We start from the raw sequence: 56,365 nt of genomic DNA on the forward strand, positions 1-56,365 counted from the left end.
CGCGTTCGTGCTCCGCCAGGGTCGGGTCGCCTTCGTTCTGGAGGCTGCTGAGGCGGAAGATGTGCAGATGGGAGTGGAGTCGCTCCACCGCGTCCGCGAGCAGCGGCCGGTGGGCGGCCTCGGCGACCGCGTCGTGGAAGCGCTGGTCCAGCGCGGCGAAGTCCCGGTAGGCCGCGTACGGACCGGCGGGCCCGGGGTGGGCCTGCATGGCCTCCAGGATCGCCTCGACGGCGTCGAGTTGGGCTTCGTCGGCATGGCGGGCGGCCAGGGCCGCGGCCCGCGGCTCCAGGAGCAGCCGCATCTCGAAGAGCTCTTCCACGCCTTGCCGGGTCAACAGCTCGGTCGCCCGGTACCCGGACAGGGAACGCTTCACGACGAGGCCGTCGGACTCCAGCCGGGCGAGCGCCTCGCGTACGGGGGTCGGTGAGACGTCGAGCGTGCGGGCCAGGGCTTCGATGCCGACGCGGGCGCCGGGGGCGATCTCGTGGTCCATGACCATGGCCTTGATGTCCTCGTAGACGCTGTCCGACAGCACCTGCCGGACCGGCGCCGGCGACGGACCGGCGGCGACGGACCCGACCGCGTCGCGGGAGGCGGACGGGACGTGTGCCGGCATCCGGGACTCCTCAGTGCGCTGTGCGGTACGGCGGCCGCCAGTTTACCGAGGCCGACGGGACGGAGAACGGCACAGGAGTGTACGTTCGTACGCTTCGGCGGGTACGATCGTGCGCATGCCGACCGACTACTTCGCGGACGACCCCCGCACGAACCTCGACCGCATGCTCGCGGGCGACCTCTACATCGCCGACGATCCGGAGATCGCCCGCAGGCAGCAGCAGGCCGTGCGGCTGGCCGCCCGCTACCAGGCCGCGTACGTGGAGGACGCGGAGGCCGCGCAGCCGATCCTCGCGGAGCTGCTCGGCTCCCTGGGCGCCGAGGCGCACGTGCGGCCACCGCTGTACGTGGACTACGGCAGCAACATCACCATCGGCGCGCGCACCTTCGTCAACTACAACCTGACCGCGCTGGACGTCGCCGCGATCACCATCGGCGAGGACTGCCAGATCGGGCCGGGCGTCCAACTGCTCACTCCCACCCACCCCCTGGAGGCCGAGCCCCGGCGCGACAAGCTGGAGGCGGCCCGGCCCATCACCATCGGCGACAACGTCTGGCTGGGCGGGGGTGCGATCGTCCTGCCCGGCGTGACCATCGGCGACAACGCGGTCATCGGGGCCGGGGCCGTCGTGACGAAGGACGTACCGGCGAACACCGTCGCCGTCGGCAACCCGGCCCGGCCGGTCCGGACCCTGTAGACCTGCTGTCATGGCCACCGGACACACGGATCCGCAGCGGCGGGAACGCATCATCGCCGCCACCCTCGACCTGATCGCCGAGGAGGGCATCGCGCGCGTCTCCCACCGGAGGATCGCCGCGCGCGCCGGTGTCCCGCTGGGGTCGATGACGTACCACTTCAGCGGCATGGACGAGCTCCTGCGGGAGGCGTTCGGCCACTTCACCGACCACATCGTCGCCGTGTTCGACGCCCACCTCGGCACCGCGGCCGACCGCGACCAGGCCCGGGCGGCGGTCGCCGACCTGGTGCACGCCCTGTCGGAGGGGAGTCAGCGGGACCTGGTGCTCACCCAGGAGCTGTACACGCTCGCCGCGCGGCAGCCGGCCTACCGGGAGCTCACCCACGAATGGATGCGCCGCAGCCGCGTCCACCTGGAGAAGCACTTCGACCCGGACACGGCCCGCCAGCTCGACGCCCTCATCGAGGGCCTGACCCTCCACCGCGCCCTGGCCCGCGAGCCCCACGGGCGTGCCCTCACCCGGGAGGCCATCACCCGCATCACCACCCCGGCCCGGCGCACCCCCTAGCCGCCCGTGCGGCACGGGCCTGACCCCTGTGCCGCACGGGCATCACCGGTGAGGAGGGCGTACCTCGTCCGGCGTGGCTACAACGTGCGCTCCAGACGGTCCGCCACCAGCTTCACGAAGCGGGCAGGGTCCTTCGGCCTGCCGCCCTCGGCGAGGACCGCCAGGGCGTGGAGCAGGTCGGCGGTCTCGGTGAGCTCCGTCCGGTCCTGCTGCTGCGTGTGGGCCCGGTTCAGGGACTTCACCAGCTGGTGCTCCGGGTTGAGTTCGAGGATCCGCTTGGCGTGGGGGACCTCCTGGCCCATGGCCCGGTACATGTTCTCCAGCGCGGGCGTGAGCTCGTTCGCGTCGGAGACGACACAGGCCGGGGAGACCGTGAGCCGGGAGGAGAGGCGAACCTCCTTGATGTCCTCGCCCAGGTGCTCCGTCATCCAGCCGAGGAGCCCGGCGTACTCCTCGCTCTGCGCGTCCTTCTCGGCGTCGCTCTTCTCGTCCTCCGCGCCGCCGAGGTCGATCTCGCCCTTGGCCACCGAGCGCAGCGGCCTGCCCTCGTACTCCCCCACCGCGTCGGCCCACACCTCGTCCACGGCGTCGGTGAGCAGCAGCACCTCGACGCCCTTGGCGCGGAACGCCTCCATGTGCGGGGAGGTCTCCATGGCCTGCCGGGACTCGCCCGTCATGAAGTAGATGTGCTCCTGGCCGTCCTTCATCCGCTCCACGTAACTCTTCAGCGTGGTCGGCTCCTCGGCGTCGTGCGTGGTCGCGAAGGAGGAGGCGGCGAGGATCGCGTCGCGGTTCTCGGAGTCGGTGACCAGCCCTTCCTTGAGGACCGCGCCGAACTCCCGCCAGAACGTGGCGTAGCGCTCCGGCGCGGCGGACATCAGGTCCTTGACCGTCGACAGGATCTTCTTCGTCAGGCGGCGCTGGATCATGCGGATGTGGCGGTCCTGCTGCAGGATCTCCCGGGAGACGTTGAGCGAGAGGTCCTGCGCGTCGACGACGCCCTTGACGAACCGGAGGTACGGCGGCAGCAGTTCCTCGCAGTCGTCCATGATGAAGACGCGCTTCACATAGAGCTGCACGCCGCGCTGGTACCCCTGGGTGAACAGGTCGTGCGGGGCGTGGGCGGGCACGAAGAGCAGGGCCTGGTACTCGAAGGTGCCCTCCGCCTGCAGCCGGATCGTCTCCAGCGGGTCGCGCCAGTCGTGGCTGATGTGCTTGTACAGCTCGTGGTACTCGTCGTCGGACACCTCGGTGCGCGGGCGGGCCCACAGGGCCTTCATCGAGTTGAGCGTCTCGGCCTCGCCGGTCTCGGCGGCACCGTCGCCCGCCTCGGGCAGCAGGCGGATCGGCCAGGTGATGAAGTCCGAGTAGCGCTTGACGATCTCCTTGATCTTCCAGGTGGAGGTGTAGTCGTGCAGCTGGTTCTCGGAGTCCGCGGGCTTGAGGTGCAGGGTGACCGTGGTTCCCTGCGGCGCGTCGTCGACCCGCTCCAGGGTGTAGGTGCCCTCGCCCCGCGACGTCCAGCGGGTGCCCTGGGCCTCGCCGGCGCGCCGGGTCACCAGGGTGACTTCGTCCGCCGCCATGAAGGCCGAGTAGAAGCCGACACCGAACTGTCCGATGAGTCCGTCCGCCCCGGCGGCGTCCTTGGCCTCGCGGAGCTCCTGCAGGAACTGGGCCGTGCCCGAGTTGGCGATGGTGCCGATGAGCCGGGTGACCTCGTCGTACGACATCCCGATGCCGTTGTCCCGGACGGCGAGGGTGCGGGCCTCCTTGTCGACGTCGAGCTCGATGTGCAGGTCGCTCACGTCCACGTCGGGAGCGTCCTCCCGCAGCGCGGCGAGGCGCAGCTTGTCCAGCGCGTCGGAGGCGTTGGAGACGAGCTCGCGCAGGAAGACATCCTTGTTCGAGTAGACGGAGTGAATCATCAGCTGCAGCAGCTGACGCGCCTCTACCTGGAACTCAAACGTTTCGGTCGCCATGGCTGGTGAGTACCTCACTGGTCAGCGGTGGTCTGTACGGCATGTACTGCCGTGTCCTGGCGGAAGTCACTCTAAAACAGCCGGGGTTTCCCGTCGGCCCGGCTTTCCGTCTCGGTGGACCGTCAGACCACCTGGGCCATCTCGCTCTTCAGCTCGGTCGCCTTGCGCAGAAGGCTTCGCATGAGGACGACGAGCATCGCGAAGGCGGCTCCCGCACCGGCGGTCACGATCGCGGCGCCCAGCGCGCCGACGACGTCCATGCCGTCGTCGGGAGAGGGGATCTCGGCCAGGGCCAGGTGCCCGCTGACCCCGACCGCCAGCAGCGTCGCCACGACCGAGGACCCGATGACGACGTCGACCCAGCGGAAGGCGCGCGGCGTGAAGATCGCGTCGCGCCGGACCATGCTGAGCAGCATCCACACCGCCACGAGGGCGACTTGAACGCAGGCGACGCCGACGATCGCCACCGTCACGTAGGGCGCGGCGAACGGGGCGTAGGGCGGGAAGCGGTCGACCTCGTCGGACGCCGTCGTCGGGATGACCACGATCTGGCCGAAGAGACCGATCAGGATCGCTGCGACGACTCCGACCCTGAGTATGGCGATGAAGAGACGGTGCATATATCGATCATCAATGGGAATCGATCGAAAATCAATCGGTCACTCGACTGTGGGCCCAACAAGTCCGGTCCGCAACATTGACTCGAAGTCAGGGCCGCAGGCACATTACTTAAGAGTAGAACCACCTGGTAACTCGCGGCCCCACCCCCACGGAACAGCGCGTCTCCAGGGCACCGCCGTGCCCGCTCACCCGTGCCCACGCCCCGGAAGAGAGAGCACATGCCGAAACGCGCCCTCCGCCGTGTCATGACCGCGACAGCAGCCGCCGTCGGCGTCCTGGCCCTCGGCCTCACCGACGCCACCGCACACTCCAGCACCTCCCTGGACTACGTCGACTACGTCGCCCTCGGCGACAGCTACAGCGCCGGTTCGGGGGTCCTGCCCGTCGACCCCACCAACCTCCTCTGTCTGCGCTCCACGGCCAACTACCCCCACGTCATCGCCGCCGCCACGGGCGCCCGGCTCAAGGACGTCACCTGCGGCGCCGCCCAGACCGCACACTTCACCCAGGCCCAGTACCCGGGTGTCGCCCCTCAGGTGGACGCGCTCTCCGCCGACACGGACCTGGTCACGCTGACCATCGGCGGCAACGACAACAGCACGTTCATCAACGCCGTGACGGCCTGCGGCTCCGCGGGCATCCTCAGCGGCGGCAAGGGCAGCCCCTGCAAGGACCGACACGGCACGTCCTTCACCGACCAGATCGACACCAACACCTATCCCGCGCTCAAGGCCGCGCTGCGCGAAGTCCGCGCCAAGGCCCCCAACGCACGGGTGGCGGCCCTGGGTTACCCGTGGATCACCCCGGCCACCGCCGACCCGTCCTGCTTCGCGAAGCTGCCGATCGCCGCCGGCGACGTCCCGTACCTGCGCGGCATCCAGGCCCACCTCAACGCCGCCGTCCGGCGCGCCGCCGAGGAGACCGGTGTCACCTACGTGGACTTCTCCCTCGCGTCCGACGGCCACGACGCCTGCACGGCCCGCGGCACCCGCTGGATCGAACCGCTCCTCTTCGGCGAGAGCCTCGTCCCCGTCCACCCCAACGCCCTCGGCGAGCGGCGCATGGCCGAGCACACCATGAGCGTCCTCGGCCTGAGCTGAGGCACCGCGCCCCCACGTACCCTGTCCCCGTGCCGTCCGCCCGCCTTCGCCGCGTCGCCGTCCTCGTGCTCGAGGGTGCGAAACCGCTCGACGTGGGCATTCCCGCGCAGGTGTTCACCACACGCGCGAGCATGCCGTACGAGGTGCGGGTGTGCGGCGCGGCGCCCGGCCTCGTGACCGGCGGTGACGGCCTGTCGTACCACGTCGCCCACGGCCTCGACGCGCTGGCGTGGGCCGACGTCGTCTTCCTGCCCGGTTACCGGTCCCCCGACCTCGACGACCCGCCGAGGGCCGTCGTCGAGGCGCTGACGGCGGCGCACGGCCGGGGGGCCCGGCTCGCCGCCATCTCCACCGGCGCCTTCGCGCTCGCCGCGACGGGCCTGCTCGACGGCCGGCGTGCCACGACGCACTGGCACTACACGCGGGCGCTCGCGGCGAAGCATCCGCGCGTGCGGGTCGACGAGAACGTGCTGTTCGTCGACGAGGGCAGCGTGCTGACGTCCGCGGGCGCCGCCTCGGGCATCGACCTGTGCCTGCACATCCTGCGCGGCGACCTCGGGGTGGCCGCGTCGAACCACGCGGCCCGGCGCCTCGTCGCGGCCCCCTACCGCAGCGGCGGCCAGGCGCAGTACGTGCCGCGCAGCGTGCCCGAGCCGCTGGGCGAGCGGTTCGCCGCCACCCGCGAGTGGGCGCTGCGCCGGCTCGGCGAGCCCCTCACCCTGGAGACACTCGCCCGGAACGCGGCGGTGTCGGCGCGCACGTTCTCGCGGCGCTTCGTCGAGGACACGGGGTACACGCCGATGCAGTGGGTCATGCGGGCCCGCATCGACATGGCCCGTGAGCTGCTCGAACGCTCGGAGCGGAGCGTCGAGCAGATCGCCGCCGACGTGGGTCTGGGCACCGGCTCCAACCTGCGCCTGCACTTCCAGCGCATCCTCGGCACCACACCGAGCGAGTACCGGCGCACCTTCGCCCGGGGCGAGTAGCCCGTCGCTGGAGCGACGCGTGGCGCCACCGTCCGGGCGCGCGCGTGGCGCGATCCTTGCGAACCGTGGCACTCACGCCGCTGCCGTCGCGGGCCGCCGGGCGCGAACCTGGTGGCACCGCACGGCGAACCGGAAGGGCACCACTCATGACTCGCATCGGCATCAACGGCTTTGGACGCATCGGACGCAACGTGCTGCGCGCGCTGCTCGAGCGCGACAGCAAGCTCGAGGTCGTCGCCGTCAACGACCTCACCGAGCCCGCCACCCTCGCGCGGCTGCTCGCCTTCGACACCACGGCCGGCCGGCTGGGCCGCCCGGTGACCGTCGACGGGGACGCCCTCGTCGTGGACGGCCACCGCATCAGGGTGCTCGCCGAACGCGAGCCGGCCCGCCTGCCGTGGGCCGAGCTCGGCGTCGACCTTGTCCTGGAGGCGACCGGCCGCTTCACCTCCGCGGCCGCCGCCCGCGCCCACCTCGCCGCGGGCGCGAAGAAGGTCCTGGTCAGCGCGCCGTCGGACGGCGCCGACGTCACGCTCGCGTTCGGCGTGAACACCGACGCGTACGACCCGGCCGCGCACACGATCGTCTCGAACGCCTCCTGCACGACCAACGCGCTCGCGCCGCTGGCCGCGGTGCTCGACGAGCTCGCCGGCATCGAGCACGGCTTCATGACCACGGTCCACGCCTACACGCAGGAGCAGAACCTCCAGGACGGTCCGCACCGGGACCCGCGCCGTGCCCGTGCCGCCGGCGTCAACATCGTGCCGACCACGACGGGCGCCGCCAAGGCGATCGGCCTCGTGCTGCCGAACCTCGACGGCAAGCTGTCCGGCGACTCGATCCGCGTGCCGGTTCCGGTGGGTTCGATCGTCGAGCTCAACACCACCGTCGCCCGCGACGTGACGCGCGACGACGTGCTGGCCGCCTACCGCGCCGCCGCCGAGGGACCGCTCGCCGGCGTCCTCGAGTACTCGGACGACCCGCTGGTCTCCTCGGACATCACGGGCAACCCCGCCTCGTCGATCTTCGACTCCGCCCTGACCCGCGTGGACGGCCGCCACGTCAAGGTGGTCGCCTGGTACGACAACGAGTGGGGCTTCTCGAACCGCGTGATCGACACGCTGGAGCTGCTCGCCACACGCGGAGCGGACGCCCGGTGACGCATCACGGGACCTCGCAGGTCACAATAGTGGAATGAGCAATTCCACTGTTTACTTCGACATCGACATCGACGGCAAGGATGCGGGCCGCATCGTCTTCGAGCTCTTCGAGGACGTCACCCCCAAGACCGCCAGGAACTTCATCGAGCTGGCCACCGGCGAGCACGGCTTCGGCTACGCGGGCTCCCCGTTCCACCGCGTGATCCCGCAGTTCATGCTCCAGGGTGGTGACTTCACCGAGGGCAACGGCACCGGGGGCAAGAGCATCTACGGCGAGAAGTTCGCGGACGAGAACTTCCAGCTGAAGCACACCGGCCCGTACCTGCTGTCCATGGCGAACGCTGGTCCGAACACCAACGGCTCGCAGTTCTTCATCACCACGGTCCCCACCCCCTGGCTGGACGGCAAGCACGTCGTCTTCGGCAAGGTCGTCGAGGGCACGGACGTGGTCGACAAGATCGAGGGCTACGGCTCCTCGCCGACGGGCAAGACCTCGGCGGAGATCACGGTGCGGGCGTCCGGCAAGCTCTGAGGGCTCCTCGGCCGCGCGGGGACCCGACCTGCGGTGGACTCCGTCCCGTCTCGCCTGGTGAGCGGCGCCGGGTGGTGCGACGCTGGGGTGGAGAGGCGTCCGAGGAAGGGAACCCCGGGAGGGCCGATGGGACGAGACGTCCCGGCGCTGGTCTTCACCCGCGAGGACCGGCGCCGGTACCGGATCAAGATGCAGGAGTGCCTCGAGGCCTTCGCGCAGATGCTGCGCGAGGCACGGTTCGAGACCGAGCGGCCCCAGGTCGGGCTGGAGATCGAGCTGAACCTGGTCGACGACGAGGCCGAGCCGGCGATGCGCAACAGCGACGCGCTGGAAGCGATCGCCGACCCCGCCTGGTCCACCGAGCTGGGCCGGTTCAACCTCGAGATCAACATCCCGCCCCGCCGTCTGACGGCGGGCGGCCCCGATGCCTGGGAGACCGAGATCCGCGCGGCCCTGAACCACGCGGAGAAGGGTGCCAACTCGGTCGGCGCCCGTCTGATCATGATCGGCATCCTGCCGACGCTGCGCCAGTCGGACGTGGGTGAGGCGGCCCTGTCGGAGAACCCGCGTTACCGGCTGCTCAACGACCAGGTCTTCGCGGCCCGCGGCGAGGACCTGCACATCGAGGTGGACGGCGTCGACCGGCTGCGCACCTACGCGGACACGATCACTCCGGAGGCCGCCTGCACGAGTACGCAGTTCCATCTCCAGGTGGCCCCCGAGGAGTTCGCCGCCTACTGGAACGCGGCGCAGGCCATCGCCGGCGTCCAGGTCGCGCTCGCGGCCAACTCGCCGTTCCTGCTCGGCAAGGAGCTGTGGCACGAGAGCCGTATCCCGCTGTTCGAGCAGGCCACCGACACCCGGCCGCAGGAGATCAAGGCACAGGGCGTGCGGCCCCGGGTGTGGTTCGGTGAGCGGTGGATCAACAGCGTCTTCGACCTCTTCGAGGAGAACCTGCGCTATTTCCCGGCGCTGCTCCCGCTGTGCGACGAAGAGGACCCGGCGGAGACCCTGGACCGCGGCGACATCCCCGAACTGGGCGAGCTCACCCTTCACAACGGCACGATCTACCGCTGGAACCGGCCCGTCTACGCCGTCGCCCACGACATGCCGCACGTCCGGGTGGAGAACCGCGTGCTGCCCGCCGGTCCGACCGTCGCCGACACCCTCGCCAACGGCGCCTTCTACTACGGTCTCACCCGCGCCCTGGTGGAGGAGGAGCGGCCGGTGTGGTCCCGGATGTCCTTCTCGGTCGCCGAGGACAATCTGCACACCGCGGCCCGGCAGGGCATCGAGGCACAGCTGTACTGGCCCGGCATGGGCGAGGTGACCGTGCCGGAACTCGTCCTGCGGCGGCTGCTGCCGCTGGCGCACCGGGGGCTGGAGCTCTCCGGGATGGACGCGGCCTGGCGGGAGCCACTGCTCGGCATCATCGAGCAGCGGTGCGTCACCGGCCGCAACGGCGCGGTGTGGCAGAAGGAGATGTTCCACCACCTGGACGCCACCGTCCGTCCGGGCCGGCACGAGGCGCTGCGCCGGATGACCCAGCAGTACATGGACTACATGCATCTCAACGCCCCGGTCCACACCTGGCCGGTCGACTGAGCTCGGCGCTCGGCGCGGCGCGCGCCCACGACCAGAGAGGCGGCAGACGATGTGCCGATGGCTTGCCTACTCCGGTACCCCCGTGCTGCTCGAGACCATCCTGTACGAGCCGGAGCACTCGCTGATCGACCAGAGCCTGCACTCCCGGATGGGTGTCGAGACGACCAACGGGGACGGGTTCGGCGTGGGATGGTTCGGACCGGAGATGCAGACGCCGGCGATCGTCCGGGAGATCGGTCCTGCGTGGAGCAACCGCAATCTGCGGGAGATCGCGGGCCACGTCCGCTCGCCCCTGTTCTTCGCGCACATCCGGGCCTCGACGGGCAGCGCGGTGCAGCAGACCAACTGCCACCCGTTCCGCCACGGCCGCTGGATGTGGATGCACAACGGCGCGATCGCGGAGTTCCACCGGGTCCGGCGCGACCTCGCCCTGGCCGTCGACCCACAGCTCTTCCTCGACATCGAGGGATCGACGGACTCGGAGATGATGTTCTTCCTGGCCCTCACGCTCGGCCTGGAGGACGATCCTCCGGGTGCCGTGGCGCGGATGGCGGGGCTGGTGGAGGAGATCGGCCACGAGCACGGCGTGGAGTACCCGCTGCAGATGACGGTCGCCGTGACCGACGGGCACCGGCTCTGGGCGTTCCGCTACTCCAGCCAGGCCGCGACACGATCGCTGTACTACAGCAGCCGGGTGGAGACCCTGCGCGCGCTCCATCCCGGGCTGCCGTTCCTGCGCGAGGTGTCCGACGAGTCCCGTCTGATCGTGTCGGAGCCCCTGGGCGATCTGCCCGGTGTCTGGAACAAGGTCCCCGAGGGCAGTTACGGAGTCGTCCAGCCCGAGGGCGACGACATGCTCCCCTTCGCCCCGCAGCACGTCTGATGCGCTCCGCGGCCCGTCCGACCCCGTTGACACGGGCGAGGGAAGATCACACAATCGCTGGTATGACCACATACCGGTTCGGCACGACGGCGGAGTGTCCGCGCGTGCCCGAGCGAACCGGGTGTGAGCGCTCCGGCCGATAACCGGCTGTCCCGAGCCGAGGCTCCACGCACGCCGCGTTCAAGGCGCACCGGTCCGCTTTCCGGCCAACGACTCCGGAGCAACGCTGTTCTCCCCGGCCGTCCGGCTGTGACCTCGTGCCGCCACGGCCCGACCCGGCCCGGCCCGGACCACGACCGCGACCACGACCACGACCACACAAGGGAAGGACTCCCATGACCCTCACCGCCGATGGACCGACCGCCGGCCTGCGCGCAGCACGCATCCCGGGCGACGGCATCTACGAGGGGCGGCGCACCCTGCGCCGGCTGCCCGCGGGTTGGGAGGAACGGCCCTACGAACGGTTCGAGATTGTTCCGCAGGCCCGCACGATCGGTGCCGAGATCAGGGGTGTCGACCTGTCGCGTCCGCTCGGTCCCGCGCTGCGCGAGGAGTTGAACCGGGCGCTGCTGGAGTGGAAGGTACTGTTCTTCCGCGCGCAGCACCTCACCTCCGAGCAACAGCGCGACTTCGCGGGCCACTGGGGCGATTTGGAGACCAACCCGCTGCTCACCGCCGGTTCCAGCGACGACGTCGTCCGCTTCGACAAGGGCGACGGGAACACCCCGACGTTCGAGAACGTCTGGCACGCCGACGTCACCTTCCGCGAGCGGCCCGCGCTGGGTGCCGTCCTCCAGTTGCGCGAGGTTCCTCCGTTCGGCGGGGACACGATGTGGGCGGACATGGCCGCCGCCTACGACAACCTCCCGCAGCAGGTGAAGGACCGCATCGACGGTGCCCGCGCCGTGCACGACTTCATCCCCGGCTTCGCCAGGTTCTTCGGCCCCGAGCGGCTGATCCCCCACCAGGACCTCTTCCCGCCCGTGGAGCACCCCGTCGTACGCACCCATCCCGAGACCGGGCGGCGCATGTTGTTCGTCAACACGTCCTTCACCACGCACATCAACGGCATGGACCGGGACGAGAGCGACCGACTGCTGCGGTTCCTGTTCCAGCAGGCGCACGTGCCCGAGTACCAGGTGCGTTTCCGCTGGCAGCCCGGCGACGTCGCCTTCTGGGACAACCGGGCCACGCAGCACTACGCCGTGGGCGACTACGGCTCGGACCGCCGCGTCGCCGAACGCGTCGCCATCGAGGGCGACCGTCCCTTCTGACGCCGACCGCACGGGAGCGGGCCCGGCGCGGGCCGGAGGCGCGGCGATCCGCCTCCGGCCCCGGTAGTCGCTACGCCGGGTCCTGCTCCTCGATCGCGGCCGGCCGCAGCTGCGCGGCGCGGATACGGGCGACGTCGAGTTTGCGGCCCCGGTCGAACCGGTAGATGCCGTTCTGCTCCTGAAAGACGTCGGTCAGCTGGGTGTAGCAGTAGCCGAACATGTCACGGTCGCCCAGCAGCACTTCGGTCAGACCGCTGAACCGCTCGTGGAACTCCTCCTCGTCCCGGACCCGCTCGCCGTAGCCCCAGGAGACGGTGCGGTCCTCACCCGACCGGTCGGCCGCCGCCTCCGGGTCCCACCAGATGCCGCCGAACTCGCTGACGAAGTACGGCTGGCCGCGGTAGGGCAACGAGTAGGGGGCGCCGTTCTCGTGGCTGTTGACGAAGGGGGCGTCCTTGTCGAGGCCGGACATCAGCTGCCGGAAGGCCGCCGGGTCCTGCTCGTAGTGGTGGGAGTCGTAGATGTCGGTCTCGGCGACCCGGTGGGCGTAGCCGGAGGCGTCGATGACCGGCCGGGTGGTGTCCATCGCCTTGGTGGCCAGGAACATCGCGCGGGTCACGTCGTCGAGCTGGGTGATGCGGTCGTGCAGCTTCTGGTAGGTCTCGTTGAGCGGGCACCAGCCGATGATCGAGGGGTGCGAGTAGTCGCGTTCCAGCGCCTCCAGCCACTGAGCGACGTAGGAGGCGTCGGGGCGCTGGTTGTCCCCCGAGGAACCGCCCGTCTCGCAGCCCCAGTCGCCGAACTCGCCCCAGACCAGGTAGCCGAGACGGTCGGCGTGGTACAGGAAGCGCTCCTCGAAGACCTTCTGGTGCAGCCGGGCCCCGTTGAAGCCGGCTTCCATGGCGAGCTCGATGTCCCGGACCAGGGCCTCGTCGGTCGGGGCAGTCATCAGGCCGTCCGGGTACCAGCCCTGGTCGAGGACGAGGCGCTGGAAGAGCGGGCGCCCGTTGAGCAGGACAGCCTTGCCACGCAGGCCGACGGCGCGCAGCCCGGCGTAACTCTCGGCGCTGTCGACCACCTCCCCGGCGGCATCGAGCAGTTCCAGCCGCACCCCGTACAGGTGCGGGTCGTCCGGGCTCCACTCGCGCCGGCGGTCCTCGGGCACCGTCAGGTGCAGCCGCGGGGCGAGGTCCAGGTCGGCGCGGGCCTCGGCGCGGCTCACGTCGCCGTCGCCGTCGGTCAGGACGGCCCGTACGCGGTGGCCGGGGCGGTTGCCGGACAGCGGGAGTTCCAGGTGGAAGGCGGAACCCGCGAGGTCCGGGGTGATCCGGGGGCGCCGCAGATGCGTCTCGGGCACGGGCTCCAGCCACACCGTCTGCCAGATGCCGGTCACCCGGGTGTAGTTGCAGTCGTGGTTGGCGAACTGCACGGCCTGCTTGCCGCGCGCCTGCGGGCCGGACTTGGGGTCACGGGCCCGGACGGTGACGACGACCTCCTGCCCCGCCCCGGCGATGTCGCCGAGGTCGGCGGTGAACGGGGTGAAGCCGCCGCGGTGCCGGGCGACCTCCTTGCCGTCGGCCCACACGGTGGTGTCGTGGTCGACGGCGCCGAAGTGCAGCAGCACACGGCGCCCGGCCCATGCCGTCGGCAGCGTCAGGGCGCGTCGGTACCAGACGGCCTCGAGGAAGTCGGTGTCCCCGATGCCGGACAGCTCGGACTCGGGCGGGAAGGGCACCAGGATCTCGCCGTGGAGTTCGCGGTCGAGCAGACCGCGTTCGAGTCCGCTGTCCCCCCGGTCGGTCTCGAACTGCCAGGGTCCGTTCAGGTTGAGCCAGTCGCGGCGCACGAACTGCGGTCGCGGGTACTCCGGACGTGGTGCGGAGTGAGTGGGCACACATGCTCCAGTGGATCGATGGGGTACAGCGAAGGGACGGGGTTCAGGAACCGCCGAGGCCGGTGGTGGCCACGGAGTTGACGATGCGGCGCTGGAAGAGAAGGAAGACCACGATCAGCGGCAGCGCCGCGAGCAGGGCCGAGGCCATGGACTGTGCGTACTGGATGCCGTAGGCGTCCTTCACGGTGGCCAGGCCCACCGGGAGGGTCATCAGGTCGGGGTCGTTGGTGACGATGAACGGCCACATGAAGTTGTTCCACGCCCCGATGAAGACGAAGATCGCCACTGCGGCCACGATCGGCCGGGAGAGCGGCAGCACGATCGAGCGGAACACCCGGAGTTCGGAGGCCCCGTCGATCCGGGCCGCCTCCTCCAGCTCCTTGGGGATGCCGTCGAAGAACCGCTTGAGGATGAACACCATCATCGGTGCGACGACCTGGGGCAGGATGACCGCCGTATAGGTGTCGACCAGGTTGAACAGGGTCATCTGGTCGAACAGGGGCACGACGAGCAGCTGCGGCGGGACCATGATGGCGGCGACGGTGACACCGAGCAGCGCCCGGCGCCCGCGGAAGGCGCCGCGGGAGAAGCCGTACGCCGCGAGGGTGGAGACCGCGACGGTGATGAGCGTGACCAGGCCCGAGATCAGGAAGCTGTTGAAGGCCCAGACGGTGACGTTCCCGCGTTCCAGTATCTGCTGGTAGGCGTCCAGGGTGAAGGCGCCCTTGAACGGGGACAGCCCGGTGGTGTTGATGTCCTCCTCGCTCTGCACCGAGGTGATGACCGCCCACACGAACGGCAGCAGCCAGACGACGGCGAGGACGACGAGTGCCGTTCCGGCCAGGACCCGGGGCAGCCGGCCGTGGCCGAGGAGCAGGGGGGAGCCGGCGGCTTCGCGCGGTGGACGGCGCCGTCTGCGGACAGGGGTGGCGATTGCGGACACGGTCAGTCCTCCCGGCGGAAGAGGCGGAGCTGCACGAGCGAGACGAGGACGATCAGGGCGAAGAAGAGATACGAGACGGCGGAGGCGTAACCGAGGCGGTAGCCGGTGAAGCCCACGTCGTAGACGTACTCGAGGACGGGGCGGGTGGAGCCGTTGGGGCCGCCCTTGGTGAGGATGTAGATCTGGTCGAAGACCTTGAGCGAGGCCAGGATCTGGAGCATGGCCACCAGCCCGGTCGTTCTGCGCAGTTGCGGCAGGGTGATGGACCACAGGCGCCGCCATGCGCCGGCGCCGTCGAGCGCCGCCGCCTCGTCGAAGGTCGTGGGCAGGGACTGGAGCGCCGCGAGGTAGAGCAGGAAGTTGAAGCCGACCGTCCACCAGACGGTGAGGGCGGCAACGGACCACATGGCGACGGACTCGTCGGACAGCCAGCCGACCGGCGCCATGCCGAGACTGTCCAGAAGCTGGTTGCCCAGGCCCAGTTCCGGCTGGTAGAGCCAGGTCCAGATCATGGTCACGACGGTCACGGGCAGCAGGTAGGGGGCGAAGAAGGCCAGTCGCCACGCCCACTGCCCCGCAAGTCCGCTGTGCACCAGCAGGGCCATCGCCAGCGCGACCAGCACCAGCGGGACGGAGGAGATGGCGGTGAAGAAGGCGGTGTTGCCGAGACTGCTCCACACGTCGGGGTCGCCGAAGGCCTCGGTGTAGTTGTCGAAGCCGACGAAGTGCGTGTCGCGCAGGGCGAGCGAGCTGTCGGTGAAGCTCATCCAGAGCCCCTGCACGATCGGCCACACCATGAAGAGAACGAAGACGAACAGGAACGGCAGGACGAACACGAGCCCGTTGCCGGTCCCTGTCCGGCGAACGACGGCGCGGCGGCCGCCCGCCGGGACAGCGGGCGCGTCGGTGTGCTCCTCGGCGCCGAGAGGTGCAGTGGTGGTCACGTCGGTCACTCCTTCTGCTGGTCAGGCCACCGGGTTGGGCTGTCGCAGCAGCGCGTCCGCCTCGCGGACCATCTGCCGCACCGCCTTCTCGGCGGAGGTGTTGCCCAGCAGCGCCGACTGGAGCGGCTGGCACATCCGGTTCTGGAAGTTGGAACCGGCGCCCGCGAACCAGTTGGGCGGGTCGAGCACCGCCACCTTCGCGGCGTCGGCGTAGGAGGACTGCGGGTCCAGGGCCGCGTACTCCGGCTCCGCGAGGACCGGCTGGTAGGCGGGGATGTGACCGGCGCTCGCCCAGGTGAGGCTCTGCTTGAGTATCTCCGCGACGTACCGGTGGGCCTCGCGGCGCCGGGCCGGGTCGGGGCTGTCCTGGTGCGGGAGGACGAAGCTGTGGCTGTCGGTGTAGACGGCGGGCTTGTCGAAGACCTGCGGGAAGGGTGCGGCGCCCAGGTCGATGCCGGACTTCTTCAGCGTCGGCAGTTCCCACTCACCGAGCATGGCCATGCCGCCGCGGCCGCTGGTGAAGGCGGCCAGCGCGCCGTTGTAGTCGAGGTTGTTGGGGTTTGCCTTGCCGTCGAAGAGCTGCGTCATGAGGGTGACGACGCGTACGGCGGCGTCGACGTCGATCCGTGCGGGACCGCCGTCCGGCAGCGTGAACTCGGCGCCGGTCTGTGCGTAGAGGCCGGCGAACAGCCGCCAGTTCTGGGCCGTGTCGGTGACGTGGCCGAACAGGATGCCCGACTCCCCCGTCGCCTCGGCGAGGGCCTTGCCCGCCTCCAGCAGGGCCTCGGGCGAGCCCATGGGCGCCAGTGCGCCGGAGGAGTCCAGGAGCCCTGCGGTCTCGGCGGCCTTCTTGTCGTAAAAGACGATGAAGGGGTGGACGTCCAGCGGGATCGCGTAGACGGTCCCCTCGTGCTGCGTACGCGACCACACCGCCGGTGTGAAGTCCCCCCGCGTGACGCCGAACTCGGCGAGCAGGTCCAGGTCGAAGGCGTCCACCAGGCCGCCGGGCGCGTAGCCCGCCAGCCGGGACAGATGCATGGCGGCCACGTCGGAGGCCCGGCCGCCGGCGGCGGACATGGCGAGCTTGGTGTAGTACGACGGACCCCAGTCCAGGATCGTCCGGTCGACCTCGAAGCCCCTGGCCCCGCCGGGCCCCTCCGGCCCTTGGGAAACGGCCGCGATCATGTCGTCCATCAGCATGCCGTCGCCGCCCTGGAACAGGTCCCAGACGCTCAGTGCGGAGGCGCCGGAGGCGGAGGCCGGTGAGGCGCAACCGGACAGCGGGCCCGCGGCGAGCAGGGCTCCCGCTCCGGTCAGGGTGTGGCGCAGCAGCCGACGGCGGCTGAGGCGGCGTACCGGACCGGATCCGGCCGGCACCTCGTGGGCAGGCAAAGGGGAACTCATCGCGGACCTTTCGACGGCCGGACGCTCATGCGGTGGCTAGTTTTTACATCGATGTACATTGGCTGTAAAGAGCCGGGACCAGGGATCGGCGGGCCGGTGAGGTGCCGGGACATAGACTCGGGCACCGCGAAAGAGGCAGGGAGGTCTCGGTGGCACGGCCCAGGATCAAGGACGTCGCACGGCATGCGGGCGTTTCGGAGAAGACGGTGTCCAATGTCATCAACGACTACGCCCATGTCTCCGACCGGACCAGACGCGTGGTGCGTGAGGCCATCGAGCAGCTTGGCTACCGGGTCAACCTGGCCGGCCGCCACCTGCGCAGAGGGCGCACCGGCATCATCGCCCTCGTCGTCCCCGAACTGGACATACCGTATTTCGCCGAGCTCGCCCGGCATGTCATCCGGGAGGCCGAGCAGCGTTCCCTGACCGTTCTGATCCATCAGTCGGGTGCCGACCGGGACCACGAACTGGCGGCGCTGGCCGGATTCGGGTCCACCTTCGTCGACGGGATCATCCTCAGCCCCCTCGCCCTGACGGCGGACGACCTGCGTGATCGCGTGGGGGCGCCACCGACCGTGCTGCTCGGGGAGCTGCTGGAGGAGGGCGCCGACCATGTCGCCATCGACAACGAGAGGGCCGCGCGCGAGGCGACGGCCCATCTGATCGGTCTCGGGCGCCGTGCCGTCCTCGCCGTCGGCGGTCGTGACGACGCGGGCCTGGGGACGGCCGAGGCCCGCACGCGCGGCTATCGTGCCGCCCTGTCGGAGGCGGGCATCGCCTACGATCCGTCCGCTCTGCTGCCGGTCGACTCGTTCCGGATGCCCGACGGGGCCGCGGCAGTGGCGCGGGCGCTGCGGGAGGGTGCGCGGCCCGACGCACTGCTCTGCCTCAACGACCAGTTGGCGCTGGGCGCGTTGCGCGCCCTGCACGAGCACGGGGTGCGGGTGCCCGAGGACGTCGCCGTCATCGGGTTCGACGACGTGGAGGGCGGGCGGTTCAGCGTGCCGACACTGAGCACGGTGGCTCCCGACAAGGCGGCGGTGGCCAAGGTCGCCGTACAACTGCTCCAGCACCGCATCGAGGAGGCGACGGCACCGGAGGGCGGCAGCGAGGGCGCCGAGTCGGGCTCGCTGTCGCCCCAGGACCGCATCGTGGCCCACCGGCTCGTCCTGCGGGAGAGCACGGAGGGCCGAGAGCGGCACTGACGGTCGGCCGGCCCGGCGCGTCAGTTCACGTAGACCTCGGCGCGGTCGACGCTCACGAAGGACGCCCCGGACTGGGAGTTGTGCTCGCCCGTCACCCGGATCCGCAGGGTGTGACTGCCGTACGCGAGCCGTGGGCTGAGGTACTGCACCGCCTCTCCGATGCGGATCGAGTTGTGGAAGTCCACCCGTTGCTCGGGGCCGCCGTCAAGGCTGACGGCCGCGTAGCCGTTGCCGGTGTCCTTGACGGAGAGCAGGGCGACGCGGGTGCCGGTGAAGGAGAAGGTCGCCGTAGCACCGGCCCGGTCGCTCCAGTGGTCGTCGCTCCAGAAGCACTGGGTGGCGCAGCCCGTCCCGGAGTTCCAGGAGCCGGTGTAGGTGACGCCGCCGGGACCACTGGAGCGGCCGTCGTCGTTGATCCAGTAGTTGCCGGAACCGGGGTCGCCGGAGGGCAGGTCCTGGGTGGCCCCCATCGCGAGCGGGCGGCCGAAGTCGGGGCTGCCGTCGGCTCGCCAGGTGAACTTCTGCGCCCGGGTGGTGCGGTTGCTGTAGGTGTTCACGGACGTTGTCTTGGCGTGGTAGACGATCCAGTCCTCCGTGCCGTCCGGAGACGTGAAGAAGGCGTGGTGGCCCGGCCCGAAAACGCCCCGCTCGTCCGCACGCGAGAACACGGCACCCTGGTGCTGACGCCAGTTCCCCGGCAGGAGCGGGTCGGCGTCCAGCGGCATCGACATCATCCAGACCTGGTAGTCGGGCTTGCCCGTGTCACAGGTGGAGTACGTCATCCAGACCCGCCCGTTGCGATACAGGAACTCCGGGCCTTCCCGCACTTCGGGGCAGCCGCCGGCTGCGTCGAGGGCAATGGCGTTGCCGGAGACGGTGTACGGGTTGGACATCGGGGCGATATTGATCCCGTTGTGCTGATACTGGTTGATCCCGCTGTAGGCGAGGTAGAGCCGGCCGCCGAGCTGGAGGATGCCCGCGTCGATGGCGAAGTCGTCGGCGTGGTTGGGCGGGGCAAGCTTGGCCTTGAAGTGGTACGGGCCGGCCGGGTCGTCGCGATCCGACTCCAGGACGTACAGGCGGTGGTGGTCGTCGACGCCGTCGTCGGCCGTGTAGTACAGGTACCAGCGGTCACCGAAGCGGTAGAACTCCGGCGCCCAGATGTTGCGGTTGCGGGACGGGTCGGAGTCCGTCCACACGGTGACCGGGTCGGCGGTGGCGAGGGTGCCCAGGGACGGGGAGCGCCACATCCTGATGCTGTCGCCCTGGGTCGTGGTGAGGTAGTAGTTCCCCTTCCAGTGCGTCATGTACGGGTCGGGCCCGGTGTTGAGCGGGTTGCGGAACGTCCCGGCTGCCGCAGCGACGGCGGTCGGTGAGGCCGGGGGCGGCACCGCGGCGGCGGGTGCGGTGAGCGCGGGCAGCAGGCCCACGACGAGACCGGCGAGCCCGAGGAGGGCGGCGACGAGCAGGCGGGCGCGGGGACGGAGCGAGGGGCTGGGAGGCACAGGGGGTCCTTTCCACAGCGCTTTGCATCGACGCGCTTCGCATCGACGTTCTTTGCATCGACGCTCTTTACATCGATGTAATGACGGGGCGTCAGGCTAGGGACGGCCCACCGTCGTGTCAACCACTGCGGCCGGCCCGGGGCGAGTCCCGGAGCGGGTTCCGGCGGGTCGCTGTGAAGCGTGAGGATGGTGCCCCGAAGGCTCGCGTAAGGGCTGCGTGGCCGCACGCAGGGCAGCAGGGGGCACGCATGCAGGGTCGCCGGTGGTGGCGGGCGGGCGCAAACGGGTTTCTGCCGCCGGATGCCGGCCCGGTGGACCCGCGTCCGGCGGGACTTGGGCACGTAGGAGGCCGATGAACGGGCATATGAAGGTCCCGAAGCCTTCTTCGCCACCGCACGTCGGGAGGTCCCGTGACGCCGAGCCTGCGCACGGCACGCGCGTGCCGTGCCGCCGCCGTCCTCCTGTTCACCTCGGCCGGATACGCGGCCACCCATCATCCCTGGCTCGCCGTGCCCGGCCTGTGCTCGGCCGGCTTCCTAGCCTGCTGCGCCGCGCGCGCCCGGTCGGAACACCGGCGACGGGTCGTCCGGGCGCAGCGCGCCGAGCGGCTGGCCCGCCCGCGGAGCGCGGTGCCGCTGCTCGGCGTCCTTGCCCCGTGCTGCTTGTTCTGGCAGCACTCCGACGGCGCCGTGCACGGCCCGGGGTGCACCCGCCCCGCCGGCGCCCGCGCGGCCCTGCGCGACGACTGCTGCGAGCGGTGGTGGACCTCGCTGGGCGCCCGGCACGACACGGCCTGCCGCCATCACGCCGGCACCGCGGAACAGGACCGGGCCGGCACCGGCCCGCAGTAGTGCCGGCACCTCGCGTGTCCCGGGCCGCGTGCGGGAAGTGCGGTGTGCGCGGTGCGGGTCAGTCGAACGTCTCGACGTACTCCTCGGTCGGACCGAGGTCGGGCCGGTCCACGAGCGCGAGGTGCTCGCCGAACCGTTCGAGCTCGAGGACGGTGAGCGTATTGGCGCCGGCACGGAGGAACGGCCGGGGCAGGTACAGCGTGGTCTGGGGGCCCACCTCCCAGTAGCGCCCGAGCAGGGCGTCGTTGACCCAGACGAAGCCCTTGGCGAAGCCGGGCAGGGCGAGGAAGGTGTCGGCGGGTTCGTCGATGTCCAGCTGTGCGGTCGCGAAGCCGGCCGTACCGCCGGGCGCGGCGGCCGAAGCTGCGCGGGCGGTGTCGTGCGGCGTCCACTCGTCCAGCGGGAGCCCGTGCATGGTCCAGCCGTGCACGAGCCGGCGCTCCACCCGTACCCCGCCGAGGATGCCCTTGCCCTGGCCCAGCAGCGGCCCGTAGTTGATCCGCCCCTGGTTCTCCACCAGGAGCTCCAGCCGGACCCGCGCGCCCGTGCCGGTCACGGTGAACGAGGACGTCTCGCGGTCGAGTACGGCGACGGGCGCGCCGTCGACGAACACCTGGGCGCGGTCGTGCAGGCCGGTCACCCACAGTTCCTGCTCGCCGTGGGGCAGCAGGGGCCGGGCCGCGTAGAGCACCAGCCCGGCGGACTGTCCGAGTTCCTCGAAGCCGAGCGGCGCGGGGGCGTGCACCGGCTCGGTGGTGGAGCGCAGCGCGTCCAGCAGGGCGGCCCGCCGGGTCACCGGAAGGGTCCGGGGCGCCAGGAGAGGCGGGTCGGCGGGCAGTGGCCGCCGGGGTGCCGTGTCGCCGAGGGCGGCGGCGAACTTCTCCCGCAGCGCGTGGAACTTCGGGGTGAGGGCGCCGTGTTCGGCGATCGGGGCGTCCGAGTCGTAGCTGGTGACGGTCGGCTGGAGGGCGTCCCCGTCGTGGTTGGCACCGGCCCACAGGCCGAAGTTGGTGCCGCCGTGCGCCATGTAGAGGCTGACCGAGCCGCCCGCGTCGAGGAGGGCGCCGACGTCCTGGGCGGCACTGTCCGACGACCGGACATGGTGCTTCTCGCCCCAGTGGTCGAACCAGCCGTTCCAGAACTCCGCGCAGAAGAAGGGCTCGCCGGGCCGGCGTGAGCGCAGCAGTGCGGCGGCGTCGGCGGGCCGTGAGCCGAACGTCGCCGCCGCCAACTCGCCGGGCACGGTGCCGCCGTCGAGCATCAGCTCGGTGGGGCCGTCGGCGGTGTAGAGGAGTTCGGTGATGCCGCGGTCGACCAGGGCGTCCCGCACCCAGCGGACGTAGGCGTGGTCGTCGCCGTAACTGCCGTACTCGTTCTCGATCTGCACGGCCACGACCGGGCCGCCGTGCGCGGCCTGCAGTGCGGCGATCCGCGGGACGAGGGCGTCGAACCAGCGGCCGACCGCGTCCAGGTACGGCTGGTGACTGCTGCGCAGCCGCATGCCGGGGGTGCCGGTGAGCCAGGCCGGCAGTCCGCCGTTGTCCCACTCGGCGCAGATGTAGGGGCCGGGCCGCACCATCACGTCGAGGCCGGCGCGCTGGGCCAGCCGGGCGAAACGCGCCAGGTCGCGCCAGCCGTCGAAGCGGACCTCTCCGGGGCGCCGCTCGTGGAAGTTCCACGGGACGTAGGTGTCCACGGTGTTGAGTCCGAGGGCCGAGAGCCGTTCCAGGCGGTCGGCCCACTGCTCGGGGTGGACGCGGAAGTAGTGCAGCGAGCCGGACAGGACACGGTGCGGCCGACCGGCGCGCAGAAACGTGCCGTCGGCGTGGGTCAGGGTGGCCGCCGGGCGTGCGGCGCGGGTCGTGGGCGGGGTGCTGGCCAGGGTCACTCGACGGCTCCGGTGGTCGTGCCCGACCCGTCCCGGATGTTATCGATCCCTTGCGGGAGGCCGGTGCTTTCCCGCATGACTATGGCAGAGAATGTTATCGATGCCAATAAGGGCGCCACAGGCTTCTCCCCTCCCCGGACCCTGCGGGACACCAGGTGACGACCCATGTGAGCGATACCATCGCGGGGCGCGGACGCATCACGGGGAGGGCGCAGAGGAAGGGACCCGTGACGAAGCAGGGCGGCGGCAGGCGGCCGCCGGGGGTGACCGACGTGGCCCGGGCCGCCGGGGTGTCCGCGCAGCCGGTGTCGCGGGTGCTCTCCGGGCACCCGCACGTGCGGGAGACGACCCGTGCCGAGGTCGTGGCTGCGGTGGCCCGGCTCGGCTACCGCCGCGACAACGCGGCCCGCATGCTCTCCTCCGGGCGCAGCCGCACGATCGGTGTGGTCGCTCGGACGGGCGAACTCGCCGTCACCCATCTGCTGCGCCACATCACCGCGCCGGAGACGGTGCCCGAACCGGAGTCGGTGAAACCCCCGTCTCGTCGTCCGGGCGAGCACCGCCCCGGCAGCGGGGCCGACGGCGCTCAGCAACTGAGCGGCTCCTCCCCCAGCGCGGTCCGCAGGGCCAGCGGGGTGGCCGCCGCCCAGGCCTGCGGTGAGCAGGAGTGGGGATACGGGACGGGCCCGGCGGTCGCCGAACGGTCGTAGCCCGCGAGGACCTCGGGCAGCCGGTGACCGTGCCGGGACGCCGCCGCGACCAGCCCCTCGGTGACGGTGCGCACCTCGGCCGCGAGGCCGTGGCGGGCCAGGCCCAGGGCGATGACCGCGTTGTCGTGCGGCCAGGCGCTGCCCCGGTGGTACGACAGCGGGTGGTACGGCCGCTGCCCGGCGGCGAGGGTGCGGATCGCCCAGCCGGAGAAGAAGTCCGGCTCCAGCAGCCGCCGGCCCACCCGGCGGGAGCGCTCGGGATCGAGGATGCCCGACCACAGCAGGTGCCCGGCGTCCGACGCCAGCGCGTCGACCTGGCGGCCGGTGCCGTCCAGCGCGAGGGCGGGGAAGTCCGCCTCCGCCATCCAGAAGTCCGTCGCGAAGCGGTCCCGCAGCCGGGCGGCCCGCTCGCGGAGCCGGCGCGCGTAGGGCTCGTCCCGCCAGACGCCGTCCGCGAGTTCGGCCGTGCGCAGGAGTGCGTCGTAGGCGTAGCCCTGCACCTCCGAGACCGCGACGGGACCTTCGGCCTGGGTTCCGTCGCGGAAGCAGACGGCGCCCGCGGAGTCCTTCCAGTTCTGGTTGACCAGCCCGCCCGGGTCGGGGCTGTACACGAGGTACCCGTGCTGCTCCAGGCCGCCGTCGGTGAGCATCCAGTCGACGGCCCGCCGGGCGTGCTGTTCCAGGCGCACGGCCAGGGAGCGGTCGCCGGTCGCCTCGTGGTGGGCGTGGAGCAGCACGAGGAAGAGCGGGGTGGCGTCGACGGCGCCGTAGTACCGGCCGTACGGGACCTGCCGGAAGTGGGCGAGTTCGCCGTGCCGGGTCTCGTGGACGATGCGCCCTGGCTGCTCGCCGCTGAAGGCGTCGTGGCACCGGCCCTGCGTGGCGGCCAGCGCGCTCAGGACTGCGGCTGCCGTCGCGGGCCGGTACGGCAACAGGAAGTACGACGTCAGCAGCGAGTCGCGGCCGAACAGGGTGAGGAACCACGGGATGCCGGCGGCGGGCACGGGCACGTCCTCGCCGTCGACGCCGGTGACCGGGATGGTCAGCAGGTCGATGTCCGCCAGGCCGCGTTCGCAGGTGCGGGTCAGGTCGTCCGTCGCGCCCTCGTGCCGGTGCGCATTCCGTTCGGCGGAGGCGGAGGCGGAGGCGGGCGCGGAAGCGGCGGGTGCGGGGGCGGCGGGCAGCGGCCGTCCGTGCGGATGGGCGCGGACGGTCAGGTGCAGGTCGGCCCGGCCGTGCGCGTCGATCGGCAGGTGCCAGGTCAGCGTCCTGGCGGTGGAGCGTGGCCGGGCCTGCGCGGGGGCCGACTCGGCCGGGGCGGGGCGGCAGATGAGTTCGGTCCGGGCGAGCCAGTCGGCTCGTCGGTAGCTGAAGAGCACTCCGTCGGCGGTGTCGCGGCTCTCGTACTCGGCGCCGGGCTTGGCGTAGTGGCGGTCGTCGGCGCGGAGTTCGAAGAGGTCGGCGAAGTCCGCGTCGACGGTGAGGTCGAGGCGGGCCGTCACGGCGTCGGGGCGGTTGCTGACCAGGCTCAGGTGTTCGGTGAACGCGCCGGCGGTGACGCCCTGCCGCCGGAAGACGGTGTACGCGGGCGGATTGTCCCGGGTGCCCTCGGGGGTCAGCACACCGGCGGCCGTGTCGTCAGTGTCCGCCGTGGCGGGTACGAGGGCGACCGGAGCGGTGCCGTCGACGGTGAGCCGCCAGCGGCTGAGGTGCCGGGCGTCCTGGAGGAACAGCCCGTCGGGCGCCGATCCGCGGGTGCCGCTGATCTCCCCGTCGGCGTGGAGACGGACGAAGGTGGCGTCGCGCACCAGTTGGACGCGGGGCTCTGCCGCGGTCATGGCCTGGCCTCCTTCGGGTCGGCGCTCAGCAGGTCGAGCGTGAGGGCGGCGGTCCAGGAGAAGTGCCGGGTACCGCAGGCCGCGCCGGTGGAGGGGTCGACGTACTCGGCGAACCCGGAGCGTCCCGCCTCCGCGAGGAAGGCGGCGCGCAGGCGCTCGGCGTCCTGCTGGAGGCCGTGGGTGCGCAGTCCCCGCTCGATCAGCCAGGCGGTGTTGAACCAGGCCGGTCCGCGCCAGTACCGGGTGGGGTCGAAGGCGTGGCCGGTCAGGTCGTAGCTCGGGACCAGGTGCGTGGCAGGGGCGCTGAAGCACGGTCCGGTGAGCGTGGTGTGCAGGCGCCGGACGATGTCCTCGGGCAACTGCGGGACTAGGAGCGGGATCAGACCGCTGACGCTCCGCTCGTCGACCGGTGTGCCGGTGTGCAGGTCGCGCACGCGGAACAGGCCGGCCTCATCGTCCCAGAGCCGGTCCACCAGCGCCCGGGTCAGGTCGGCGGCCCGCTCGGTGTGCCGCTGCCCGGGCAGGCCCAGTTCACGCGCCATGGCGGCCAGGGCCAGTTCGCTCACGACCAGCAGCGCGTTGAAGGCGGGGTCCTCCACGGCGAACCGGTGCCGTACGACGCGGTCGTCGTAGCCCCCTTCCCGGTACTCGGTGGCCAGCCGCACGTACCGGCCGTAGTCGAGGTCGGTGGGGCGGTCGGCGGGGTGGCCGTGGTCGAGGTCGGCGCGCCGGAAGGTGTCGGGCGGGCTCGGTTCGATCCGCTGCAGGGCACGGTCCCAGCAGGGGCTGTTGTCCATGCCGGGTTCCCAGGGGTGGACGACCGCCGCGAGGCCGCCGCCGCCCAGGTCGCGGCAGGTGAGGAGGTAGTCGTGCCAGGCGGCGAGCCGCGGCTGGACGCGGGCGAGGAAGCCGCGGCGCCGGGACTGGGCCGGGTCGGCCCGGTGCACGAGCCAGGCCGCCAGGGCGTGCACGGGCGGCTGGACGATGCCGGAGGTCTCGACGGCCGAGGGTGCGCCAGCGGCTCGGCCGGCCCGGGACGACTGCCAGAAGTCGGGGCTCGGGAAGTAGACGCCGTGGGGCAGGGCGGGGTTGAAGACGATGTGGGGCACGCGTCCGTCGGCCCACTGTGCGCCCAGCAGGGACTCCAGCTCCCGCTGGGCGCGGCGCACCGAGAGGTGGCGCAGTCCGATGGCGACGAAGGCGGAGTCCCAGCTCCACTGGTGGGGGTAGAGGGTGCGGGAGGGGACGGTGGAGGCGCCGGTCCAGTTGTCGAGGAGGACCCGCGCCGCACCGCGCCGCAGGGTCAGGTCCGCGGGCGCGGTGGGCGCGGGCCGGTCCAGGAGGTCCACGTGCCGGTTCACGCGCCCGACCTCTTGAGGAAGGCGGGGACGGAGCGCACGGCCTCGACGGGGTCGCCGGTCAGGCGGCATTCGAGGGCGAGGTGGCCGTCGTAGCCGATGGTGTGCAGGGCGCCGAGCCAGGCGGGCCAGTCGAGGTGTCCGGCGCCGGGCTGGAAGCGGTTGGAGTCGGAGACCTGGGCGTGGCCGATGACGTCGGCGTGGGCGAGGATCGCGGCGGCGGGGTCGGTCTCCTCGATGTTCATGTGGTAGCTGTCGATGCCGATGCGGACCGAGTCGAGGCCGACGGCGCGGATCAGGCCCGCGGCCTGCTCGAGCCGGTTGACCATGTGGTCCTCGTACCGGTTGAGCGGCTCCAGGAAGAGGGTGACGCCCTCGCGGCGGGCGTGCTCGCCCAGTTCGGTGAGACCGGCGAGGAGCACCCCGCGGTCCTGCTCCTCGGTGCGCGGCGGCTCGAAGGGCGGCAGGCGGCGGGAGAACATGCCGTACGAGGCGGGGGTCTGGGCGCCCACGCCGCCGATCTCGGCGATGACGGTGAGCTGGGACTTCATCTGGGCGAGGGCGTCGCGGCGCAGGTCCTCGTCGAAGGCGCCGAGGAAGTGCAGCATGTCGACGCAGACGGTCGGCATGACGACGCCGTCCTTGCGGGCCCGCTTCAGTTCGTCGAGGCGGGAGGCGAAGTGGAGGTCGCCCTTTCCGCGCAGTTCGATCGCGTCGTAGCCGGCCTGCTGGGCGAAGTCCCACTTGGCCTGCAGGGTGTCTCCGGGCAGGAGCTGTTCCTGGACGGCGGTCTTGAGCATGGGGTTGCCTTTCGGGACTCTCAGAATTCCAGGACGACCTGCAGCGCCTCGGCGGGCCGCTCGTCCAGCAGTACGTAGGCGTCGGCGGCGTCGGCGACGGGGACGACGTGGCTCACCAGGAAGTCGACGTCCACCTGGCCCTCGGCGACCAGGCGCAGGAAGGTCTGCTGGAGACGTTCGACCGTCCAGCGGTTCGACAGCTGCGGGGGGACGCCGCCGATCTGGGAGCAGATCAGCTGGACCCGGTTGTGGTGGAACTCGTCGCCCAGGCGCAGGCCGATGCCGTCGCCCTGATAGAAGCCGGAGGCCACCACCCGGCCGCCGACGGCGACGGAGCGCAGCGCCTCGTGCAGGGCCGGGTAGGCGCCGCTGATCTCGATGGCGAGGTCGGCACCGAGGCCGCCGGTGGCCTCGCGGACGCGTTCGGCGACGGCGTCGGTGCGGGCGTTGAGGGTGCGGTGGGCGCCGTACCGCTTCGCGGTCTCCAGGCGGCCGTCGAGGGCGTCGACGGCGGTGACACGGGCGCCGCTGAGCTGCGCGAGGCGGGTGGTGAGCAGGCCGATGACGCCCTGGCCGAAGACGGCGACGTCCTCGCCGAGGTGGATGTCGCCGGCCAGAACGGCGTTGTACGCGATGGCGCCGACCCGGGCGAAGGCCCCGGCCAGCGGCTCCAGCCCGGCGGGCAGGGTGTGGCCGATCATCCGCTCGGCGGGGACGATGCCCTCGCTGCGGTGGCCCCAGATGCCCCACACCAGGTCGCCGGCGACCGGCAGGCCGGGGGTGCCGGCCAGCTCCGGGGAGACCTCGACGACCTCGCCGACCTCCGAGTAGCCCCAGCCGGCCACCGGGTACTCGATGCCGGGTGCGCCGTCGCGGAACAGGCGCGCGTCGGGGTCCCAGGTCCGCGTCAGATACGGATTGGTGCCGCGGTAGGCGGTGAGTTCGGTGCCGGCCGAGATGCCCGAGTAGCGGGTGCGGACCCGCAGGTGACCGGGCGGCAGTTCGGCCCTGACGTGCTCGGCGACCTCCACCTGGCGGGGGCCGGTGAACTGGACGACGCGTTCCACGGACGACACGGATGACACGGATGGCTCCGAAAGGGTTGCTGGTGTGGTTGCGTCGACAATATCCGCAACTTATGTCTTGTCAACCAGCAAAAGTAGTGCTGTGATGCGTGGCGAGCAGACGTAAGCCGGAACGAGGACACTCAATGCGCATCAGGACCCTGCGGTCGAGGACGACCGCGGTCGGCGTCACGGCGGCCCTGGGAATCGGGTTGCTCTCGGGCTGCGCGAGCAGCACCGGGCCCGGCAGACCCGACCGCGAGATCACGGTCTGGTCCCAGGAGAACCTGCCCGACCGCGTCGCCGCGACGCAGAAGGTCATCGACGGGTTCGAGAAGAAGAGCGGGATCAAGGTCAACCTCGTCGGGGTCGACGAGGGACAGATGCCGCAGCTGATCATGTCGGCGGCGGCCTCGGGCACGCTGCCCGACGTCATCGGCGCGGCGCCGATGGGCCAGGTCTGGCAGATGTACACCAACGGTCTGCTGAACACCGACATCGCGAAGCAGATCGTCGACGGGCTCGGCCGCGACACCTTCAACGCCAACGCGCTGGAGCTGACCTCCGACGGCGCCACCAGCCTCGGCGTGCCCTCCGACGCCTGGCTCCAGCTGCTGGTCTACCGCAAGGACCAGTTGGAGCAGAAGGGTCTGGCGGCGCCCGACACCTACACGAAGGTCCTGGCCGCCGCCAAGGCGCTGACCACCGAGGGCCATGACGGCATCTCGGCGGCCACCGACCCCAGCGACGTCTTCACCTCGCAGAGCTTCGAGAGCGTGGCCCTGGCCAACGACTGCCAAATGGTCGACGACCGGCACGAGGTCGCCCTGGAGTCCCCGCAGTGCGAGGCCGCCTTCCGCACCTACGACCAGTTGGCCCGCGTCTACGGCGCCCCCGGAACCCAGACCGTGGACTCCACCCGCGCCACCTACTTCGCCGGTCGGTCCTCCATGGTCATCTGGTCCTCGTTCCTGCTCGACGAACTCGCCGGCCTGCGCAAGGACGCCCTGCCGAGCTGCCCGGAGTGCAAGAAGGATCCCGGACACCTGTCGGACAGCAGCGGCATCGTCACCGCGATGAAGGGACCCGACGCCCAGGAGGCGGCCCAGTTCGGCGAGATCACGTCCTGGATCACCACCAAGACGGCCGAGACCGCAGCGTCCCGCGAATTCATCGAGTACATGATGGGCACCGGCTACGAGTCCTGGTTCGGCATGGCCCCCGAGGGCAAGATCCCCGTCCGCAAGGGGACCGCCGCCGACCCCGAGCGCTATCTCGACGCCTGGCGCCACAGCGACATCGGCGTGGACACCCGCAAGCCCCTCGACGAGGTCTTCCCCGAGACCCTGCTCGACCAACTCGCCGACGGCGTAAGCAACATGCGCCGCTGGGGCATCTCCCAGGGAGAGGGAGCCCTCGTCGGCGCCACCAACGGCGAACTGCCCCTGCCGAAGGCCATCGGCGCCATGACCAGCGGCCAGAGCTCGCCCCCCGAGGCGGCACGCGACGCCGCCGAAGAGGTCGTCGCCCTGAAGAAGTCCCTGCAGTAGCCGCCCGCCTGCACGTCACGAAGGTCCCTCATGACAACAGCCCCAGCCGGCGCGCCGCAGCGCCGGGACACCAGCCCCCGGTCCACGGACCGGTCCGCCGCAAGCGGTCGCCGCCCGATGACCGCCAGCCGGCGTGCCAACCGCGCGGGTCTCGCGTTCGTCTCCCCCACCTTCCTCGTGGTCCTCGTGGTGGTCGTGCTGCCCATCGCGTGGACCGTGCTGCTGGCCTTCCAGAAGGCCAAGCTCGTCGACATCCAGGGCATGGGCCTGTTCGGCAACTGGTCCCTGGACAACTTCGCGCAGGTCTTCGACTCGACCGGTTTCTGGTCCAGCCTGTGGACCACCCTGCTCTACACGGCCGGCTCCACACTCGGCTCCGTCGTCCTCGGCCTGGTCGCCGCGCTCGCGCTGCGCAAGCCGTTCAAGGGGCGCGGGCTGCTGCGCGCGGCCATGCTGCTGCCGTACGTCGCCCCCGTCGTCGCCGTGGCCTTCGTCTGGGAGGTCGCGCTCAGCCCGCAGTACGGCGTGGTCAACGACTGGGGACGCCGGCTGTTCGGCTGGGACGACCCGATCGCCTTCCTGTCGACCCGGGGGTACGAGGTCCACCTGCTCGGTCTGAACTTCGACATCCCGCTGGCGCTGCTGACCGTCGTCGTCTTCGAGTGCTGGCGCTACTTCCCCTTCGCGTTCCTGTTCATCCTGGCGCGGCTGCAGGCGGTGCCCGACACCCTGGAGGAGGCCGCGCTGGTCGACGGCGCCACCCCGACCCAGCGGTTCCGGCACGTCCTGCTGCCCCAGCTGATGCCCGTGATCGCCCTGCTGTGCGTGCTGCGGTTCATCATGACGTTCAACAAGTTCGACGACGTCTACCTGCTCACCGGGGGCGGCGCCGGCACCGACGTGGCGGCCGTGCGCGTCTACGACTTCCTCACCGCCCGCTACGACGTGGGAGCCGCGGCGGCCCAGGCGCTCGTCCTGGCCGTCACGCTGATGATCCTGCTGGGCTTCTACTTCAAGTTCTTCGGCAACAAGGTCCAGGAGGAAGCGTGATGCGCAAGGCGGCCCTGACCCGGGCCTTCGAGGAGCGGTTCTTCGGCGTCCTGCGCTGGTTCGTCATCGCGTTCCTCGCCGTGATCACCCTGCTGCCCTTCTACTACATGGTGCTGCTGTCGCTGAAGCCCATCGACGCGCTCCTGCTCGATCCGGGGTCCCTGTGGGTCTCGGCGAAGGACTTCACCCTCTCCACGTACCAGGACGTGCTGCGCTCGACCGACGACGGCGGCCAGGGCTTCCTGAAATTCCTCGTCAACTCCGCGCTGGTCTCCCTCGGCACGGTCGTGCTGACCCTGGTGGCCGCCGTGCCGGGCGCGTACGCCGTCAGCCGGCTGAAGTTCTTCGGCCACCGGCAGGTCAGCGCGCTCTTCCTGGCCGTCTACATGTTCCCGGCGACGCTGCTGGCGGTGCCGCTGTTCGTCATCTTCGCGAAGATCGGTCTGTCCTCCAGCCTGGTCGGCCTGGCCATCGTCTACGTCGCCCAGACCGTGCCGGTGTCGATCTACATGCTGAAGAACTACCTCGTCACCATCCCGGCCTCCATCGAGGAGGCGGCGGCCCTCGACGGGTGCTCGCGGCTGCAGACGGTCCGGAAGGTGATCCTGCCGCTGGCGCTCCCCTCCCTGATGGCGACCGGCCTGTACGTCTTCATGATCGCCTGGAACGAGTTCCTGTTCGCGCTGCTGTTCCTGGCCGCCGACCCCGACAAGTGGACGGTCTCCCTGGGCCTCGCCCAGCTCTCCAACGGCATCGAGGTGCCGAAGACCGTCCTCATGGCCGGGTCCGTGGTGCTGACGATCCCCGTGGTACTTCTGTTCTTCGCCGCCGAACGACTGCTCACCGAGGGTCTGACCAGCGGCGCCGACAAGAGTTGAGCCCTGGGGGAGACCATGATGACGTCGAGTCAGGCCAGCGCCGGCGCGCTGCTCCAGCTGATCCGCAGTGGCCGCGCCAACACCCGGGCCGAGCTCCAGCACACCACCGGGCTGTCCCGCTCCACCGTGGGGCAGCGCCTCGACCTGCTCAACCGGGCCGGTTGGCTGCGGCACACCACGGGTGCCTCCACCGGCGGCCGTCCCTCCCACCGGATCGCGTTCGACCCGACACACGCCTCGGTCATCGCCCTCGACCTGGAGACCCGGCACGCCCGCGCCGCCGTCCTCGACCTCGCGGGCACCATCCTGGCCGAGCACACCGGACCGATGGACATCGGTGAGGGTCCGGACCACGTGCTGGACCGGCTGGGCGCGTGGCTCCCGGACCTGATCGCGGCGGCCGGTGTCCCGGCGTCGCGCGTCGTGGGCATCGGGCTGTCCGTGCCCGGCCCGGTCGACTGGGAGACGGGGCGGGTCATCGAGCCACCCATCATGCCGGGCTGGGACCGGTACCCCATCCGGGAGCGGCTCCAGCGGGCGTACGCGGCACAGATGGGCCTGGGCCCGGAGGCCGAGGCCGTTCCCGTCCTGGTGGACAACGACGCCAACCTCATGGCGCTGGCCGAGCACCAGGCCAACCACCGCGACTGCTCGTCCTTCGTCCTGCTGAAGGTGTCCACGGGAATCGGCGCCGGTGTCGTCATCGGTGACAGCCTCTACCGCGGCATCGACGGCGGCGCCGGCGACATCGGGCACATCCGCCTGCACGACCGGTCCGACGCGCTGTGCATGTGCGGCTCCCACGGCTGCCTCGCGGCCGTCGCCAGTGGGCGGGCGATCGCCAAGGAACTGTCCGCCCTGGGCCTGGAGACCGCCTCCGGGCGGGACGTCCGACGGCTGCTCAACGAGGGCCACCCCGACGCCGTACGCCTGGCCCGCGAGGCCGGACGAAGGGTGGGCGAGGTCCTGGTGACCGTCGTGACCCTGCTCAACCCCGGCGTGCTCATGATCGCCGGGGAGCTCTCCGGGGTGCCCTTCCTGACCGGGGTGCGGGAGCTGGTCTACCAGCGGGCCATGCCCCGTGCCACCGCCAACCTCCAGGTCGTCACCTCGCGGCTCGGCGACCACGCGGGGCTCGTCGGAGCCGCCGCCATGGTCGTGGAGCACCTCTACTCCCCCGCGGGCGCCGACGCCCGGCTCGAACGCCTTGACGCATGACCGCCGCCCGTCGTCCCCGACAGGACGCCGAAGGACCCCCGAAGACAGGAACGCCGTGACCACTGCCCCCGCCCCCTGGAACCACCGGCCCGTCGAGGTCGGGCTCGTGGGTGCCGGCCCCTGGGCCCGGACCATGCACGCCCGGGTGCTCGCCGCCGGCCCCGAGACCCGGCTCGCCGCGGTCTGGGCCCGCCGCACGGAGGCCGCCCGTCAGGCCGCCGCTCCCTACGCCGCTCATGTCGCCGCCGGCTTCGAGGAGCTGCTGGACCGCTGCGAGGCAGTGGCGTTCGCCGTGCCGCCCGCCGTCCAGGCCGAGCTGGCGCCGCTGGCCGCGAAGCGCGGCAAGGCCCTGCTGCTGGAGAAGCCGCTCGGCCCCGATCTGGCCGCGGCCCGCCGCGTGGCCGACGCGGTCGCCGAGGCCGGTGTCGTCTCCCAACTCGTGCTGACCAAGCGCTATCACCCGGCCACCCGGGCGTTCCTCGAGGCCGCACGCGCCGTCGACGTGGCCGGGGCTCGCTCCTGCTACCTCCACGGCGCCTTCCTGGAGGGAGACTTCGCCACCGGCTGGCGCCTCGAGCACGGTGCCCTGCTCGACCTCGGCCCCCATCTGCTGGACCTGCTGGACACCGCGGTCGGCCCCATCACCGACATCCGCGCCACGGGCGACCCGCGCCGCTGGGTGGAGCTGACCTGCGAACACGCGAACGGCGCCGTCAGCCAGGCCTCCCTGTCCGGTGCCGTGGCCGTCCCCCGCACCCTCACCCGCGTCGAGCTCTTCGGTCCGCAGCAGCCGCTGGTCTACGACACGGCCGACATCGACCACGAGGAGTGCTGGCCCGTCCTGCGCAACGACTTCGCGTCGGCTGTCCGCACCGGCACGCCGACCCCGATCGACGCACGGCGCGGCCTGTACCTGCAAGGCCTCCTCGACCGTGCCCGCTGCACGTGAAGAACCCCCGGCCTGTGCGACAGGGCGGGGGTCGGTGTTCTTCAGGGAGCGCCGGGCAGGCCTTGCACCTGCATTTTCCCGCAGGAAGCGGGACGTCTTTCCTTAGACGACCAACGCGTGGGCGCCGTCCGCCGTAATGGCGCGTGCCCAAGATCGACTCTAGCCCAGTCGCGCCCGTGACGCACATCGAGACCACTGCGACCCCCCGAGGGGCTTCCGACCAGCTGGTCCAGTAGCGACACCACCAGGCCTTTTGCTTTTTCTTTGCGTTGCGGGAACCACTTGGCCCCCGACTGCGTTCCTCATGGTGGCCGCGAGAAATCGCGGCCGAGGACCGATACGCATACGCAGCAACAGAAGCCGAGGTGGCACGAGTGGCGATGTGGGACAAGATCAAGGACCAGGCCAAGACCTTCCAGCAGTCCCAGGGCACTCGGGGAGCGACCGGATCCGGGCACGGATCGCAGGGGCATCAGGGGTACCAGGGGTCCGGCGGGTCGGGCTCGTCCTCCGGCGGTTCCAAGGCCCAGCTGATCGGGCTGTTCAAGACCCAGCTCGCCTCGGTCAAGACCGAACTCAAGAGCGGCGCCTACCGGGATGCCAGCATGGCCATGTGCGCGCTGGTCGCCGCGGCCGACGGACACGTGGAACCGGCCGAGCGCCAGCGCGTGGAGGAGCTGATCGTCTCCAACGAGGTGCTGCAGAACTTCCCGGCGGACCAGCTCCGCCAGCGGTTCAACCAGCACGTGGACCGGCTCCTGGGCAATTTCGAGCTGGGCCGGAGCGAGGCCCTGCAGGTGATCGCCAAGGCCGCCAAGAAGCCCGCGGAGGCCCGGGCGGTCATCCAGACCGGCATGGTCGTGGCCGGGGCCGACGGGGTCTTCGAGCACGCCGAGCAGCAGGTGATCCGCGAGGCCTGCACGGCCCTCGGAGTGTCGCCCTCGGAGTTCGGTGTCTGACCTCCCGCTCGACGAGCGTCTCGTACGACGCCTGGTCGGCCGGCAGTTCCCCCAGTGGGCGGAGCTGCCGGTCGAGCGGTTCCCGTCCGGTGGCACGGTCAACGCGATGTACCGGCTGGGCGACGAGTTGGTCGTCCGGCTGCCGCTGATCGAGGGCGGAGTCGAGGACGTCGCGCGGGAGCGGACCTGGTTGCCCCGCCTGTCCGCCCTGCTGCCCGTCGCCATTCCGGAGGTGCTCGGCGCCGGCGCGCCCGCCGACGGCTTTCCGTGGCCGTGGTCGGTGTACCGGTGGCTGCCCGGCGGGATCCCCGAGGCCGGGGCGTTGAGCGAGCCCGTGCCGCTGGCCGAGGACCTGGCGGGTTTCGTCGCGGCGATGCGAGAGATCACCCTGCCGGACGCGCCGGGGGCCCACCGCGGCGGACCGCTCTCCACGCAGGACGCGGAGACCCGGGCGGCGATCGGTGAGCTGCGCGGTCTCGCCCAGGAAGGCATCGACTGCGATGCCGTGACCGCCGTGTGGGAGGACGCCCTGCGGGCCCCGGAGTGGGACGGGCCGCCGGTCTGGCTCCATGCCGACCTGATGCCGGGAAATCTGCTGGTGGACGGCGGCAGGTTGTCCTCGGTCATCGACTTCGGATGCATGGGGGTGGGCGATCCGGCCTGTGACCTGTTCCCGGCGTGGAACCTGCTGCCGGCCGACGCCAGGGAGGTCTTCCGCGACGCGCTCGGCGTGGACGACGCGACCTGGCGCCGCGGCCGGGGCCGCGCCCTCTCCCAGGCGGTGATCGCGCTGCCGTACTACCGGGAGACCAACCCCGCGATGGCGCACAACGCCCGTCATGTGATCCGGGCGGTGCTGGGAGAGGACGCCTGAGCCGGTGCTCAGCTGTCGTAGTCCACGGTCAGCTTCTCGGAGACCGGGTACGACTGGCAGGTCAGGACGTAGCCGGCGTCGACCTCGGCGGCCTCGAGGGCGAAGTTGCGCCGCATGTCGGCGCTGCCGTCCGTGACCAGCGCGCGGCAGGTGCCGCAGACGCCGCCCTTGCAGGCGAAGGGCAGGTCGGGGCGGCTCTTCTGGGCGCCGTCGAGGATGGTCCGCTCCCGGGAGAGGGAGGCGGTCGTGGAGCGGCCGTCCAGGGTGATGACGACCTCGCTGACGGGGCCCTGCGGGCCTGCCTCCTCGTGCCGCACCTCCCGCACGGGCTCGTCGTCGGCGAAGAACAGCTCCCGGTGGACACGCTCGGCCGGGACGCCGAGGCCGGTCAGGACCTGCTGGGCGGCGCCGACCATGCCCTGCGGTCCGCACAGCCACCAGTGGTCCGCGGCCTCCAGGTCCACCAGGGAGTCGACGAGCGCCGAGAGCCGTTCGGCGTCCAGGCGGCCGGAGAGCACCTCGGCCTCGCGGGGCTCGCGGGAGAGCACGTGGGCGAGCTGGAAGCGGGCCGGATACAGGTCCTTCAGGTCCGCCAGCTCGTCGGCGAACATCACCGTGTCGGTGCGGCGGTTGCCGTAGAAGAGGGTCACGGTCGAGCGGTCGTCGGCGGCCAGGACCGACTCGGCGATGGACATCATGGGGGTGATGCCCGAGCCGGCCGCTATCAGCACGTGGTGGCCGGGGGTGGTGAGGTCGGGCGTGAAGAGGCCGGTGGGTCCCATCACCTCGACGGTGTCGCCGGGGCGCAGCTCGCCCACGAGCCAGGACGAGAACAGCCCGTCCGGCACCACCCGGACCCCGATGCGCGGTGCCGCACCGACCGGTGAGCAGATCGAGTACGAGCGGCGCTCGTCCCGCCCGTCGACCTCGCGGCGCAGGGTGAGCGACTGGCCGGGCGCGAAGGCGAACTCCTCGGCGAGCTCGTCCGGGATCTCGAAGCTCACGGCCGCCGCGTCCGCGCACAGTCGCTGGACCTCGGCGACGCGCAGGCGGTGGAAGGCAGGACGGCGGCGGGTGCGCACCGGCGCTGCCGAGGCGGGGGCGGTCGGGGCCATCAGATCTCCTTGACGTACTCGAACGGCTCGCGGCAGGCCCGGCAGCGCCACAGCGCCTTGCAGGACGTGGCGGCGAAGCGGGAGGTCTCCTCGGTGTCCGCGGAGCCGCACCGGGGACAGGGCACCGTGCGCCGGGTCGGCGTCAGCACCAGGGAGACCGGGCCGCGGGGCGCCGCTCCGGGCGGGGCGATGCCGTGCTCGGCGAGCTTGCGGCGGCCGGACTCGGTGATCCAGTCGCTCGTCCAGGGCGGGTCGAGGACCGTGCGGATCTCCACGCGCGCGTACCCCGCGTCCCGCAGCCGGGCGGCGACGTCCGCACGCATCTCGGCCATGGCCGGGCATCCCGAATAGGTGGGGGTCAGGCTCGCGACCACGGTGCCGTCCCCGGTCACCTCGACGTCGCGCAGGACGCCGAGGTCGGCCAGGGTCAGCATGGGCAGCTCGGGGTCGGGCACCTGCTCGGCGACGTGCCGGGCGCGCCGGGTGTCCAGGAGTGCGGTCACCATGTCGCCTCCGGGTGGGCGCGGGCCACGCTCTGCAACTCGACCAGCAGCGGCGCCAGATGCTCGGTGTGCTCGCCGGCGCGGCCGGAGCCGGGCAGCGGGCGGTACACCGGCAGGGGCAGTCCTGCCGCCTCGGTGACCTGGCGCAGGTCCTCGGCCACCTCGTCCCGGACGTCGTACGCCGCGTGCAGTTCGCCGACGTAGGGCGCGACCTGCTCCAGCGCGGCGCGCATCCTGCGGTGCGACTCCTCGGTGCCGTCGCCCAGGCGTACGGCCCACTCCGCGGCGTACTGACGGTGGTACGTCAGCTCCTTGACGCCCTTGGCCGCGACCGCCGCGAGGACCGGGTCGGGGTGGGACACGAGGCGTTGGAAGTGTGCGAGGCGCCAGCTGGAGAGCACCAGGAGCCGTACGACGGCGAAGGCGAAGTCACCACCGGGGAGTTCGGCCAGGCGCACGTTGCGGAAGGCGTCGGCGTCCCGGAAGTAGGCGTAGGCGTCCTCGCCGTGGCCGGTGCCGTCGACCTGGCCGGCCCGCGCGTACAGCAGGCGGGCCTGGCCGAGGAGGTCGAGGCCGATGTTGGCCAGCGCCACCTCCTCCTCCAGCTCGGGGGCGCGCGTGACCCACTCGGCGAGCCGCTGGGCCGAGACCAGGGCGTCGTCGGCGAGCGCCACGCAGTCCGCGGCCAGCTCACCGGCGTCGACGCCCGCGGGCACGGTGGTGTCGACGCCGTGCAGCGGGTCCTCGAAGCCGGTGCCGTAGGCCCAGCGGGTGTCGTCCTCGTGTCCCTCGGCCAGGGTCAGGTAGACGTGGTCGTCACTCATGCCCTGCTCCTAGATGTGGGGGACGTCGTCGGGGATGTCGTAGAAGGTCGGGTGGCGGTAGACCTTGTCGGCGCTGGGGGCGAAGAAGGGGTCCTTCTCGTCGCGGGTGGAGGCGGCGATGTGCTCGGAGCGCACGACCCAGATGCTCACGCCCTCGTTGCGCCGGGTGTAGAGGTCGCGGGCGTGGGTGAGCGCCATCGCGTCGTCGGCGGCGTGCAGCGAGCCGACGTGGACGTGGTTGAGGCCGCGCTTGCCGCGCACGAACACCTCGTACAGCGGCCAGTCCTGCTTCGCGGGGGTCATGCCGCCGCTCCCTTCTGTGCGCGGGCGGCCTGCTTGGCGGCGTGGGCGGTGGCCGCCTCGCGCACCCAGGCGCCCTCCTCGTGGGCGGTACGGCGCCGCTCCATGCGCTGTTCGTTGCACGGGCCGTCGCCCTTGATGACGCGCATCAGCTCGTCCCAGTCGGGGGTGCCGAAGTCGTGGTGCCCGGCCTCCTCGTTCCACCGCAGCTCCGGGTCGGGCAGGGTGACGCCCAGCTTCTCGGCCTGGGGGACGGTCATGTCGACGAAGCGGCGGCGCAGCTCGTCGTTGCTGTGCCGCTTGATCTTCCAGGCCATCGACTGCGCGGAGTTGGGCGAGGCGTCGTCGGGCGGGCCGAACATCATCAGGGACGGCCACCACCAGCGGTTCACCGCGTCCTGGACCATCTCCCGCTGGGCGTCGGTGCCACGCATCATCGTCAGCAGCAGCTCGTAGCCCTGGCGCTGGTGGAACGACTCCTCCTTGCAGATCCGCACCATCGCGCGCGCGTACGGCCCGTAGGAGCTGCGGCACAGCGGCACCTGGTTGCAGATCGCGGCGCCGTCCACGAACCAGCCGATCACACCGACGTCGGCGAAGCTCAGCGTCGGGTAGTTGAAGATCGACGAGTACTTCTGGCGCCCCTCGATCAGCCGCTGGGTGAGGTCGGCGCGGTCCGCGCCCAGTGTCTCCGCCGCCGAGTACAGATACAGCCCGTGGCCGGCCTCGTCCTGGACCTTGGCGAACAGGATCGCCTTGCGGCGCAGCGAGGGCGCCCGGGTGATCCACTCGCCCTCCGGCTGCATGCCGATGATCTCCGAGTGCGCGTGCTGGGCGATCTGCCGGATCAGCGTCTTGCGGTACCCCTCCGGCATCCAGTCGCGCGGCTCGATGCGCTGGTCGTGCGCGATCGTCGCGTCGAAGTGCTCCTGCAACGCGTCCGGGGGCGGCGCCTCGGCGGCGTGTGTCGTGGTCATCGTCACCAGCTTCCCAACCGACCATTCGTTCGGTATCAGTGTGGCGGGTTTTCCGGCGCCGGGCAAGACCCGGAACCTCGCCGCTCACCCTCTTGACAGGGCAACCGCACGGCTGGATTACTGGGCCGTGCCGCGCGCGGACCGAATGGTCGGTCGGGAAGCAAGGTGGTGGACGAGGTAGTGGGACGAGGTGGTGGGACAGTGACGGGACAGGTGGCAGGACAGGTGCCGCGGACCATGGAGCCGACGCCCACGGAGGTGATGTTCGCCGCGGACGAGGCGTCCCGGCGGCTGGGCATCGAGCTCGTCGAGCACAGCGAGGGGAGCGCCGTCCTGCGGATGACCGTGACCCCGGCGATGGTGAACGGACACCGCATCGCCCACGGCGGCTACCTCTTCCTGCTCGCCGACACCGCCTTCGCCTGCGCGTGCAACAGCCACGGTCCCGTGACCGTGGCGGCGGGTGCCGACATCGTGTTCGTCGCGCCGGCCCGCGAGGGCGACGTGCTCGTGGCCAGCGCCGAGGAGCGCACCCGGTTCGGCCGCAGCGGCGTCTACGACGTGAGCGTGCGGCGCGGCGGGGAAGTGATCGCGGAGTTCCGCGGCCGCAGCCGCAGTGTGCGGGAGACCACGGCGCGCGAGACGCCGGGCACGACGACGAAGGAGTCGCGATGAGCAGCGAGCCGACGACCGGGACGACCCTGTCACCCCGCCGCGGAGAGCCCCTCCCCCACGACCTGCTGGACGACGCCGAGCGGCTGGACCGGGAGCAGCTCCGGGAGCTCCAGCTCGACCGACTGCGCACGACCCTGCGGCACGCCTACGAGAACGTGGAGCTGTACCGGAAGAAGTTCGACGCCGCCGGGGTGAGGCCCGAGGACTGCCGCAGCCTGGCGGACCTGGCCAGGTTCCCCTTCACCACCAAGACCGACCTGCGGGACACCTACCCCTTCGGCATGTTCGCCGTCCCCATGGCCGACGTGCGGCGCGTCCACGCCTCCAGCGGCACCACCGGCCGCGCCACCGTCGTCGGGTACACGGACAACGACCTGTCCACGTGGGCGGACGTCGTCGCCCGCTCCATCCGGGCCGCGGGCGGCCGGCCCGGTCACAAGGTGCACATCTCCTACGGCTACGGCCTGTTCACCGGCGGCCTCGGCGCGCACTACGGCGCCGAGCGCGCCGGCTGCACGGTGATTCCCGCCTCCGGCGGCATGACGGCACGCCAGGTGCAGATCATCCAGGACTTCCGGCCCGAGATCATCATGGTCACCCCGTCCTACATGCTCACCCTGCTCGACGAGTTCGAGCGGCAGGGCGTCGACCCGCGCACCAGCTCCCTGAAGGTCGTCATCTTCGGTGCCGAGCCGTGGACCGAGGAGATGCGCCGCGAGATCGAGGAGCGGATGGACATCCACGCCGTCGACATATACGGCCTGTCCGAGGTGATCGGCCCCGGCGTGGCCCAGGAGTGCGTCGAGACCAAGGACGGGCTGCACGTGTGGGAGGACCACTTCTACCCGGAGGTGGTCGATCCGCTCACGGACGCCGTGCTGGCCGAGGGCGAGGAGGGCGAGATCGTCTTCACCTCTCTCACCAAGGAGGCGCTCCCCGTCGTCCGCTACCGCACGCGCGACCTGTCCCGGCTGCTGCCGGGCACCGCCCGGCCCGCCTTCCGCCGGATGCAGAAGGTCACCGGCCGCTGCGACGACATGATCATCCTGCGCGGCGTGAACGTCTTCCCCACCCAGATCGAGGAGATCGTGCTCCGCACGCCCGGCGTCGCCCCGCACTTCCAGATCCAGCTCACCGAGCGCGGTCGCATGGACCACATGACCGTGCGGGTCGAGGCCCGCCCCGGCGCCGGTCCCGAGCAGCGCGAGGCGGCCGCCAGGGCGATCGGCCAGGGCGTCAAGGACGGCGTGGGTGTCACCGTGGACGTGGAGATCGTCGAGCCGGAGGCCCTGGAACGCTCCCTGGGCAAGCTCCGCCGGGTGAGGGACCTGCGCGGGGCCTGACCGGCTGACCAGGGAAAAACGTGAGCACGGACACTTCCGTTCCTCACTCGTGCTGGTGTGCGCGGTGATGCGGATGGGCAGGAAATGCATGATCGGGGGAGGTTGAGTCCGTCCAGGGGGGAAATCCCGTGCATGTGTGTGTGATCGGTGCCGGTCTGTCCGGGCTGGCGGTGGCCCATGCTCTCAAGGAGCGCGGCATCGAGTTCGTCTGCCTGGAGAAGGCCCCCGACGTCGGGGGGATCTGGCGTCAGCCGCAGGCCGGCGAGCGCGGTCCCGGGTATCTGTCACTGCATCTCAACAGCGCCAAGCAGCTGACCGGTTACACCGACTTCCCGATGCCGTCGTCGTACCCGCTCTATCCCCGGCACAGCGAGGTCGCCGCCTATTTGCGGTCCTTCGCCGAGTGGTCGGGCGTCCTGGACCGGGTCGAGCTGCGTACCGAGGTCATGTCCGTACGCCAGGACGCGGACGGCAGGTGGACGGTCGACAGCAGGGGCCCGGACGGCGCGGTGACGTCGCGTCGGTTCGAGCACGTGGTCGTCGCCTCGGGGCACCACACCGAGCCCGCACTGCCCGACCCCCTCCCGACGGGCGCCGACTCCTTCGCCGGAACGATTCTCCACTCCCTCGACTACCGCACCGGCAGCGACTTCGCCGGACAGCGCGTCGTCGTGGTGGGCCTCGGTGCGTCGGCGGTGGACATCGCGGCGGACCTGTCCCGGCACGCCGCGCAGACCGTGCTCTCGGTGCGCCGGGGCCTGCACATCCTGCCCAAGCAGCTCTACGGGATGTCGCTCGACGAGATCGCCGAGGCGCCCTGGTGGAGCGAGATGACCTTCGCCGAGCAGCGCAGCTGGGTGGAGCAGGCCCTGCTCGTCGCCCGCGGCAGGCTCTCGGACTACGGGCTGCCGGAGCCCGACCACCCGATCTTCTCCTCGGCGGTGACCCTGTCGGACGAGATCCTCAGCCGGATCCGGCACGGCGCCGTGACCCCGAAACCCGGGATCGACTCCTTCGACGGCGACCGGGTGGTCTTCACCGACGGCACCTCCGTGGCGGCGGACGCGGTCGTCTACTGCACCGGCTTCCACATGACCTTCCCCTTCCTGCCCGCCGGTTGCCCGGTGGCCGCGGACGGCTCGGTCGAGCTGTACAGACGGATCGTCCCGGCGGACCGGCCGGGGCTGTACTTCGTCGGTCTGATCCGGCCCGTCGGCTCGATCAGCCGGCTGGTGGAGGCCCAGGCGCGGTGGGTGACGCGGATCATCGCCCGGGAGGTCACGCTGCCCGCGGCGGACGAGATGCGCCAGGAGATCGGCACCTACCTCGCCGGGATCGTCCAGCGTTACGGCCGCACCCGGGGCGCCTCGATCCAGGTCGACGTGGGCCCGTACCTGGCGGAGTTCCGGGAGTCGCTGCCCGTGTGAGTGTTCCGCCGGGCGCCGCCGCGCAGTCCGCGACGGCGCCCGGTCACGTCCTTGCCCGAGAGTTCCCGGTGGATCGCACCGGGAGCCCTCTCGTGTGCGGACGGTCCGGTCAGGCCACCGGCACCGGCACCGGTTCGCGGACGGTCTCCACGGCAGGCGGCCGGACCGCGTACGCCTCCGAGGAGAGGTACGCCGTCACCCGCGGCGGCTGGTCCCGTTGGTGGGCGAGGGCCAGGTAGGCGATCAGGCCCACCCCGTCCTCGAGCCGCCGCTCGGTGAGGGCGGCCAGGGCGCGGTCGAGTACGGAGGCGTCCATGCCGTGGTCGTGCAGCACTCTGGACGCCCGCGCCAGGGCCTCCCCGTCATGCCGGACGTAGTCACGAACCGGGATGTACAGGGTGAATCCACTCGGCCGCTCCGTGCCGAGGTCGGTGAAGGAGTGGCAGGACTGACCAGGCCGTCCGCCGAGCCCGCCCGTGTCGGAGCCGAGATCCACGGCCGTGCGGAAGAAACCCTCGACCGCCGTCGGCACGGGGCCCGACTCCATCCGGGACAGCCGTCCGGCCTGGCCGGCCGTGAGGTTGTCGTGGCGCAGGTAGACCTTCGCCCGGGGTTCCGCCCAGTCCCCGAGGTCCAGGGCGAGGAACGGATATCCACTGCCCTGGGGAAGGCTGTCGAAGGCCCGGCGGTACCCAAGCCGGTGCAGGGCCTCGCGCACCGTCGCGGCGGAACGTTCCTCCCCGCCCGCCGCCGGGTTCAGGTAGACCTTGACCGCGGGTACGCCGCCGGGTCTGAGTTCCAGGGCGCACCACAGGGCGAGGGGGCCCCGCGGAGCGGGTGGCAGGAACAGGTCCCGGAGTTCGTCGAGGGCGTCGGTGGCGAAGTGCCAGCGCCGCGCCATCGTCCGGATCGCCTCCAGTCCGGCACGGCCGTTGTGTGCCAGGCTGGTTGCGCCGCAGCCCGGTTCCACGAGGACCCTCATGGCGGGCGCCGCGTCCGGCCGGAAGGAGAGGGAGAACTCCACGGGGGTGTGGTCGTCGGACAGAAAGGTGCGGGTGGGCGGCGCCAGGCTCAGCGGCCGCTGGGCCACCGGGCCCAGTGCGTCGGTCAGGACCTGTGCGTAGGTCTCGACGTCGGCGCGGGACAGGCCGGCGACCGAGCCGAGTCTTCGTAGCTGGCCGCCGGTGAAGGAGCCGAGCGTGGGCGTGCCCCGCGGGTCCGCGGCCGTCGGCGCGGCCCTCACCGGTCCGACCCCGGCCGGAGCCGCCCAAAGCGATACCCGCCTCGGGGGGCGGGTATCAGGGGGTTCGGCGCCGGGAAAGCGGCGTACGTGGATATGTGGTCCACGACACCTCCTTTGACTCGTAAGCAACTTGAATACCGCGTTGCTCACTACCCGTGCCGTTCGATCTTCATGCGAAAGGGGCTGGTTGGGAGGGTGTTGCGCACATCACCGTGTGAGCCAGTTGAGGAACTGGCTCCACATCCCCTTGTGTTCGGCCGGACGGGCCGGACCCGCCGGCTTCTCCTGCCCGGGCGACGCGGTGGCGGGCCCCGCTTCGCCGCGCCGTGCGGCACGCACCGGGGTGAACCGGGCCGGAAGTGTGGCCAGAGCCCGGTTGAAGGGGCCCGGACGCCAGGTCAGGCTGTCCTCGGGGACGGCGAGTTCGACGTCGGGCAGTTCGTTGAGCAGGTACTCGATGGCCGTGACCGTGATGTGCCGGGCCGGTTCCTTGGACGGGCAGGCGTGCGGGCCCGCGCTCCAGGCGAGGTGCGCGCGGTTGCTGCCCGCCTGGCGGGACGCCTTGAGGGCGGGACCGGTGTTGGCGGCGGCGAAACTGACGAGCACGAGGTCGCCCGCCTGCATCTGCTGTCCGGCCAGTTCCGTGTCGGCGGCCGGGTAGTGCGGGGCGAAGTTGGCCATGGGCGGGTTCTCCCACAGCGTGTCGTCGAGCGCCTCGTCGATCAGTCCGCCCTCGCGGGCGTACCGCTCGTGGGTCAGGAGCCGGTGCAGGGTGTTGCCGAGGAGGTTGCGCAGGGGTTCGGCTCCCGCGCTGAGCAGCAGGGCGAGCTGGTGGACCATCTCCTCGTCGTCGAGTCGGGCCTCGTGCTGCATCAGCCAGGAGGTGACGTCGTCCCCGGGCTTGCGCCGCTTGAGCGCGACCAGCTCCCCCACGGCCTCGAAGAGCACCGCGGCGGCCTTCTCCGCGTTGACCCCGTCGAACATCCCGGTGATGCCGAACAGCACCCGGTCGCCGATGTCGGCGGGGCAGCCGAAGAGTTCGTTGAAGACGAACAGCGGCAGCTGCCGGGCGTAGTCGCCGAGCAGATCGGCCGAACCGCGGCCGGCGAACTGGGAGATGAGGTAGCCGGAGATCTGCTCGGTGCTCCGGCTCAGCCGCCGGGTGTCCACCCGCGCCATGCTGTCGGTGACCGCCTGCCGCAGCCTGAGGTGGTCGGCGCCGTCGGCGAACATGCAGTTCTGCCGGTAGGCCAGCAGCGGCACCACCGGGCTGTCCGGGCCCACCTTGCCCTCGTTGAAGGCCCGCCAGCGACGCGCGTCCTTGCGGAAGGAACCGGAGTCCTGCAGCAGTTGGAGCGCCGCCGCGTAGTCCGTGACCAGCGTCGCCTCGACCCCGGGGGCCAGTTCGACGGGTGCGGCGGCCCCGTAGTGGCGCAGGTACTCGTAGTACGCCTGCGGGTCGGCGGCGAACTCCGGTCCGTGCAGCGGCACGCGGGCCCCGGAGCCGTGGGCCGGGCACCCGGGCGGAGGCACCGGGGCGGTGTCGTGGGCGTTCATGTCTGCTCCCAGCTCCTAGCGGGTGCGGTCCAGCAAGTAGCGGACGAGGGTGGTCAGTGCGGCGGCCGAGGACTTCTCGTCGCGGGCGTCGCAGGTGACGACGGGGGTGTCGTCGAGCAGGTCCAGGGCCTCGCGCAGGGCCCGCTCGTCGCGCGGCGGGGCGCCGTCGAAGTGGTTGACGGCGATGGCGTATTCGAGCCCGTACTGCTCGATGAGGTCGATGACCGGGAAGGAGTCCGCCAGCCGCTCGGGGTCGACCAGCACCAGCGCGCCGAGCGCGCCGCGTGCCATGTCCTCCCACATCTGCACGAAGCGCTGCTGGCCGGGGGTGCCGAACAGGTAGAGCACGACGCGGTCGCTGATGGTGAGACGGCCGAAGTCCATGGCGACCGTGGTGGTGGTCTTGCCCTGGACCCCCTTGAGGTCGTCGACCGACTCGGCGGCCTGCGTCATCGTCTCCTCGGTGGACAGCGGCTCGATCTCGGAGATGGAGCCGATGAGGGTGGTCTTGCCCACCGCGAAGTGCCCGACGACGAGGATCTTGACCGCGGTCTGCGTCGCTCCGCCGCGTACGTAGTCCCGCTCATCCAAACTTGGCGCGGAGCCCATTGAGCACCTCCTCCAGGATCTCCCGGTCGGCGAGGGCGGCGCGGGCCACCGGCGGGCGGGTCATGACGTGGCCGCCCTCCATGAGGGACGCCAGCAGGATCCGCACCACGCCCAGCGGGTAGTGGGTGTGGCCGGCGATCTCGGCGACCGAGAGGTAACCGGCGGAACAGAGGTCCAGCAGGTTCTGTTCCTCGGGCGACAGCCGGGTGGTGGGCCGCTGCGTGTGGCCGGCCGACGCGGTGACCAGGGTGATCAGGGAGAGCTGCCCGTCGTCGGGCAGCCCGCGGCCCTTGGTGATGACGTACGGCCGTACTAAGGCGGCGGCTTCCGGCTCCCAGCCGTCGTGGCCGGTCACGAGCGGCTGCCGAGGTTCTCGCGCGGCGGGGTCGTCAGCCGCTTGCCGAGCTGGGCGACGAGCTGCTGCATCCGGAAGGTGATGTCGGCCATGTCGACCTCCGGGGAGGCGGAGACACCGAGGTAGGCGCCCTCGCCGGCGGATATCAGGAACACCCAGCCGCCGTCGAACTCCACCAGGGTCTGCCGCCACGCCTGGTGCGGGTCCTCACAGAAGAAGGCGAGGGTACGGCTGAGTGACTGCACACCGCTCATCGCCGCGGCGACCCGGTCCGCGTCGTCCCTGTCGAAGTCCTGCGTGCGGGCCATCAGCAGTCCGTCGGCCGATATCAGGACCGCGTGCAGGGCGCCGGGAATCTCCAGGGCGCTGTCGAGCATCCATGACAGATCGTCGTTCACGAGTCCTCATGTCCTTCGCTGCTTGCACCGGGTGTTCTGCTCGTCCGGTCCGAGTCCGGGCCCGAGTCCTGGGGCCGGGTGACGCGGCCGGTCTGCGTGCCCCGCTGGAATGCCGCCATGACCTGCGCCTGCTCGGAGTCGGAGCGGCTCGCGGAGCGCGGGGCGGACGCGCTGCCGGGCACGATGGCCATCGGGCGCTTGCGGCGGCGCCGGGGAAGTCCGTCACTCGTCCGGGACGGGGCGGGCGCGGACTCCTCCGGTCCCCCCTCCGGGCCCGGCCGGGCGGTGCCGCGGGGGGCCGGGAGGGGTGCCTTCTTCTCCGGCATGGCGGTGAGCAGTTCGTGCGGCAGCAGCACCACCGCGCGCACACCTCCGTAGGGGGAAGAAGAATCCACCGACACCTCGAAGCCGAAGCGTTCGCACAGCAGGCCGATGACCGCGAAGCCGAACTGCGGCGGGTTGCCGAGGCCGGCCACGCCCGAGGCGCGCTCGGTGGCGAGCAGCTTGTCGGCGCGGGCACGCTCCTCGTCGCTCATGCCGACGCCCGCGTCGTCGACGACGACGCAGATGCCCTTGGGCACGGTCCGGATGTTGATCTCGACGACGGTGTCGGGGCTGGAGTAGCTGGTGGCATTGTCGAGCAGCTCGGCGAGGGCCAGGGCGACGGGTTCGACGGCCCGGCTGGTGATGCCGAAGTCGACCTGGGAGAGGATCTCCACCCGGCGGAAGTGCCGGATCCGGCCCTGGGCGCTGCGGACGACGTCGTACACCGAGGCGGTGTCGCGTCGGCCCCCCAGCCAGCCGTCGCACAGCACCGCGATGGACTGGGCGCGCCTACCGAACTGCGAGTTGGTGTGGTCGATCTCCAGCAGGTCCTCGAGGAGCGCCGAGTCGCCGTACTTGGTCTGCAGCCGGGAGAGCACCAGCTGCTGTTCGGCGGCGAGGCCCTGCAGGGTCCGCATGGCCGACTTCAGAACGGTCTTGGTCTCGTCCTCGGCCCGCTCCTGGGCGGCCTGTACGGATTTTCCGTAATCGCTCTCCAGCTCCGTGTAGTGATCCCTGAGGCCCTGGACCTCCTGCCGCAGGGCCCGGGCCGCCTTGCGCTGCCGGCTGACGAGCACGGCGGCGGCGACGAGGGCGACGAGAAGGACCCAGAGCAATGGGTTCCCCATGTATTCCGTCATAAGACTCTCTTCAGGCGACTGACGGCCGGCTTGCTGAATTCCCGTCCACGCGGGCGGCCCGGTGGACTGCCCGTACCGGGGGTGCTGTCCGAACGGTCCCTGAAGTCGGGGATGCCGTCTTTCACCCATCCGCCCGCTCCGCAAACGCGGTGATCGTATCACCGCATGATCAAGCGAATTCACGTCAAGATGCGTTCGTCCAGGACTGGTTGGAGACCACCCCGAGCCCGGACTTCTTCGGTCGGTACAGTCGGCCCCGTGAAGGATGCACAGGACACGTTCCGCCGGAGCGAGAGGCCCACGCGGGGCGGCACGGGATGACGCCGGAGGCCATGGCCGCGGTGTTCGCGGCGGGCGTCGGAGCCGGCGCCATCAACAGCGTCGTCGGCTCCGGGACGCTGATCACGTTTCCGGTGCTGCTGGCCACGGGGCTGTCGCCGGTCACCGCCACGGTGTCCAACGCGCTCGGCCTCATCCCGGGGTCCGTCAGCGGGGCCATCGGCTACCGCAGGGAACTGCGCGGCCAGCGGCGGCGCGTCCTGAAACTGGGCGTCGGCGCGCTGCTGGGCGGCCTCGCGGGCGCCACGCTGCTGCTCTCCCTGCCGGCCAGTGCCTTCGAGACCATCGTGCCCGCTCTGGTGGGCCTCGCCCTTGTGCTGGTCGCCCTCCAGCCGCAGCTCGCCGCACTGGTGCGGCGCCGCCGTGAACGCACCGGCGCCCGCGCCCGGCGCGACGGCGGCCCGGTGCTGTTCGGCGGCCTGACGCTGGCCAGCGTCTACGGGGGCTACTTCGCCGCCGCGCAGGGCATCATCTACCTCTCCCTGATGGGCATGCTGCTCGACGAGTCCCTGCAGCGCCTCAACGCCGTCAAGAACGTGCTCGCGGCCGTCGTCAACGCCGTCGCGGCGCTCTTCTTCCTCTTCGCCGCGGACTTCGACTGGACGGCCGTCCTCCTCATCGCGGCCGGCTCCGGACTCGGCGGTTACGGCGGAGCCAGGATCGGGCGCCGCATCAGCCCCTTGCTCCTGCGGATACTCGTCGTCGCGGTCGGCACGGTGGCCCTCGTGCAGCTGCTGCTGCGCTGAGCCCACCGGCTCCGCGAGGCGCCGTGCGCGGTGCGCGGTGCCACGGCACAACTGCCGGCGCATAACGGCGCGTTATGAGAAGTCGGGATTGGTGGCCCCGGAACCGGGCCGGACATGCTGAGTGCCCCCACACACCCACACGCGCCCCGACGCGTGTCGCCGGAATCGAGGAGCCTTGCGCATATCCAGACTCGTCCCCACCTTGACGGCCGCTCTCCTGGCCGCGCTGCTGTCGACCCTCGCGTTCGTCCCGAGCGCCTCCGCCGCGGAACCCCGGCCCGGTGACGGCGGCCCCCAGCCGATCATCGGCGGCGGCTACGCGCAGAACGCCCCCTGGGCGGCCCGCCTGTTCTCCAACGGCACCCAGACCTGCTCCGCGACCATCATCTCCCCCACCTGGATCCTGACCGCCAAGCACTGCGTCGGCGGCGGCGGGCTGTCCTTCCGCATCGGCAGCCTCGACCAGAGCTCCGGCGGCACCGTGGCGGGCGGCGTACAGACCACGACCCACCCCTCGGCGGACCTCGCGCTGGTGCGGCTCGACCGCTCCGTCTCCGCCTCCTACGCCACGCTCGGGCAGCCGGGCACGGTACGGGTCGGCCAGACCGTGCAGGTCTACGGCTGGGGAGCCACCTCCCGGTGCGGCTCGGAGATCAACTGCCAGTCCCGGTACCTGAAGGTCGCGAACGTCAGCGTGACCCAGGGCTGCCGCGACGCCTACTACGGTTCCGCGATCTGCGCCCGCCCCGTCGACGGCATCACCGCGGGCGGCGACTCGGGCGGTCCGATGATGGCCGGGGGCGTCCAGGTGGGCGTCGCCTCGACCAGCGACCGGCAGAGCACCACGGCGTACACCAACGTGACCGCCTACCGCTCGTGGATCCAGTCGGTCGCGGGCGTCTGACCCGGTTCCGCCCCCCTGCGCCCCGTCTCCGTCACGGCGGAGGCGGGGCGCAGTACTCCGCGTCCAGGGAGCGGACGGTTCGGCAAGCGCGTGGTGGATGCATCTACCGTTTCCTCCGTGTACGACGGCGTCCCACGTGAAGGAGCTCCGGTATGACCGGGCAGGCAGCCCATTCCCTGGTGTCCGAGGACACGACGGCCGTGCTCCGGCTCGAGGACGTGGGCGTCCGCCGCTGCACGACGGAGCAGTTGATCCTCGACGGGATCGACTGGACGGTCCGGCCCGGAGAACACTGGGCCCTGCTCGGGGCCAACGGCGCCGGGAAGACCACCCTGCTGCGCCTGCTGGGCGCGCTCATGCACCCCACGACCGGCACGGTCGAGGTGCTCGGCAGCCTGCTCGGCCGGGTGGACGTCCGTGAGCTCCGGGCGCGCATCGGCCACGTGACCTCCGCCCAGCGGGTGCCGCAGGACCTCACCGCCCACGCGGTCGTGCTCACCGGCCACAGCGGCACCGTGCAGCCCCTGTGGCGCACGTACGACGACGAGGTCCGGCTGCGCGCCCACGACCTGCTGACCGAACTGGGCGTCAAGGAGCTGGCCGACCGGCCCTACGGCGTGTGCTCGGGCGGGCAGCGGGCGCGCGTCCTCATCGCGAGGGCACTGATGGCCGACCCCGCCCTGCTGCTCCTGGACGAGCCGTTCAACGCCCTGGACCTGCCCTCGCGCGAGGATCTCGTCGAGGCCATGCACCAACTGGCCGAGGGGCGGCCGCAGCTGGCCACCGTGACGGTCACCCATCATCTGGAGGAGCTGTTCCCGGCCGTCAGCCACGCCCTGCTCCTGCGTGAGGGCCGGACGCTGTCGCGGGGACCCGTGGCCGGGGTCCTGACCGACGCCCTGCTGACCGCCTGCTTCGGCCGCGACATCACGGTGGCCAGGCGCGACGGCCGCTGGTCGGCCTATTCGGGCCGGCGCACTCAAGGCTGAGCCCCCGGCGGACCGGCGTGTGTGCTTCGATTTCAGAAACATGACGTGTTTCGGAAACGTGACGCACCGACGAATACGTCATTGCAGCCAAGGCCAGTGCGTCCAGCGGACCTTGACCCCTTTTTGCCCCGCGGATAGCGTCCACGACATGCGGAAATCCCGGCAGTTCCGAAAGAGGCGGGCCATCGATCTGATGCGCGTCGCCACCGCGGTGTGTAGCTGAGCTCCACCGCCCCGCTGCCCTTGGCTCCCATATCCCGCGAAGGCCGTCATGACCTCCAGCACAACCATGTCCGGATTCCGGCGCTTTCCCGTCGTTGTCGCATCGTCCATTCTGGTCGCCCTCACCGCGTGCGTGGCCCCGCCGCAGTCCACCGCGAGCAGCAAGGACGTCTCCGGCGAGAGCATCCCGGACGCGCTCGCCCCCGACACCACGCTCACGGTCGGGGCACCCGACCTCAAGGTCGCCCTGGAACTGTCGGGGCAGATCGACGAACTGCCCTTCAAGGTGAAGTGGGCCAACATCAGCGGCGGCCCCAAGTGCTCCGAGGCCTTCCGGGCCGACGCCCTCGACATCTGCTCGGCCGCGGACATCCCGTCGATCAACGCCCACTGGACGGGGCTCGACACCAAGTTGGTGGCGGTGAAGTTCCGCGCGGATCCGATCAAAAATCCCATCTACGAACTGGGCACGGCCCCGGGCTCCGGCATCCGCACGCTGGCGGACCTGCGGGGAAAGAAGATCGCCTACAGCCCGGGACAGGCCCAGGGAGCACTGGTCCTGCGCATTCTGGACAAGGCGGGGCTCACACAAGAGGACGTCGAACTTGTCGAACTCGCGAGCACCGGAGACGTCTATCCCACGGCGCTCGGGAACCGGCAAGTGGATGCCGCCCCCATCGCGGACGTCAACATCAAGCGCTATCTGGCCAATTACGGAAAGGAGGGCGGCGCAACGGTCAAGCACGGGCTCCGGGACGACCCGGCGCATCTGTGGGCGCTGACCGAATCCGTTGCCGACGCGCAGAAATCGGCGGCCATCAGGGAACTCGTGAAATTCTGGGCGCGGGCGCAGATATGGATCGAAGAGCACCCGAAGGAATGGGTCGCGGGCTATTACGTCGAGGACCAGGGGCTCAGCCGCGAGGACGGCGAGTACCTCGTCCAGCGAGTCGGCCGTCCGGACCTGCCCGCGGACTGGACCGACGCCATCCACCGGCAGCAGCAGACCATCGACCTGCTGGCCGAGGAGCAGGACCGCGAGCCCTTCGAGGCGGACCTTCTCTTCGACCGCCGCTACGAGCCGGTGGCCGCCGAGGCCGTCTCCGGCAAAGGGACGACATCATGAGCACCACGGTCCACGACCGGCAGGCGCCACCTGAGGCGAAAGCCCCGGCAGCCGCGGTCCGCCCACGCCGTCCGCACCGAAGGCGCCTGGGACCCGGCAAACCCGTGCCGTACGGCTGGGCGATCGGCCCGGTGCTGCTGCTCGTGCTCTGGGCGACGGCCTCCGGATTCGGCCTCGTCGACGTGCGCAGCCTGCCGGCGCCGTGGACCATCGCGTACACCGCGGGTGACCTGACCGACAACGGCAAGCTGCAGTCCCACCTCACCACCTCCGCCCAACGCGCCCTTTTCGGGCTGCTGTTCGGCGTCGTGGCCGGGCTGCTCCTCGCGCTCGTCTCCGGCCTCAGCCGGCTCGGCGAGGCGGTGATCGACGGTCCGGTCCAGATCAAGCGGGCCATTCCCTCGCTGGCGTTGATACCCCTGCTGATCCTCTGGTTCGGCATCGGCGAGACGATGAAGGTCATCACGATCGCGCTCGGTGTCTTCGTGCCGGTCTACATCCACACGCACAACGGACTGCGCACCATCGACAGCCGCTACGCCGAACTCGCCGAGACCGTGGGCCTCGGCCGGCTCGCCTTCGTCCGCCATGTCGTGCTTCCCGGCGCCCTGCCCGGCTTCCTGCTCGGCATGCGCTTCGCTGTGACCGGGGCCTGGCTCGCCCTGGTCGTCGTGGAGCAGGTCAACGCCACCAGCGGGATCGGCTACATGATGGAGCTCGCGCGGACGTACGGGCAGACCGACGTGATCATCGTCGGTCTCGTCGTGTACGGCCTGCTCGGTCTCGTCTCCGACGCCCTGGTACGACTCGTGGAGAGGAGGGCCCTGTCATGGCGGCGCACGCTGGCGGGCTGAGCACGGCCGAGGACCGGGCGACGGTCCGCATCGAAAACCTGGTGCGTTCCTTCGGGGAGCGCAGAGTGCTGGACGGGCTCGACCTGTCCATCGCACCGGGCGAGTTCGTGGCGCTGCTCGGGCGCAGCGGTTCCGGCAAGAGCACGCTGCTGCGGGCCCTGGCCGGGCTCGACCACGAGGTGGCGGGCAGCGGCGAGCTGACCGCCCCCGACCAGGTGTCCGTCGTCTTCCAGGACGCACGGCTGCTGCCCTGGAAGCGGCTGCTCGACAACGTCGTCCTGGGTCTGGTCGGGCCCTTTGCCGAGGAGCGGGGCCGTGCCGCCCTCGCCGAGGTCGGTCTGGCCGGGCGTGAGCGAGGGTGGCCCGTGGAGCTGTCCGGCGGCGAACAGCAGCGTGTCTCGCTCGCGCGTTCCCTGGTGCGTGAGCCGCGGCTGCTGCTGGCGGACGAGCCGTTCGGGGCGCTGGACGCACTGACCCGGATCAGGATGCACGCCCTGTTGCGGCGGCTGTGCGAACGGCACAGGCCCGCCGTGCTCCTCGTCACCCATGACGTCGACGAGGCCGTCGCGCTCGCGGACCGGGTCGTGGTGCTGGACCGTGGCCGGATCGCGGCCGACCTTCCCGTGGAGCTCCCGGCGCCGCGCCGTCACGGCAGCAGCGAGTACGTGGCCCTGCGCGGCCGACTGCTCGCCCGGCTGGGAGTGGACACCGTCGAGACCACCGGAGTCAGCGAGGGCACCGGAAGCACCGGAAACAACGGCGTCGTCGGGGCCGTCGGGGAGGAGAGCGCGGCATGAGTGCCCGGAAGCTGCACCTGAATCTGTTCGTCTACCCGGGCGGCCACCACGAGGCCGCGTGGCGCCACCACGGCACCGATCCCGGCCGGCTCCTGGACATCGGGTTCTACCAGGACCTCGCCCGCCGCGCCGAACGGGCGGCATTCGACGCCGTGTTCTTCGCCGACGGGCCGTCCCTGGCGGACAACGTGCGCTACGCCAGCCGCTTCCGGCTCGAACCGTTCACCTGGCTGTCGGCCGTCGCCGCGGCCACCGAGCGCATCGGCCTGATCGCGACGGCCTCGACCACCTACACCGAGCCCTACAACCTGGCCCGTCTCTTCTCCTCGCTGGATCACCTCAGCGGAGGGCGGGCCGGCTGGAACATCGTGACCACCGGCGCCCCGCAGGCCGCCGGGAACTTCGGCCTCGACGAGCACCCGGTGCACGCCGAACGGTACGACCGGGCACGGGAGTTCGTCGACGTGGTGACGAAGCTGTGGGACAGCTGGGAGGACGAGGCGCTGGTCGTCGACCAGAGGAGCGGCGTGTTCGCCGACACCGACCGCATCCACGAGATCAACCACACGGGCCGTCACCTGAAGGTGCGCGGACCACTGAACCTCCCCCGCTCCCCGCAGGGCCGGCCGGTCTACGTGCAGGCAGGGTCCTCCGAGGACGGCCGCTCCTTCGCCGCCGCGTACGCCGAGGCCGTGTTCACCGCTCACCAGACGCTGCGCAGCGGGCAGGAGTTCTACGCCGACCTCAAGGCACGGGCCGCGGCGCTCGGCCGGGACCCGGACCAGGTGATCGTGCTGCCGGGCATCAGCCCCTTCATCGGTTCGACCGAGGCGGAGGCACACGCGCTGCACGGGGAGTTCAACGAACTCACCCAGCCGGAGTACTCGCTCCACCTGCTCCAACGTCTGCTGGGTCTCGAGCTGGGGGCGGACGAGCTGGACGGTCCGGTGCCCCGACGGCTCATCGAGACCCGGGGCGAGCGCGGCAACGGCAGCCGCTTCCGACTCGTCCTGGACATCATCGACCGTGAACAGCCCACGGTCCGCGAGCTGCTGCACCGCCTGGCGGGCGCTCGCGGCCACCGCGTCGTGGCCGGCACACCCGAGCAGGTCGCCGACCAGATCCAGGAGTGGTTCGAGCACGGGGCGGCAGACGGTTTCAACATCATGCCGCCCTGGCTCCCCGGCGGCTTCGATCTCTTCGCCGACCAGGTGGTGCCGATCCTGCGGGCGCGGGGGCTGTTCCGCTCCGCCTACGACGGGGCCACACTGCGCGAGCACTACGGACTCTCGCGGCCCGCCGCCGTGCCGGTCCCGGCGCAGAAGGCCGTGTGACTCCGCCCGCCCCACGGGGCGGAGACGGTGCGAGGGACGGCCCCGGGCGTATCGGCGGTGGCACGTCCGGGACCGCCCCTCGGCTCCCCCGGAAGTGGCTGCCCACCTGCCGGGGGGGAGGAAACGGAGCACAGCGTTCACTGCCACACGTGCACGCGCACGGGTTACCCGGTCAACACGACGGCCCGGTCAGCCGTTTCCGGCACCTTCCACGTGGAGCCGGGGCGTCGGCTCAGGCGCAGGTCCAGGCCGACATGCCCTGGAGCTGGGCCAGGCGTTCGGCGACGGCGATCTGTTCCCGGCGGGTGGCCAGGTCCGCGCGCGGGGCGTACTTGAGGCCACCGGCCGCGACCCAGCTCGACTGCGAGAACTGCAGGCCGCCGTAGTGGCCGTTGCCCGTGTTCGCCTTCCAGTTGCCGCTGGATTCGCATGCGGCGATGGCGTCCCAGTCGGTCCGCGCGGGGGCCGACGGCGAGGCCGCCGCCGCGGCGGGCGCGCCCAGTGCGGTCGCGGCGACGAGGGCCACCAGGGCGGTACGGATTCCGCGAGCGTGAGAACTGCGCACGTCGCTCGTATGAGCATGTCGTCTACAGATCATATGAAGACTGTTACATCAGGTGACGGGCGCCGTCGCGCCGGCC

At 71.3% G+C, this 56,365-nt stretch carries 53 protein-coding genes and 1 pseudogene (1 of these 54 cut by a window edge); 29 read left to right on the plus strand and 25 right to left on the minus strand.

Annotated features, from left to right (window positions below):
- Positions 1-616, minus strand: the 5' portion of a protein-coding gene (locus ACIGO6_RS25215) for a GntR family transcriptional regulator (RefSeq protein ID WP_399879744.1). It extends 107 nt beyond the left edge of the window; only the first 616 of its 723 coding nucleotides appear in the window; its start codon is at positions 614-616; its stop codon lies off the left edge, out of view.
- 115 nt (positions 617-731) lie between these two features.
- Here ACIGO6_RS25215 and ACIGO6_RS25220 point away from each other — a divergent pair, with 115 nt between their 5' ends.
- Complete coding sequence (locus ACIGO6_RS25220; protein WP_399879746.1) at positions 732-1,313, plus strand: sugar O-acetyltransferase; 582 nt, start codon at positions 732-734, stop codon at positions 1,311-1,313.
- Positions 1,314-1,323: 10 nt separating this feature from the next.
- Positions 1,324-1,881 (plus strand): TetR/AcrR family transcriptional regulator, encoded by a 558-nt coding sequence (locus ACIGO6_RS25225; protein ID WP_399879748.1) that lies wholly within the window; start codon positions 1,324-1,326, stop codon positions 1,879-1,881.
- Positions 1,882-1,958: 77 nt separating this feature from the next.
- On the opposite strand, the gene htpG is transcribed toward ACIGO6_RS25225, so the two are convergent.
- Together htpG and ACIGO6_RS25235 are read right to left on the minus strand one after the other, a co-directional pair.
- Entirely contained in the window at positions 1,959-3,860 is a 1,902-nt protein-coding gene (htpG, locus tag ACIGO6_RS25230; RefSeq protein WP_399879750.1) for a molecular chaperone HtpG, read from the minus strand.
- Between the two features lie 122 nt (positions 3,861-3,982).
- Positions 3,983-4,480 carry a DUF2975 domain-containing protein gene (locus ACIGO6_RS25235; protein ID WP_399879751.1) on the minus strand — a complete coding sequence of 166 codons (498 nt, stop codon included), beginning with the start codon at positions 4,478-4,480 and terminating at the stop codon, positions 3,983-3,985.
- A 219-nt stretch (positions 4,481-4,699) separates the two neighbouring features.
- On the opposite strand from ACIGO6_RS25235, the gene ACIGO6_RS25240 reads away from it, so the two are divergent.
- The 7 genes from ACIGO6_RS25240 (at position 4,700) to ACIGO6_RS25270 (ending at position 12,021) form a co-directional block, all read left to right on the plus strand.
- The gene (locus ACIGO6_RS25240; RefSeq protein WP_399879753.1) at positions 4,700-5,581 is read left to right on the plus strand and encodes an SGNH/GDSL hydrolase family protein; all 882 of its coding nucleotides are present in this window, start codon (positions 4,700-4,702) and stop codon (positions 5,579-5,581) included.
- Positions 5,582-5,610: 29 nt separating this feature from the next.
- On the plus strand, positions 5,611-6,567 hold the full coding sequence (locus tag ACIGO6_RS25245; RefSeq protein ID WP_399879755.1) for a GlxA family transcriptional regulator: 957 nt from the start codon (positions 5,611-5,613) through the stop codon (positions 6,565-6,567).
- Positions 6,568-6,713: 146 nt separating this feature from the next.
- A complete protein-coding gene (gene gap, locus ACIGO6_RS25250) occupies positions 6,714-7,727 on the plus strand; it encodes a type I glyceraldehyde-3-phosphate dehydrogenase (protein WP_399879757.1) in 1,014 nt (337 codons plus the stop codon).
- 34 nt (positions 7,728-7,761) lie between these two features.
- Positions 7,762-8,259: a peptidylprolyl isomerase gene (locus ACIGO6_RS25255; protein ID WP_399879759.1), complete on the plus strand. Its 498-nt coding sequence runs from the start codon at positions 7,762-7,764 to the stop codon at positions 8,257-8,259.
- 126 nt (positions 8,260-8,385) lie between these two features.
- Complete coding sequence (locus tag ACIGO6_RS25260; RefSeq protein ID WP_399879761.1) at positions 8,386-9,864, plus strand: glutamate-cysteine ligase family protein; 1,479 nt, start codon at positions 8,386-8,388, stop codon at positions 9,862-9,864.
- Between the two features lie 49 nt (positions 9,865-9,913).
- Positions 9,914-10,747, plus strand: a complete 834-nt coding sequence (locus tag ACIGO6_RS25265; protein ID WP_399879763.1) for a class II glutamine amidotransferase — start codon at positions 9,914-9,916, stop codon at positions 10,745-10,747.
- A gap of 335 nt (positions 10,748-11,082) precedes the next feature.
- Complete coding sequence (locus ACIGO6_RS25270; RefSeq protein ID WP_399879764.1) at positions 11,083-12,021, plus strand: TauD/TfdA dioxygenase family protein; 939 nt, start codon at positions 11,083-11,085, stop codon at positions 12,019-12,021.
- A gap of 70 nt (positions 12,022-12,091) precedes the next feature.
- On the opposite strand, the gene ACIGO6_RS25275 is transcribed toward ACIGO6_RS25270, so the two are convergent.
- Genes ACIGO6_RS25275 through ACIGO6_RS25290 form a run of 4 tightly spaced genes read right to left on the minus strand, consistent with a single transcriptional unit; the run spans position 12,092 to position 17,206 of the window.
- The gene (locus ACIGO6_RS25275) at positions 12,092-13,915 is read right to left on the minus strand and encodes a glycoside hydrolase family 2 protein (protein ID WP_399879766.1); all 1,824 of its coding nucleotides are present in this window, start codon (positions 13,913-13,915) and stop codon (positions 12,092-12,094) included.
- A gap of 43 nt (positions 13,916-13,958) precedes the next feature.
- Positions 13,959-14,858 carry a carbohydrate ABC transporter permease gene (locus ACIGO6_RS25280; RefSeq protein ID WP_399879767.1) on the minus strand — a complete coding sequence of 300 codons (900 nt, stop codon included), beginning with the start codon at positions 14,856-14,858 and terminating at the stop codon, positions 13,959-13,961.
- A gap of 2 nt (positions 14,859-14,860) precedes the next feature.
- Complete coding sequence (locus tag ACIGO6_RS25285) at positions 14,861-15,802, minus strand: carbohydrate ABC transporter permease (protein ID WP_399879769.1); 942 nt, start codon at positions 15,800-15,802, stop codon at positions 14,861-14,863.
- 21 nt (positions 15,803-15,823) lie between these two features.
- Positions 15,824-17,206, minus strand: coding sequence for an extracellular solute-binding protein (locus ACIGO6_RS25290; protein WP_399879771.1), 1,383 nt, complete (start codon positions 17,204-17,206; stop codon positions 15,824-15,826).
- Between the two features lie 149 nt (positions 17,207-17,355).
- On the opposite strand from ACIGO6_RS25290, the gene ACIGO6_RS25295 reads away from it, so the two are divergent.
- The gene (locus ACIGO6_RS25295; protein WP_399879773.1) at positions 17,356-18,411 is read left to right on the plus strand and encodes a LacI family DNA-binding transcriptional regulator; all 1,056 of its coding nucleotides are present in this window, start codon (positions 17,356-17,358) and stop codon (positions 18,409-18,411) included.
- 20 nt (positions 18,412-18,431) lie between these two features.
- Here ACIGO6_RS25295 and ACIGO6_RS25300 read toward each other — a convergent pair whose 3' ends face one another.
- Positions 18,432-19,916 carry a family 43 glycosylhydrolase gene (locus ACIGO6_RS25300; RefSeq protein ID WP_399879775.1) on the minus strand — a complete coding sequence of 495 codons (1,485 nt, stop codon included), beginning with the start codon at positions 19,914-19,916 and terminating at the stop codon, positions 18,432-18,434.
- Between the two features lie 410 nt (positions 19,917-20,326).
- On the opposite strand from ACIGO6_RS25300, the gene ACIGO6_RS25305 reads away from it, so the two are divergent.
- Positions 20,327-20,767 (plus strand): hypothetical protein, encoded by a 441-nt coding sequence (locus ACIGO6_RS25305; RefSeq protein ID WP_399879777.1) that lies wholly within the window; start codon positions 20,327-20,329, stop codon positions 20,765-20,767.
- Positions 20,768-20,825: 58 nt separating this feature from the next.
- On the opposite strand, the gene ACIGO6_RS25310 is transcribed toward ACIGO6_RS25305, so the two are convergent.
- Positions 20,826-22,655, minus strand: a complete 1,830-nt coding sequence (locus ACIGO6_RS25310) for a beta-galactosidase family protein (protein ID WP_399879779.1) — start codon at positions 22,653-22,655, stop codon at positions 20,826-20,828.
- Positions 22,656-22,882: 227 nt separating this feature from the next.
- Between ACIGO6_RS25310 and ACIGO6_RS25315 the strand changes: the two are divergent.
- A pseudogene (locus ACIGO6_RS25315) lies at positions 22,883-23,107 on the plus strand (LacI family DNA-binding transcriptional regulator); the annotation flags it as partial.
- A gap of 134 nt (positions 23,108-23,241) precedes the next feature.
- On the opposite strand, the gene ACIGO6_RS25320 reads toward ACIGO6_RS25315, so the two are convergent.
- Genes ACIGO6_RS25320 through ACIGO6_RS25335 form a run of 4 tightly spaced genes read right to left on the minus strand, consistent with a single transcriptional unit; the run spans position 23,242 to position 28,428 of the window.
- Complete coding sequence (locus ACIGO6_RS25320) at positions 23,242-25,203, minus strand: glycogen debranching N-terminal domain-containing protein (RefSeq protein ID WP_399879781.1); 1,962 nt, start codon at positions 25,201-25,203, stop codon at positions 23,242-23,244.
- Positions 25,200-26,564 (minus strand): MGH1-like glycoside hydrolase domain-containing protein, encoded by a 1,365-nt coding sequence (locus tag ACIGO6_RS25325; protein WP_399879783.1) that lies wholly within the window; start codon positions 26,562-26,564, stop codon positions 25,200-25,202. Before ACIGO6_RS25325 ends, ACIGO6_RS25320 begins: the two co-directional genes overlap by 4 nt.
- Positions 26,561-27,361: a sugar phosphate isomerase/epimerase family protein gene (locus ACIGO6_RS25330; RefSeq protein ID WP_399879785.1), complete on the minus strand. Its 801-nt coding sequence runs from the start codon at positions 27,359-27,361 to the stop codon at positions 26,561-26,563. Before ACIGO6_RS25330 ends, ACIGO6_RS25325 begins: the two co-directional genes overlap by 4 nt.
- A 20-nt stretch (positions 27,362-27,381) precedes the next feature.
- Positions 27,382-28,428: a zinc-binding alcohol dehydrogenase gene (locus tag ACIGO6_RS25335; protein ID WP_399880090.1), complete on the minus strand. Its 1,047-nt coding sequence runs from the start codon at positions 28,426-28,428 to the stop codon at positions 27,382-27,384.
- A 143-nt stretch (positions 28,429-28,571) separates the two neighbouring features.
- Here ACIGO6_RS25335 and ACIGO6_RS25340 point away from each other — a divergent pair, with 143 nt between their 5' ends.
- The 7 genes from ACIGO6_RS25340 to ACIGO6_RS25370 all read left to right on the plus strand — a co-directional run bounded on the left by ACIGO6_RS25340 (position 28,572) and on the right by ACIGO6_RS25370 (position 35,903).
- Entirely contained in the window at positions 28,572-29,975 is a 1,404-nt protein-coding gene (locus ACIGO6_RS25340; protein ID WP_399879787.1) for an ABC transporter substrate-binding protein, read from the plus strand.
- Between the two features lie 30 nt (positions 29,976-30,005).
- Positions 30,006-31,025, plus strand: coding sequence for a carbohydrate ABC transporter permease (locus ACIGO6_RS25345; protein ID WP_399879789.1), 1,020 nt, complete (start codon positions 30,006-30,008; stop codon positions 31,023-31,025).
- Positions 31,025-31,903, plus strand: coding sequence for a carbohydrate ABC transporter permease (locus tag ACIGO6_RS25350; RefSeq protein ID WP_399879791.1), 879 nt, complete (start codon positions 31,025-31,027; stop codon positions 31,901-31,903). Before ACIGO6_RS25345 ends, ACIGO6_RS25350 begins: the two co-directional genes overlap by 1 nt.
- An 18-nt stretch (positions 31,904-31,921) precedes the next feature.
- Entirely contained in the window at positions 31,922-33,121 is a 1,200-nt protein-coding gene (locus tag ACIGO6_RS25355; RefSeq protein WP_399879793.1) for an ROK family protein, read from the plus strand.
- Between the two features lie 55 nt (positions 33,122-33,176).
- The gene (locus ACIGO6_RS25360; RefSeq protein ID WP_399879795.1) at positions 33,177-34,070 is read left to right on the plus strand and encodes a Gfo/Idh/MocA family protein; all 894 of its coding nucleotides are present in this window, start codon (positions 33,177-33,179) and stop codon (positions 34,068-34,070) included.
- Positions 34,071-34,444: 374 nt separating this feature from the next.
- Entirely contained in the window at positions 34,445-35,029 is a 585-nt protein-coding gene (locus tag ACIGO6_RS25365; RefSeq protein WP_399879797.1) for a tellurite resistance TerB family protein, read from the plus strand.
- The gene (locus ACIGO6_RS25370; protein WP_399879799.1) at positions 35,022-35,903 is read left to right on the plus strand and encodes an aminoglycoside phosphotransferase family protein; all 882 of its coding nucleotides are present in this window, start codon (positions 35,022-35,024) and stop codon (positions 35,901-35,903) included. Before ACIGO6_RS25365 ends, ACIGO6_RS25370 begins: the two co-directional genes overlap by 8 nt.
- A gap of 8 nt (positions 35,904-35,911) precedes the next feature.
- On the opposite strand, the gene paaE is transcribed toward ACIGO6_RS25370, so the two are convergent.
- From paaE to paaA, 5 genes are read right to left on the minus strand one after another with little or no spacing between them, the layout of a single operon-like run.
- Entirely contained in the window at positions 35,912-37,018 is a 1,107-nt protein-coding gene (paaE, locus tag ACIGO6_RS25375) for a 1,2-phenylacetyl-CoA epoxidase subunit PaaE (RefSeq protein ID WP_399879801.1), read from the minus strand.
- Positions 37,018-37,524 carry a 1,2-phenylacetyl-CoA epoxidase subunit PaaD gene (paaD, locus tag ACIGO6_RS25380; protein ID WP_399879803.1) on the minus strand — a complete coding sequence of 169 codons (507 nt, stop codon included), beginning with the start codon at positions 37,522-37,524 and terminating at the stop codon, positions 37,018-37,020. Before paaD ends, paaE begins: the two co-directional genes overlap by 1 nt.
- Positions 37,518-38,345 (minus strand): 1,2-phenylacetyl-CoA epoxidase subunit PaaC, encoded by an 828-nt coding sequence (gene paaC / locus ACIGO6_RS25385; protein WP_399879805.1) that lies wholly within the window; start codon positions 38,343-38,345, stop codon positions 37,518-37,520. Before paaC ends, paaD begins: the two co-directional genes overlap by 7 nt.
- Before the next feature lie 9 nt (positions 38,346-38,354).
- Positions 38,355-38,648, minus strand: coding sequence for a 1,2-phenylacetyl-CoA epoxidase subunit PaaB (gene paaB / locus ACIGO6_RS25390; protein ID WP_356556211.1), 294 nt, complete (start codon positions 38,646-38,648; stop codon positions 38,355-38,357).
- Positions 38,645-39,622, minus strand: coding sequence for a 1,2-phenylacetyl-CoA epoxidase subunit PaaA (gene paaA, locus ACIGO6_RS25395; RefSeq protein WP_399879807.1), 978 nt, complete (start codon positions 39,620-39,622; stop codon positions 38,645-38,647). Before paaA ends, paaB begins: the two co-directional genes overlap by 4 nt.
- A gap of 237 nt (positions 39,623-39,859) precedes the next feature.
- Between paaA and paaI the strand changes: the two genes are divergently transcribed.
- From paaI to ACIGO6_RS25410, 3 genes are all read left to right on the plus strand, one after another.
- A complete protein-coding gene (gene paaI, locus ACIGO6_RS25400; protein ID WP_399879809.1) occupies positions 39,860-40,297 on the plus strand; it encodes a hydroxyphenylacetyl-CoA thioesterase PaaI in 438 nt (145 codons plus the stop codon).
- On the plus strand, positions 40,294-41,640 hold the full coding sequence (gene paaK / locus ACIGO6_RS25405) for a phenylacetate--CoA ligase PaaK (RefSeq protein ID WP_399879811.1): 1,347 nt from the start codon (positions 40,294-40,296) through the stop codon (positions 41,638-41,640). Before paaI ends, paaK begins: the two co-directional genes overlap by 4 nt.
- A gap of 128 nt (positions 41,641-41,768) precedes the next feature.
- The gene (locus ACIGO6_RS25410; protein ID WP_399879813.1) at positions 41,769-43,067 is read left to right on the plus strand and encodes a flavin-containing monooxygenase; all 1,299 of its coding nucleotides are present in this window, start codon (positions 41,769-41,771) and stop codon (positions 43,065-43,067) included.
- Positions 43,068-43,176: 109 nt separating this feature from the next.
- Here ACIGO6_RS25410 and ACIGO6_RS25415 read toward each other — a convergent pair whose 3' ends face one another.
- From ACIGO6_RS25415 to ACIGO6_RS25440, 6 genes are all read right to left on the minus strand, one after another.
- Complete coding sequence (locus tag ACIGO6_RS25415) at positions 43,177-44,310, minus strand: tryptophan dimethylallyltransferase family protein (protein ID WP_399879814.1); 1,134 nt, start codon at positions 44,308-44,310, stop codon at positions 43,177-43,179.
- A gap of 207 nt (positions 44,311-44,517) precedes the next feature.
- Entirely contained in the window at positions 44,518-45,867 is a 1,350-nt protein-coding gene (locus ACIGO6_RS25420) for a cytochrome P450 (RefSeq protein ID WP_399879816.1), read from the minus strand.
- A 15-nt stretch (positions 45,868-45,882) separates the two neighbouring features.
- Positions 45,883-46,476: a GTP-binding protein gene (locus ACIGO6_RS25425; protein WP_399879818.1), complete on the minus strand. Its 594-nt coding sequence runs from the start codon at positions 46,474-46,476 to the stop codon at positions 45,883-45,885.
- Complete coding sequence (locus ACIGO6_RS25430) at positions 46,451-46,831, minus strand: DUF742 domain-containing protein (protein ID WP_399879820.1); 381 nt, start codon at positions 46,829-46,831, stop codon at positions 46,451-46,453. The genes ACIGO6_RS25425 and ACIGO6_RS25430 overlap by 26 nt, the downstream gene beginning before the upstream one ends.
- Positions 46,828-47,229, minus strand: coding sequence for a roadblock/LC7 domain-containing protein (locus ACIGO6_RS25435; RefSeq protein ID WP_399879822.1), 402 nt, complete (start codon positions 47,227-47,229; stop codon positions 46,828-46,830). The genes ACIGO6_RS25430 and ACIGO6_RS25435 overlap by 4 nt, the downstream gene beginning before the upstream one ends.
- Positions 47,226-48,413 carry an ATP-binding protein gene (locus tag ACIGO6_RS25440; protein WP_399879824.1) on the minus strand — a complete coding sequence of 396 codons (1,188 nt, stop codon included), beginning with the start codon at positions 48,411-48,413 and terminating at the stop codon, positions 47,226-47,228. Before ACIGO6_RS25440 ends, ACIGO6_RS25435 begins: the two co-directional genes overlap by 4 nt.
- A 317-nt stretch (positions 48,414-48,730) precedes the next feature.
- On the opposite strand from ACIGO6_RS25440, the gene ACIGO6_RS25445 reads away from it, so the two are divergent.
- The 7 genes from ACIGO6_RS25445 (at position 48,731) to ACIGO6_RS25475 (ending at position 55,724) form a co-directional block, all read left to right on the plus strand.
- Positions 48,731-49,498, plus strand: coding sequence for a sulfite exporter TauE/SafE family protein (locus ACIGO6_RS25445; protein ID WP_399879826.1), 768 nt, complete (start codon positions 48,731-48,733; stop codon positions 49,496-49,498).
- A 175-nt stretch (positions 49,499-49,673) separates the two neighbouring features.
- Positions 49,674-50,402: a S1 family peptidase gene (locus ACIGO6_RS25450; RefSeq protein ID WP_399879828.1), complete on the plus strand. Its 729-nt coding sequence runs from the start codon at positions 49,674-49,676 to the stop codon at positions 50,400-50,402.
- 152 nt (positions 50,403-50,554) lie between these two features.
- Positions 50,555-51,391 (plus strand): ABC transporter ATP-binding protein, encoded by an 837-nt coding sequence (locus ACIGO6_RS25455; RefSeq protein WP_399879830.1) that lies wholly within the window; start codon positions 50,555-50,557, stop codon positions 51,389-51,391.
- Positions 51,392-51,662: 271 nt separating this feature from the next.
- Positions 51,663-52,739, plus strand: a complete 1,077-nt coding sequence (locus tag ACIGO6_RS25460; protein WP_399879831.1) for an ABC transporter substrate-binding protein — start codon at positions 51,663-51,665, stop codon at positions 52,737-52,739.
- Positions 52,736-53,593 carry an ABC transporter permease gene (locus ACIGO6_RS25465; RefSeq protein ID WP_399879833.1) on the plus strand — a complete coding sequence of 286 codons (858 nt, stop codon included), beginning with the start codon at positions 52,736-52,738 and terminating at the stop codon, positions 53,591-53,593. The genes ACIGO6_RS25460 and ACIGO6_RS25465 overlap by 4 nt, the downstream gene beginning before the upstream one ends.
- Positions 53,569-54,390 (plus strand): ABC transporter ATP-binding protein, encoded by an 822-nt coding sequence (locus ACIGO6_RS25470; protein ID WP_399879835.1) that lies wholly within the window; start codon positions 53,569-53,571, stop codon positions 54,388-54,390. The genes ACIGO6_RS25465 and ACIGO6_RS25470 overlap by 25 nt, the downstream gene beginning before the upstream one ends.
- The gene (locus ACIGO6_RS25475) at positions 54,387-55,724 is read left to right on the plus strand and encodes an LLM class flavin-dependent oxidoreductase (RefSeq protein ID WP_399879837.1); all 1,338 of its coding nucleotides are present in this window, start codon (positions 54,387-54,389) and stop codon (positions 55,722-55,724) included. Before ACIGO6_RS25470 ends, ACIGO6_RS25475 begins: the two co-directional genes overlap by 4 nt.
- Positions 55,725-55,956: 232 nt before the next feature.
- Here the strand turns inward: ACIGO6_RS25475 and ACIGO6_RS25480 are convergent, their stop codons facing one another.
- Positions 55,957-56,322 (minus strand): transglycosylase family protein, encoded by a 366-nt coding sequence (locus tag ACIGO6_RS25480; RefSeq protein WP_399879839.1) that lies wholly within the window; start codon positions 56,320-56,322, stop codon positions 55,957-55,959.
- Positions 56,323-56,365 lie beyond the last annotated feature (43 nt).

This window comes from Streptomyces sp. NPDC053750 (assembly GCF_044544295.1).
Classification (GTDB): Bacteria; Actinomycetota; Actinomycetes; order Streptomycetales; family Streptomycetaceae; genus Streptomyces.

Bases quoted from the DNA above. Each gene is read 5' to 3' on its own strand.
- ACIGO6_RS25330 (WP_399879785.1), bottom strand. From the start codon at position 27,361: ATGCTCAAGACCGCCGTCCAGGAACAGCTCCTGCCCGGAGACACCCTG.
- ACIGO6_RS25345 (WP_399879789.1), top strand. From the start codon at position 30,006: ATGACAACAGCCCCAGCCGGCGCGCCGCAGCGCCGGGACACCAGCCCC.
- ACIGO6_RS25425 (WP_399879818.1), bottom strand. From the start codon at position 46,476: ATGGGCTCCGCGCCAAGTTTGGATGAGCGGGACTACGTACGCGGCGGA.
- ACIGO6_RS25320 (WP_399879781.1), bottom strand. From the start codon at position 25,203: ATGACCGCGGCAGAGCCCCGCGTCCAACTGGTGCGCGACGCCACCTTC.
- paaI (WP_399879809.1), top strand. From the start codon at position 39,860: ATGGAGCCGACGCCCACGGAGGTGATGTTCGCCGCGGACGAGGCGTCC.
- ACIGO6_RS25455 (WP_399879830.1), top strand. From the start codon at position 50,555: ATGACCGGGCAGGCAGCCCATTCCCTGGTGTCCGAGGACACGACGGCC.
- paaE (WP_399879801.1), bottom strand. From the start codon at position 37,018: ATGGCCCCGACCGCCCCCGCCTCGGCAGCGCCGGTGCGCACCCGCCGC.
- ACIGO6_RS25440 (WP_399879824.1), bottom strand. From the start codon at position 48,413: ATGACGGAATACATGGGGAACCCATTGCTCTGGGTCCTTCTCGTCGCC.
- ACIGO6_RS25240 (WP_399879753.1), top strand. From the start codon at position 4,700: ATGCCGAAACGCGCCCTCCGCCGTGTCATGACCGCGACAGCAGCCGCC.
- ACIGO6_RS25270 (WP_399879764.1), top strand. From the start codon at position 11,083: ATGACCCTCACCGCCGATGGACCGACCGCCGGCCTGCGCGCAGCACGC.
- paaK (WP_399879811.1), top strand. From the start codon at position 40,294: ATGAGCAGCGAGCCGACGACCGGGACGACCCTGTCACCCCGCCGCGGA.
- ACIGO6_RS25460 (WP_399879831.1), top strand. From the start codon at position 51,663: ATGACCTCCAGCACAACCATGTCCGGATTCCGGCGCTTTCCCGTCGTT.
- ACIGO6_RS25255 (WP_399879759.1), top strand. From the start codon at position 7,762: ATGAGCAATTCCACTGTTTACTTCGACATCGACATCGACGGCAAGGAT.
- gap (WP_399879757.1), top strand. From the start codon at position 6,714: ATGACTCGCATCGGCATCAACGGCTTTGGACGCATCGGACGCAACGTG.
- ACIGO6_RS25290 (WP_399879771.1), bottom strand. From the start codon at position 17,206: ATGAGTTCCCCTTTGCCTGCCCACGAGGTGCCGGCCGGATCCGGTCCG.
- ACIGO6_RS25465 (WP_399879833.1), top strand. From the start codon at position 52,736: ATGAGCACCACGGTCCACGACCGGCAGGCGCCACCTGAGGCGAAAGCC.
- paaB (WP_356556211.1), bottom strand. From the start codon at position 38,648: ATGACCCCCGCGAAGCAGGACTGGCCGCTGTACGAGGTGTTCGTGCGC.
- ACIGO6_RS25265 (WP_399879763.1), top strand. From the start codon at position 9,914: ATGTGCCGATGGCTTGCCTACTCCGGTACCCCCGTGCTGCTCGAGACC.
- ACIGO6_RS25445 (WP_399879826.1), top strand. From the start codon at position 48,731: ATGACGCCGGAGGCCATGGCCGCGGTGTTCGCGGCGGGCGTCGGAGCC.
- ACIGO6_RS25420 (WP_399879816.1), bottom strand. From the start codon at position 45,867: ATGAACGCCCACGACACCGCCCCGGTGCCTCCGCCCGGGTGCCCGGCC.
- ACIGO6_RS25220 (WP_399879746.1), top strand. From the start codon at position 732: ATGCCGACCGACTACTTCGCGGACGACCCCCGCACGAACCTCGACCGC.
- htpG (WP_399879750.1), bottom strand. From the start codon at position 3,860: ATGGCGACCGAAACGTTTGAGTTCCAGGTAGAGGCGCGTCAGCTGCTG.
- ACIGO6_RS25225 (WP_399879748.1), top strand. From the start codon at position 1,324: ATGGCCACCGGACACACGGATCCGCAGCGGCGGGAACGCATCATCGCC.
- paaC (WP_399879805.1), bottom strand. From the start codon at position 38,345: ATGAGTGACGACCACGTCTACCTGACCCTGGCCGAGGGACACGAGGAC.
- paaA (WP_399879807.1), bottom strand. From the start codon at position 39,622: ATGACCACGACACACGCCGCCGAGGCGCCGCCCCCGGACGCGTTGCAG.
- ACIGO6_RS25340 (WP_399879787.1), top strand. From the start codon at position 28,572: ATGCGCATCAGGACCCTGCGGTCGAGGACGACCGCGGTCGGCGTCACG.
- ACIGO6_RS25355 (WP_399879793.1), top strand. From the start codon at position 31,922: ATGACGTCGAGTCAGGCCAGCGCCGGCGCGCTGCTCCAGCTGATCCGC.
- ACIGO6_RS25475 (WP_399879837.1), top strand. From the start codon at position 54,387: ATGAGTGCCCGGAAGCTGCACCTGAATCTGTTCGTCTACCCGGGCGGC.
- ACIGO6_RS25480 (WP_399879839.1), bottom strand. From the start codon at position 56,322: ATGATCTGTAGACGACATGCTCATACGAGCGACGTGCGCAGTTCTCAC.
- ACIGO6_RS25350 (WP_399879791.1), top strand. From the start codon at position 31,025: ATGCGCAAGGCGGCCCTGACCCGGGCCTTCGAGGAGCGGTTCTTCGGC.
- ACIGO6_RS25235 (WP_399879751.1), bottom strand. From the start codon at position 4,480: ATGCACCGTCTCTTCATCGCCATACTCAGGGTCGGAGTCGTCGCAGCG.
- ACIGO6_RS25470 (WP_399879835.1), top strand. From the start codon at position 53,569: ATGGCGGCGCACGCTGGCGGGCTGAGCACGGCCGAGGACCGGGCGACG.
- paaD (WP_399879803.1), bottom strand. From the start codon at position 37,524: ATGGTGACCGCACTCCTGGACACCCGGCGCGCCCGGCACGTCGCCGAG.
- ACIGO6_RS25260 (WP_399879761.1), top strand. From the start codon at position 8,386: ATGGGACGAGACGTCCCGGCGCTGGTCTTCACCCGCGAGGACCGGCGC.